This window comes from Corynebacterium tuberculostearicum (genome assembly GCF_016894265.1).
Lineage (GTDB): Bacteria > Actinomycetota > Actinomycetes > Mycobacteriales > Mycobacteriaceae > Corynebacterium > Corynebacterium tuberculostearicum_D.
Genome location: NZ_CP069791.1, coordinates 278,522 through 335,423, shown reverse-complemented (window position 1 = coordinate 335,423; position 56,902 = coordinate 278,522). Strand labels below are relative to the sequence as shown.

The 56,902-nt window shown below is 57.9% G+C and carries 53 protein-coding genes, 2 tRNA genes and 3 pseudogenes (2 of these 58 cut by a window edge); 22 read left to right on the top strand and 36 right to left on the bottom strand.

All coding sequences use genetic code 11. From position 1 onward, the window contains the following. Positions 1-390: the 5' portion of an adenylate/guanylate cyclase domain-containing protein gene (locus tag I6J28_RS01730; protein ID WP_204610414.1), read on the bottom strand. Its footprint begins 1,143 nt before the window's first position; only the first 390 of its 1,533 coding nucleotides appear in the window; it begins with the start codon at positions 388-390; the stop codon falls past the left edge of the window. 37 nt (positions 391-427) lie between these two features. Here I6J28_RS01730 and I6J28_RS01725 point away from each other — a divergent pair, with 37 nt between their 5' ends. After that, positions 428-1,627, top strand: coding sequence for a DNA polymerase III subunit delta' (locus I6J28_RS01725; RefSeq protein WP_370658410.1), 1,200 nt, complete (start codon positions 428-430; stop codon positions 1,625-1,627). A gap of 88 nt (positions 1,628-1,715) precedes the next feature. Continuing rightward, positions 1,716-1,791 (top strand) — tRNA-Thr (locus tag I6J28_RS01720). 57 nt (positions 1,792-1,848) lie between these two features. Here I6J28_RS01720 and I6J28_RS01715 read toward each other — a convergent pair. Beyond that, a complete protein-coding gene (locus tag I6J28_RS01715; protein ID WP_204610410.1) occupies positions 1,849-3,471 on the bottom strand; it encodes an AMP-binding protein in 1,623 nt (540 codons plus the stop codon). Positions 3,472-3,622: 151 nt separating this feature from the next. On the opposite strand from I6J28_RS01715, the gene I6J28_RS01710 reads away from it, so the two are divergent. Genes I6J28_RS01710 through I6J28_RS01700 form a run of 3 tightly spaced genes read left to right on the top strand, consistent with a single transcriptional unit; the run spans position 3,623 to position 6,190 of the window. Further along, positions 3,623-4,438, top strand: coding sequence for a GDSL-type esterase/lipase family protein (locus I6J28_RS01710; RefSeq protein WP_204610408.1), 816 nt, complete (start codon positions 3,623-3,625; stop codon positions 4,436-4,438). 52 nt (positions 4,439-4,490) lie between these two features. Next, positions 4,491-5,576, top strand: coding sequence for an S-(hydroxymethyl)mycothiol dehydrogenase (locus tag I6J28_RS01705; protein ID WP_200435940.1), 1,086 nt, complete (start codon positions 4,491-4,493; stop codon positions 5,574-5,576). Then, positions 5,576-6,190, top strand: coding sequence for an MBL fold metallo-hydrolase (locus I6J28_RS01700; protein WP_005323087.1), 615 nt, complete (start codon positions 5,576-5,578; stop codon positions 6,188-6,190). The genes I6J28_RS01705 and I6J28_RS01700 overlap by 1 nt, the downstream gene beginning before the upstream one ends. Positions 6,191-6,193: 3 nt before the next feature. Here the strand turns inward: I6J28_RS01700 and rfbA are convergent, their stop codons facing one another. The 7 genes from rfbA to I6J28_RS01665 all read right to left on the bottom strand — a co-directional run bounded on the left by rfbA (position 6,194) and on the right by I6J28_RS01665 (position 14,986). Next, positions 6,194-7,042, bottom strand: a complete 849-nt coding sequence (gene rfbA / locus I6J28_RS01695) for a glucose-1-phosphate thymidylyltransferase RfbA (protein WP_204610406.1) — start codon at positions 7,040-7,042, stop codon at positions 6,194-6,196. Continuing rightward, positions 7,043-8,398: a dTDP-4-dehydrorhamnose reductase gene (gene rfbD / locus I6J28_RS01690; protein WP_204610405.1), complete on the bottom strand. Its 1,356-nt coding sequence runs from the start codon at positions 8,396-8,398 to the stop codon at positions 7,043-7,045. It lies immediately after the preceding gene. 2 nt (positions 8,399-8,400) lie between these two features. Beyond that, on the bottom strand, positions 8,401-9,405 hold the full coding sequence (rfbB, locus tag I6J28_RS01685) for a dTDP-glucose 4,6-dehydratase (RefSeq protein WP_204610404.1): 1,005 nt from the start codon (positions 9,403-9,405) through the stop codon (positions 8,401-8,403). Between the two features lie 64 nt (positions 9,406-9,469). Continuing rightward, entirely contained in the window at positions 9,470-10,948 is a 1,479-nt protein-coding gene (locus I6J28_RS01680) for an HNH endonuclease signature motif containing protein (RefSeq protein ID WP_204610403.1), read from the bottom strand. 141 nt (positions 10,949-11,089) lie between these two features. After that, entirely contained in the window at positions 11,090-12,415 is a 1,326-nt protein-coding gene (locus tag I6J28_RS01675) for a M1 family metallopeptidase (RefSeq protein ID WP_204610402.1), read from the bottom strand. A gap of 45 nt (positions 12,416-12,460) precedes the next feature. Next, positions 12,461-13,540 carry an alpha/beta hydrolase gene (locus tag I6J28_RS01670; protein ID WP_204610401.1) on the bottom strand — a complete coding sequence of 360 codons (1,080 nt, stop codon included), beginning with the start codon at positions 13,538-13,540 and terminating at the stop codon, positions 12,461-12,463. Positions 13,541-13,573: 33 nt separating this feature from the next. Beyond that, positions 13,574-14,986 (bottom strand): alpha/beta hydrolase, encoded by a 1,413-nt coding sequence (locus tag I6J28_RS01665; RefSeq protein WP_204610399.1) that lies wholly within the window; start codon positions 14,984-14,986, stop codon positions 13,574-13,576. 534 nt (positions 14,987-15,520) lie between these two features. Here I6J28_RS01665 and lpdA point away from each other — a divergent pair. Continuing rightward, positions 15,521-16,933, top strand: coding sequence for a dihydrolipoyl dehydrogenase (lpdA, locus tag I6J28_RS01660; RefSeq protein ID WP_005327177.1), 1,413 nt, complete (start codon positions 15,521-15,523; stop codon positions 16,931-16,933). 128 nt (positions 16,934-17,061) lie between these two features. Here the strand turns inward: lpdA and ramB are convergent, their stop codons facing one another. Beyond that, complete coding sequence (gene ramB, locus I6J28_RS01655; RefSeq protein ID WP_204610398.1) at positions 17,062-18,471, bottom strand: acetate metabolism transcriptional regulator RamB; 1,410 nt, start codon at positions 18,469-18,471, stop codon at positions 17,062-17,064. Between the two features lie 369 nt (positions 18,472-18,840). Here ramB and I6J28_RS01650 point away from each other — a divergent pair, with 369 nt between their 5' ends. The 4 genes from I6J28_RS01650 to I6J28_RS01635 are packed head-to-tail and all read left to right on the top strand — an operon-like array spanning position 18,841 to position 22,807. Next, a complete protein-coding gene (locus I6J28_RS01650) occupies positions 18,841-19,596 on the top strand; it encodes a succinate dehydrogenase cytochrome b subunit (protein WP_204610397.1) in 756 nt (251 codons plus the stop codon). A 15-nt stretch (positions 19,597-19,611) separates the two neighbouring features. Beyond that, a complete protein-coding gene (locus I6J28_RS01645; RefSeq protein WP_201802305.1) occupies positions 19,612-21,627 on the top strand; it encodes a fumarate reductase/succinate dehydrogenase flavoprotein subunit in 2,016 nt (671 codons plus the stop codon). Further along, the gene (locus I6J28_RS01640; RefSeq protein WP_005327185.1) at positions 21,627-22,376 is read left to right on the top strand and encodes a succinate dehydrogenase/fumarate reductase iron-sulfur subunit; all 750 of its coding nucleotides are present in this window, start codon (positions 21,627-21,629) and stop codon (positions 22,374-22,376) included. The genes I6J28_RS01645 and I6J28_RS01640 overlap by 1 nt, the downstream gene beginning before the upstream one ends. Before the next feature lie 56 nt (positions 22,377-22,432). Then, positions 22,433-22,807: a hypothetical protein gene (locus I6J28_RS01635; protein ID WP_204610396.1), complete on the top strand. Its 375-nt coding sequence runs from the start codon at positions 22,433-22,435 to the stop codon at positions 22,805-22,807. Between the two features lie 1,156 nt (positions 22,808-23,963). Here I6J28_RS01635 and I6J28_RS01630 read toward each other — a convergent pair. Continuing rightward, positions 23,964-24,413 (bottom strand): hypothetical protein, encoded by a 450-nt coding sequence (locus I6J28_RS01630; RefSeq protein WP_204610395.1) that lies wholly within the window; start codon positions 24,411-24,413, stop codon positions 23,964-23,966. 46 nt (positions 24,414-24,459) lie between these two features. Further along, positions 24,460-24,879 (bottom strand): hypothetical protein, encoded by a 420-nt coding sequence (locus I6J28_RS01625; protein ID WP_204610394.1) that lies wholly within the window; start codon positions 24,877-24,879, stop codon positions 24,460-24,462. A gap of 265 nt (positions 24,880-25,144) precedes the next feature. Between I6J28_RS01625 and I6J28_RS01620 the strand changes: the two genes are divergently transcribed. Then, positions 25,145-25,588, top strand: a complete 444-nt coding sequence (locus tag I6J28_RS01620; RefSeq protein WP_204610393.1) for a hypothetical protein — start codon at positions 25,145-25,147, stop codon at positions 25,586-25,588. A gap of 148 nt (positions 25,589-25,736) precedes the next feature. Here the strand turns inward: I6J28_RS01620 and I6J28_RS01615 are convergent, their stop codons facing one another. The 4 genes from I6J28_RS01615 to I6J28_RS01600 form a co-directional block, all read right to left on the bottom strand. Then, on the bottom strand, positions 25,737-26,051 hold the full coding sequence (locus tag I6J28_RS01615) for an NIPSNAP family protein (protein WP_174232238.1): 315 nt from the start codon (positions 26,049-26,051) through the stop codon (positions 25,737-25,739). 99 nt (positions 26,052-26,150) lie between these two features. Next, entirely contained in the window at positions 26,151-26,480 is a 330-nt protein-coding gene (locus I6J28_RS01610) for a DMT family transporter (protein ID WP_003849969.1), read from the bottom strand. Further along, entirely contained in the window at positions 26,477-26,836 is a 360-nt protein-coding gene (locus tag I6J28_RS01605) for a DMT family transporter (protein WP_048733039.1), read from the bottom strand. Before I6J28_RS01605 ends, I6J28_RS01610 begins: the two co-directional genes overlap by 4 nt. Continuing rightward, positions 26,833-27,378: a TetR/AcrR family transcriptional regulator gene (locus I6J28_RS01600; protein ID WP_034997557.1), complete on the bottom strand. Its 546-nt coding sequence runs from the start codon at positions 27,376-27,378 to the stop codon at positions 26,833-26,835. Before I6J28_RS01600 ends, I6J28_RS01605 begins: the two co-directional genes overlap by 4 nt. 176 nt (positions 27,379-27,554) lie before the next feature. Between I6J28_RS01600 and I6J28_RS01595 the strand changes: the two genes are divergently transcribed. Both I6J28_RS01595 and I6J28_RS01590 read left to right on the top strand, forming a co-directional pair. Then, a complete protein-coding gene (locus tag I6J28_RS01595; RefSeq protein ID WP_204611471.1) occupies positions 27,555-27,821 on the top strand; it encodes a hypothetical protein in 267 nt (88 codons plus the stop codon). Beyond that, a complete protein-coding gene (locus I6J28_RS01590; RefSeq protein WP_011116976.1) occupies positions 27,821-28,414 on the top strand; it encodes a recombinase family protein in 594 nt (197 codons plus the stop codon). The genes I6J28_RS01595 and I6J28_RS01590 overlap by 1 nt, the downstream gene beginning before the upstream one ends. Positions 28,415-28,554: 140 nt before the next feature. Here the strand turns inward: I6J28_RS01590 and I6J28_RS01585 are convergent, their stop codons facing one another. After that, entirely contained in the window at positions 28,555-28,818 is a 264-nt protein-coding gene (locus tag I6J28_RS01585; protein ID WP_046095295.1) for a hypothetical protein, read from the bottom strand. 142 nt (positions 28,819-28,960) lie between these two features. Between I6J28_RS01585 and I6J28_RS01580 the strand changes: the two genes are divergently transcribed. Next, a complete protein-coding gene (locus I6J28_RS01580; protein WP_049151462.1) occupies positions 28,961-29,827 on the top strand; it encodes a type IIL restriction-modification enzyme MmeI in 867 nt (288 codons plus the stop codon). A 19-nt stretch (positions 29,828-29,846) separates the two neighbouring features. Here the strand turns inward: I6J28_RS01580 and I6J28_RS01575 are convergent. After that, a protein-coding gene (locus I6J28_RS01575; protein ID WP_172953431.1) for an IS3 family transposase occupies positions 29,847-31,081 on the bottom strand; the annotation gives its coding sequence in 2 pieces (ribosomal slippage) (positions 29,847-30,793 and positions 30,793-31,081; 1,236 coding nt in all). Between the two features lie 52 nt (positions 31,082-31,133). Continuing rightward, on the bottom strand, positions 31,134-32,714 hold the full coding sequence (locus tag I6J28_RS01570) for a helicase-associated domain-containing protein (protein ID WP_016421371.1): 1,581 nt from the start codon (positions 32,712-32,714) through the stop codon (positions 31,134-31,136). A 114-nt stretch (positions 32,715-32,828) separates the two neighbouring features. Between I6J28_RS01570 and I6J28_RS01565 the strand changes: the two genes are divergently transcribed. The 3 genes from I6J28_RS01565 (at position 32,829) to pbp2m (ending at position 36,411) form a co-directional block, all read left to right on the top strand. After that, the gene (locus I6J28_RS01565) at positions 32,829-33,689 is read left to right on the top strand and encodes a LysR family transcriptional regulator (RefSeq protein ID WP_049377578.1); all 861 of its coding nucleotides are present in this window, start codon (positions 32,829-32,831) and stop codon (positions 33,687-33,689) included. Continuing rightward, positions 33,686-34,516 (top strand): serine hydrolase, encoded by an 831-nt coding sequence (locus I6J28_RS01560; protein ID WP_012360808.1) that lies wholly within the window; start codon positions 33,686-33,688, stop codon positions 34,514-34,516. Before I6J28_RS01565 ends, I6J28_RS01560 begins: the two co-directional genes overlap by 4 nt. Before the next feature lie 113 nt (positions 34,517-34,629). Next, a complete protein-coding gene (pbp2m, locus tag I6J28_RS01555) occupies positions 34,630-36,411 on the top strand; it encodes a penicillin-binding protein PBP2M (protein ID WP_049063073.1) in 1,782 nt (593 codons plus the stop codon). A gap of 66 nt (positions 36,412-36,477) precedes the next feature. Here the strand turns inward: pbp2m and I6J28_RS01550 are convergent. After that, a pseudogene (locus I6J28_RS01550) lies at positions 36,478-36,711 on the bottom strand (IS1249 family transposase); the annotation flags it as partial. Positions 36,712-36,769: 58 nt separating this feature from the next. Here I6J28_RS01550 and I6J28_RS01545 point away from each other — a divergent pair. Then, positions 36,770-37,986, top strand: a protein-coding gene (locus I6J28_RS01545) for an IS3 family transposase (RefSeq protein ID WP_096030703.1) whose coding sequence is annotated in 2 segments (ribosomal slippage) — positions 36,770-37,031 and positions 37,031-37,986 — 1,218 coding nt in all. Because the reading frame shifts where the segments join, the coding sequence is not laid out codon by codon here. Between the two features lie 46 nt (positions 37,987-38,032). Here I6J28_RS01545 and I6J28_RS01540 read toward each other — a convergent pair. After that, a pseudogene (locus I6J28_RS01540) lies at positions 38,033-38,182 on the bottom strand (IS1249 family transposase); the annotation flags it as partial. A 67-nt stretch (positions 38,183-38,249) separates the two neighbouring features. Here I6J28_RS01540 and I6J28_RS11695 point away from each other — a divergent pair. Beyond that, positions 38,250-40,175, top strand: a complete 1,926-nt coding sequence (locus I6J28_RS11695; RefSeq protein WP_152687353.1) for a class I SAM-dependent DNA methyltransferase — start codon at positions 38,250-38,252, stop codon at positions 40,173-40,175. An 810-nt stretch (positions 40,176-40,985) separates the two neighbouring features. Here the strand turns inward: I6J28_RS11695 and I6J28_RS01525 are convergent. Together I6J28_RS01525 and I6J28_RS01520 are read right to left on the bottom strand one after the other, a co-directional pair. Next, a protein-coding gene (locus I6J28_RS01525; protein ID WP_156794344.1) for an IS3 family transposase occupies positions 40,986-42,208 on the bottom strand; the annotation gives its coding sequence in 2 pieces (ribosomal slippage) (positions 40,986-41,929 and positions 41,929-42,208; 1,224 coding nt in all). A gap of 118 nt (positions 42,209-42,326) precedes the next feature. Then, positions 42,327-43,571, bottom strand: coding sequence for an IS256 family transposase (locus I6J28_RS01520; protein WP_049377104.1), 1,245 nt, complete (start codon positions 43,569-43,571; stop codon positions 42,327-42,329). A 54-nt stretch (positions 43,572-43,625) separates the two neighbouring features. Between I6J28_RS01520 and I6J28_RS01515 the strand changes: the two genes are divergently transcribed. Beyond that, entirely contained in the window at positions 43,626-44,750 is a 1,125-nt protein-coding gene (locus I6J28_RS01515) for a type ISP restriction/modification enzyme (protein WP_204610392.1), read from the top strand. Here I6J28_RS01515 and I6J28_RS01510 read toward each other — a convergent pair. Together I6J28_RS01510 and I6J28_RS01505 are read right to left on the bottom strand one after the other, a co-directional pair. After that, a complete protein-coding gene (locus I6J28_RS01510) occupies positions 44,745-46,088 on the bottom strand; it encodes an IS256 family transposase (protein ID WP_204610391.1) in 1,344 nt (447 codons plus the stop codon). The genes I6J28_RS01515 and I6J28_RS01510 overlap by 6 nt on opposite strands. 151 nt (positions 46,089-46,239) lie before the next feature. Continuing rightward, positions 46,240-47,456, bottom strand: a protein-coding gene (locus I6J28_RS01505) for an IS3 family transposase (protein ID WP_096030703.1) whose coding sequence is annotated in 2 segments (ribosomal slippage) — positions 46,240-47,195 and positions 47,195-47,456 — 1,218 coding nt in all. Because the reading frame shifts where the segments join, the coding sequence is not laid out codon by codon here. Positions 47,457-47,532: 76 nt separating this feature from the next. On the opposite strand from I6J28_RS01505, the pseudogene I6J28_RS01500 reads away from it, so the two are divergent. Together I6J28_RS01500 and I6J28_RS01495 are read left to right on the top strand one after the other, a co-directional pair. Next, a pseudogene (locus I6J28_RS01500) lies at positions 47,533-47,871 on the top strand (type ISP restriction/modification enzyme); the annotation flags it as partial. Between the two features lie 69 nt (positions 47,872-47,940). Continuing rightward, positions 47,941-48,177, top strand: a complete 237-nt coding sequence (locus I6J28_RS01495; protein ID WP_144691027.1) for an antitoxin — start codon at positions 47,941-47,943, stop codon at positions 48,175-48,177. A 205-nt stretch (positions 48,178-48,382) separates the two neighbouring features. Here the strand turns inward: I6J28_RS01495 and I6J28_RS01490 are convergent, their stop codons facing one another. The 11 genes from I6J28_RS01490 to I6J28_RS01440 all read right to left on the bottom strand — a co-directional run. Beyond that, entirely contained in the window at positions 48,383-49,591 is a 1,209-nt protein-coding gene (locus I6J28_RS01490) for an IS110 family transposase (protein WP_204608518.1), read from the bottom strand. Between the two features lie 815 nt (positions 49,592-50,406). Beyond that, a complete protein-coding gene (locus I6J28_RS01485; RefSeq protein WP_099299418.1) occupies positions 50,407-51,357 on the bottom strand; it encodes a replication protein RepA in 951 nt (316 codons plus the stop codon). Positions 51,358-51,677: 320 nt separating this feature from the next. Next, the gene (trxA, locus tag I6J28_RS01480; RefSeq protein WP_099299417.1) at positions 51,678-52,001 is read right to left on the bottom strand and encodes a thioredoxin; all 324 of its coding nucleotides are present in this window, start codon (positions 51,999-52,001) and stop codon (positions 51,678-51,680) included. A 94-nt stretch (positions 52,002-52,095) separates the two neighbouring features. Then, on the bottom strand, positions 52,096-52,710 hold the full coding sequence (locus tag I6J28_RS01475) for a CueP family metal-binding protein (RefSeq protein WP_180965366.1): 615 nt from the start codon (positions 52,708-52,710) through the stop codon (positions 52,096-52,098). A 120-nt stretch (positions 52,711-52,830) separates the two neighbouring features. Then, complete coding sequence (locus tag I6J28_RS01470) at positions 52,831-53,772, bottom strand: cation diffusion facilitator family transporter (protein WP_070478530.1); 942 nt, start codon at positions 53,770-53,772, stop codon at positions 52,831-52,833. Positions 53,773-53,774: 2 nt separating this feature from the next. Further along, complete coding sequence (locus I6J28_RS01465; RefSeq protein ID WP_070478528.1) at positions 53,775-54,164, bottom strand: ArsR/SmtB family transcription factor; 390 nt, start codon at positions 54,162-54,164, stop codon at positions 53,775-53,777. Positions 54,165-54,304: 140 nt separating this feature from the next. Continuing rightward, a tRNA-Cys gene (locus I6J28_RS01460) sits at positions 54,305-54,378 on the bottom strand. Between the two features lie 15 nt (positions 54,379-54,393). Next, on the bottom strand, positions 54,394-54,912 hold the full coding sequence (locus tag I6J28_RS01455) for a carboxymuconolactone decarboxylase family protein (RefSeq protein WP_070478526.1): 519 nt from the start codon (positions 54,910-54,912) through the stop codon (positions 54,394-54,396). 234 nt (positions 54,913-55,146) lie between these two features. Continuing rightward, the gene (locus I6J28_RS01450; RefSeq protein WP_083290898.1) at positions 55,147-55,473 is read right to left on the bottom strand and encodes a hypothetical protein; all 327 of its coding nucleotides are present in this window, start codon (positions 55,471-55,473) and stop codon (positions 55,147-55,149) included. Positions 55,474-55,884: 411 nt separating this feature from the next. After that, the gene (locus I6J28_RS01445; protein ID WP_275431219.1) at positions 55,885-56,190 is read right to left on the bottom strand and encodes a metal-sensitive transcriptional regulator; all 306 of its coding nucleotides are present in this window, start codon (positions 56,188-56,190) and stop codon (positions 55,885-55,887) included. 10 nt (positions 56,191-56,200) lie between these two features. Then, positions 56,201-56,902, bottom strand: the 3' portion of a protein-coding gene (locus I6J28_RS01440; RefSeq protein WP_202032245.1) for a heavy metal translocating P-type ATPase. The gene runs 1,386 nt beyond the window's last position; the window shows 702 of its 2,088 coding nt (coding positions 1,387-2,088); the start codon falls outside the window, past its right edge; the stop codon is at positions 56,201-56,203.

Below are 56,902 nucleotides of genomic sequence, written 5' to 3'. Positions count from 1 at the left end.
CCGGCCGGAAATCACCACCGCCAGGATGATGCCGATGAGCCAAACCGCCGCCGCCACCACGGACTGGTAGACGGGGATGCGCAGCACCAGATTGCGCACCATATTCGGATCGTGCTCGTCCGGGTTGCGCTGCCAGTCCAGCACCGGGCGGAAAAGCAGCAGGGTAACGGCGATGCCAATGACCACGGCAAAAATCAGATACACCGCGGCGACGCCCATGAGGCTGGGCAACTCGGCGGCGAAGTCCTTGATCTCCGGCATCGGCAGGAAATAGAGGACAAAGGTCATAATCGCGATGGCACCGATAAGGTTGGCGCCGAGGACTAAGGCGGCGTAGACCGGCCATTGGGTACCCATGAGCCATCGTGCGCCGCGCAGTAGTCTGTTCATGCCTTCATACTTTAGTAAGACCAGTAGGCTAGGGCGAGTGAATACCGGAAGCGTTGCGCAAAGATTGGCAGATACCCCAGGTGTGGCCCGCACCATTCTGGATGCCGCCCGGGCTGCGCGGGGGATGGCGGGGGCAGATCCGCGGGCGATGAGCCATTCCTGGCTATTTACCGGCCCGCCGGGTTCCGGCCGTTCCCTGGCCGCGCTCGATTTTGCGGCCGCGCTCATGTGTACGGACCCGGAGGAGCCGGGCTGCGGCCGGTGCGAGGCCTGCCAGGCGGTGTTGGGTGCTAAGCAGCATACTGACTTGGTGCTGGTGGATCCGCAGGAAGTCATCATTCCGGTGGATACGGTGCGCGAGGTTATCGGCCGTGCTGCCAGCCTGCCCACGGTGGCGCCGTGGCGCGTGGTGATCTTTAACAATGCCGACCGCCTTACTAACAACGGTGCGAACGCCCTGCTCAAGACGGTGGAGGAGCCGCCGGCGCGCACTGTGATTATTATGTGTGCTCCTTCCGACGCACCCGAGGACTTCTCCCAGACCCTCCGCTCGCGCTGCCGCCACCTCTACATCCCCTCCCCGTCGGTGGAGAGCATTACCGCCCAGCTGGTCAGCGAGGGCGCCTCGGATCACGACGCCCACTTGGCCGCCCTCACCTCCCTCCGCCACGTCGGCCGGGCACGGCGCCTAGTCAACGACCCGGCGGTGCAAAAGCGCCGCGCCGTGGCCATCAACCTGGCAGAAGAGGTCTTCCATGGCTCCCAAGGCTTTCAGGCGGTGACCTCGCTGCTGAAATTGGTCGATTCAGAGGCGAAGGAATCGCATAAGGAACAGGAAGAAGCCGAACTGGCGAAGCTGGAGCAGACCCTCGGCGTCGGTGCGAAGGGCAAGGGTGCGGCCAAGGCACAGCGCGACGCCCGATCCGCCATCAAGGATCTTCAGGAGCAGCACAAGAAGCGGGCGAAGCGCCGAGTAATCGACAACTTGGATTTAGTACTTATCGATCTCTCTGGCGTATACCGCGATGCGCTCATGCAGAAGGTCGGCGCGCAGGTGGATCTGACTCATCCGGACTTCGCTGGTCTTTCTGGCGAGCTCGCGCAGCGGGTGAGCGAGGAAGGCCTGCTGGACTGCCAAGCGGCCATCACCTTATGCCGCGAACAGCTGACGCAAAACGTCGGCACGCAAATTGCCTTTGATGGGCTGGTGGGCCGCCTGCGCCGCGCGTGCCTATAGACGGGTGCCTGCTCGGGGCCCGATTTCTATTCCGCGGCGCCCCTAGGTTAAACTTTCTCTTGCTGCATTGGCATATGCTAAGCAGCGTGCCGCCTTAGCTCAGTCGGTAGAGCATTTCACTCGTAATGAAAAGGTCGCGAGTTCGATTCTCGCAGGCGGCTCCACAGTGGCCGCAGGTGCATAGCCTGCGGCCTTTCGCTGTTTTGGGGGCAGCGCGTGGCTTAAGCGTCCCCGTGGCTTTTCAGCAGGCGCGGGACCACCTTGCCGGTGGCATTGCGTGGGAGCTTGTCCATGAAGTGCACATCACGCGGCACGGAGTGGTCAGCGAGCTTGGTGCGGACCCAGTCACGGATGGCGTCGGCGGTCAGGGCCTTACCGGTGGCGTCGGCAGTAGGCACTGCCCACACGGCGATGCGCTGGAAGGTTTCGCTATCTTCAACACCGCCGGCGTGGACCTCATGGATGCCCGGCATGGCCTCGAGAATCTCGGTGACGGACTGCGGATGGACGTTCTCGCCGCCGACGATGATCATGTCATCGGCGCGGCCGACAACGTGCAGGAAGTCGTGTTCATCGATATAGCCCAGGTCCCCAATCGAAATGAGACCGTCCACCTTATTGAGGCGCAGATTCGGGTTGGTATAGCCAGTCATGGCGGTGGAGTTGGTCAGATAAATCTCGCCCACCTCGCCGCGCGGCACCGGGTGGCCTTCCTTATCGAGGATGCGCAGCTTCGTGCCGGAGGCCACGCGTCCGGCGATGGTGGGGTTGGCGGCCACCTGGTCCATGGTGGCGGTCGTCGCCAGCGCGAGCTCGGTGGAGCCATAGACATTGCAGAGGATCGCGCCGAAGCGCGCATTGGTCTCCTTGACCACCTCCGGGGTCAGCGCATTGCCGGCCGAGGCGATGAATTTCAAGCTCGCGGTATCGAACTCACCGGCCGGATCCCGCTCCACCAAGCGCTTGAAGAAGATGGGGGAGGAGATCATGCCATCGAGGCGGTAGCGCTGGACATCGTCAAGCACCTGCTCCGCGTCGAATACGCGGCGGGTGACAATGGTATTGCGCAGGCCCAGTGCAATATTGATGCAGGCCCAACCCCAGGTATGGAAGATAGAGGCGGTCAGTTGCAGGCGTTGGTCGCCGCGCCACGGAATTGTGTTCACGATGGAGGCCAGTACCACCGGCAGGGTTGGCTCCGGCCGCACAATGCCCTTCGGAATGCCCGTGGTGCCGGAAGACATGAGCACGATCGGGCCGTGCTTGGGGAATCGCGGCAGCGTCGCGGCCGGTGGAGTCTTCACAATTTTGTCTAGCTTTGGCAGATCACTTGCCCCGGTATCGTGCGCGATGATGACGGGGATATCGGTGTCCACGCGGTTAATGAACTCATCATCAACCACGAGCACGTTGATACCGTTTTCCTCGATGCAGCCCGCTAACTGCTCCGGGGAGGAACCAACGTTGAGCAGGTAAATAGAAGCGCCCGCATAGCCTTTGGCACCGAGTGGAATGATGATGCCGCGGCCGTTGCGTGCCATGACGCCGAGGCGGATTTCGGGCAGGTCCAGCGAGCGGAGGTAGCGGGCGAAGCCCTGCGTGTGGGTGCGCAGCTGGCGGTAGGTGAGGGTGCCGTCGTCGTCGATAAGCGCCAGGCGCTCTGGGCAGGTGAGGTAGCCCTGTTCGATCTCGCGCGCGGTGGTGAAGCGGTAGCGGGCCAGGTTAGGTAGCAAACTAAGCTGCGCCTTCGCGCCGCCTTGGTGGCTGACGAGTCCAGCGTTAAGAAGCGCCGGCACGAACCGGCCGAGGGCTGCAGCGTGGAATGTGAAATCAGAAAAATTCACGATCGGGAAAGCTCCAAATTAGCGAAGATAACGAAAAGATAACCATGGACGATATCGTGAGAGAGGCGGGCGGTGTTGCCGCCAACTCGAAATATGTTACAGAAGTGACTACAGTTACCTGAAGTTACTGGTGTTTCTAGAAAAGGATCTCATGAAATCTCTGCAGCTCAAAGTCCTCTCCGTGGTGGCGTCCGCGCTGGCCGTCGTAGGCGTGGCTGTCGCACCGCAGGCCACCGCCGCGGAGCGCAACCTGGTAGCCTTCGGCGATTCCGTCTTGGCGGATCCAGACGCCGGCTCCTACCTCGCTCACCGCTACGCCCCCTCTAAAGGTGTGGGCGTAGATTGCCCGACCTCTAATAATTACGCCAAGCGCGCCGGCGCCAAGCTGCGCCTTCCGGTGCGGGACTTCTCCTGCTCCGGCGCCGTGTCCATGTCCCGCGGCCCGCAGATCTTCCAGCAGGTGGATGCGGCCATCCGTACCGGCGCGCTGAGCCCGGCCACTAACCGCGTGGTCATCACCACCGGCTTTAATGACACCTACAACCACCGCGATATGAGCCTGCCGCAGATTCGCAAGGAGTTCGCGGACCGCACCGCCCCGCAGATCGAGCGCATTAAGCGCGCTGCCCCGAACGCTCGCGTCCAGATCGTGGGATACCCCACCATCGGCACCGGCCCTTATTACTGCCTCTTCCACTTCGGTCCGCGCCCGGCCGATTCTACCTTCCTGCCGGGCATCCAAGACTTTGAGAATAAGGCGCAGTGGATGCAGGTGGACTTGGCGGCGCGCACCGGCGTGCAGTTCCTGGATCTGAAGCCCTCTACCCGCAATAACGGCATGTGCGCCGATGCAAACCAGCGCATGTGGGCTGGTCTGGTGGACTTTACTGCTGGCGACGGCAACCTGCCCATCCATATGAACCAGCGTGGTCACGAGCATGCGGCCAACGTCATCGCCCACTCTTAAAAAGAGTTTTCAATAATGCGCCGGTTTTGAAAATATCGGTACGCTCGGGCGCATGACTGTAAAAGCTGTTATCGCCCGTTCCAAGGGTGCGGAAGTCGAAACCGTCAACATTGTCGTTCCTGACCCCGGCCCTAACGATGTCATCGTGCGCGTCCAGGCCTGCGGTGTGTGCCACACCGACCTTGCTTACCGCGATGGCGATATTGAAGACGCCTTCCCTTTCCTGCTCGGCCACGAGGCCGCAGGCGTAGTAGAGACCGTAGGTTCTGCGGTCACCCACGTGGAGGAAGGCGACTTCGTCATTTTGAACTGGCGCGCCGTGTGCGGCGAGTGCCGCGCCTGCAAGAAGGGCGAGCCAAAGTACTGCTTCAATACCCACAACGCCTCCAAGAAGATGACCCTCGAGGACGGCACCGAGCTCACCCCTGCGCTGGGCATCGGTTCCTTCGCTGAGAAGACCCTGGTCCACGAGGGCCAGTGCACCAAGGTGGAAGACACCGACCCGGCTGCCGCTGGCCTGCTGGGCTGCGGCATCATGGCGGGCCTCGGCGCGGCCGTGAATACCGGCGATATCCAGCTCGGCGAGTCCGTCGCTGTCTTTGGTTGCGGCGGCGTTGGCATGGCTGCCATTGCGGGTGCCAAGCTGGCGAGCGCGGCAAAGATCATTGCCGTGGACATCGACGAGTCCAAGCTGGAGACCGCCCGCGAGTTCGGCGCGACCGACACCATCTGCTCCAAGGACCTTTCGGAGCAGGAGGTTATTGACGCCGTCCGCGAGCTCACCGGAGGCTTTGGCACCGATGTCTCTATCGACGCCGTGGGCATTCAGCCCACTTGGCGCCAGGCCTTCTACTCCCGCGACCACGCCGGCCGCATGGTCATGGTGGGCGTGCCGAACCTCACCGACCACGTGGATATCCCGGCCATCGACCTCTACGGCCGCGGCGGTTCTATTAAGCCCGCGTGGTACGGCGATTGCCTCCCAGAGCGCGATTTCCCCGCTTATGTGGCGCTGTCTAAGGCCGGCAACTTCCCGCTGGATAAGTTCGTCTCCGAGCGCATTGCGCTTGACGACGTCGAGCAGGCCTTTACCACCATGAAGTCCGGCAAGGTTCTACGTTCGGTGGTGGAGTTCTAATGCGTATCGATAGCACGGTTACTTCTGGCAAGTTCCGCCTCGATGGCGGCGAGTGGGACGTGGACAATAACGTCTACGTCGTGGGCGATGACTCCAGCGTGTACGTGGTGGACCCCTCCCACGATCTGGATGCGGTAGCAGAGCTCGTTGGCGATCGTCGCGTGGAAGGCATCTTGCTCACCCACGCGCACAATGACCATTGCGAGCTCGCCCCCGAGGCCGCCAAGCGCTTCGACACCGAGGTCTACCTGCACCCGGACGATGACATGCTGTGGCAGGAGTCCAATGGTGATGCTCCGTACACGCCATTGGCGGACCGCGGTCAGTTCGATATTGGCGGCGAGAAGATCACGGTCTACCACACCCCGGGCCACTCGCCGGGCTGCGTGGTGTTGCACGTGGGCGAGACGCTGTTGTCGGGCGATACGCTCTTCAACGGCGGCCCTGGTGCCACCGGCCGCAAGTACTCCGACTTCGATGTGATCATCGAGTCGCTGAAGAACGTCGTCTTCACCCTGCCGGAGGACACCAAGGTCCTGCCAGGGCATGGCGACGCCACCACGGTGGGCGCGGAGGCCGCGCGCATCGACGAATACATCGAGCGCGGCTACTAGCCTCTAGTACGCCCGCAGGTACTCGCCGTAGCCGGACTTAAGCAACGGCTCGGCGAGTTTTTCTAGCTGGGCGCGGTCGATGAAGCCCGCTTCGAAGGCGGCCACTTCTGGTGAGCCAATAACGATGCCGGTGCGCTTTTGCATCACCTCGACGTAGGCGGAGGCCTCGCTCATCGAGTCCACCGTTCCCGTATCGAGCCACACGCTGCCGCGGTGCAGGCGCTGCACATTGAGCTCGCCGCGGCGCAGGTACTCCTCGTTTACCGCCGTGATTTCCAGTTCACCGCGGCCGCTGGGCTCGATGCCCTTGGCTATCTCCACGACGGAATTGTCATAAAAGTACAAGCCCACCACCGCGTGGTTCGACCGCGGCACTTCTGGCTTTTCCTCGATGCTCAGCGCATGGCCTGCGGCGTCGAAATCCACAACGCCATAGCGCTGCGGATCCGAGACCTCGTAGGCGAAGATGATGCCGCCCTCCGGATCTTGGCAGTGGGCGAGCTCGCCGCCGAAGCCGTGGAAGATATTATCGCCGAGCACCAGCGCGACGCTGTCGTCTCCAATAAATTCCTCGCCAATCAAAAAGGCCTGCGCGAGCCCCTCCGGCCGCGGTTGGAGCGCGTAATCGATCATGAGCCCGAGCTGCGATCCATCGCCAAACAGTCGCTGGAAGGCCCCCGCATCCTCCGGGGTGGTGATGATGAGGATTTCCCGAATACCCGCCTGAATGAGCGTGGTGAGCGGGTAATAAATCATCGGCTTGTCATAAATGGGCATGAGCTGCTTCGAGATGCCCTTGGTAATCGGGTAGAGCCGCGTGCCGGAACCGCCGGCCAGGATGATGCCTTTCATTTAATCCTCCGGGTACAGCGCCAAGTACAGGGCAAGGGCCGCGCGCCAATTCGGCGGCTTGAAGCCCGTAGCCTCGATTTTATCTAGCGCAAGCGTCGACTCCTTGGGGCGCGGCGCCTCGGGGCCCGCGATCTCGCGGTATTGCTCGGTGCTTACCGGAGTGACCTCGGCCGGGTCGTGGCCGAGCCCGATGAACACGGCCATGGCAATCTCATCGCGGCCCACGGTATCGCCCGAGTTGGAGAGGTTATACACGCCGTACTCCGCTCCGGATTTAAGCAGGTGGACGATGCCCTTGGCAAGGTCCTCGGCAAACGTGGGCCGCCCGCGCTGGTCATGGATGACTTTCGGCTCCACTCCCTTATTGGCCAGCCGGCGCATGGTGGACATGAAATTCTCGCCCTCGCCGAACACCCACGAGGTGCGGATGACGTAGTGCTGCGGCGCGGTCTGCGCGGCGGTATCGCCCGCGGCTTTCGACGCCCCATACGCACTCAGCGGCGACGGCAATTCCTCCTCGGTGTGGACCTCGTTGGTGCCGTCGAAGATATAGTCGCTCGACACATGCACCAGCGTGAGTTGGTTCTCCGCGGCGATGCGCGCCAGCCGTGCGGGCGCTTCCGCATTGACGGCCCAGGCGGCGGCGCGGTCGTTTTCGGCACCGTTGACGTCGTTATACGCCGCGCAATTGATGATGGCGGAGTACTGCTTCCAATTCCGTTCTGGTGGGTCGGTGATATCGAAGTCGGCGTGGGTACACAATTCAGCATCGGCAAGCAGGCGTTTGAGCGCCCGCCCCAACTGCCCGTTCGCGCCGGTGACGAGGATGCGCCGGGCGGGCATCGGGCTCACGTCTTTAAGAGCGGGGTGCTGCTTGTCCTTCTCCGAAATCTCGGTGGGCTCCAGCGGCCAGTCCACGATGTTGAGGTTCACCGCGGCGTAGCGAGCTTCGGCCGACCAGTGCTCATTCACCAGGTAGCAGTAGGAGGTTTCCTCCAGAGCTTGAAAGCCATTGGCGACGCCCCGTGGGACAAACACCGCAGTCTCCGGCCCTACCTCGTGGGTGACGACCTCGCCAAAGCTATCTGACCCCTCGCGCAAGTCGCACCATGCGCCGAAAATCTTGCCCTGCGCCACCGAGACGAGCTTGTCCCACGGCTCAGCGTGCAGGCCGCGCGTCGCACCGGCGTGGTTGAAAGAGATATTGTTCTGCACCGGCTGGAAGCTCGCGAGCTCGGGCGCGAGGCCGGTGAATTTTTCGCGTTGCCAATTCTCCTTGAACCAGCCGCGGTTATCGCCGTGCACGTCGAGGTCGATGATGAGCAGCCCCGGGATGGCGGTTTCGGTAATACGCATATCTACTGTCCTTGCTGCTTGTAGCGGGCTTCCACGTCTTCTTTCTCGGGCTTCCACCAGCCTTCGTTATCGCGGTACCACGCGATGGTGTCTTCGAGACCGGCGCGGATATCCGTGAACCGCGGGGTCCATCCCAGCTCGCGGCGCAGCTTGGTGGCGTCCATGGCATAACGCTGGTCGTGGCCGGGGCGGTCCGCCACGTGCTCATAGAGTGCGCGCCCATTGCGGGTATGGCCCATGATTTCACAGATCAGCTCAATGACCTGCTTATTATTAATATCTTCCTGGTCCGCGCCGATATTGTAGGTCTCGCCGATGCGGCCCCGCTCGAGGATGGCGAGCACCGCTTCGTTGTGGTCATCGACGTGGATCCAATCGCGCACCTGCTCGCCCGTGCCATAGAGCTTGGGCGTGTGTCCAGAGAGGATATTGGTGATTTGGCGGGGAATGAACTTCTCGATGTGCTGGTAAGGCCCGTAATTATTGGAGCAGTTTGAGATGGTGGCTCGCAGTCCGAAAGAACGCACCCATGCCCGCACGAGGTGGTCAGACCCCGCCTTGGTGGCTGAGTACGGGCTGGAGGGAGCGTAGGCGGTCTCCTCAGTAAACTTGGTGTCTGCCCCGATTTCCAGATCTCCGAAAACCTCGTCAGTGGAGACATGGTGGAGGCGGGTATCGTGCTTCCGGCAGGCTTCCAGAAGGGTGAATGTGCCTACGAGGTTCGTGTGGATGAAGGGCGAGGGGTCGCGCAAAGAATTGTCGTTATGGGACTCGGCGGCAAAATGAACCACTACATCCGCAGCGGCGACGAGCGGTTCTACGGTGGCGGGATCGGCGATATCCCCCTCCACGAGGTCGATATCGAGGCCGGCGAGGTTGGCGCGGTTTCCGGCGTAGGTGAGCTTATCGAGCACCGTAACGCGGGTATCGGGGCGCGCTTGGCATATTAGGCGCACGAAATTGGCGCCGATAAAACCGGCGCCGCCAGTGACGAGCATCGTTTGCATGGTTATCCAGTGTAGGGCAGTCGGGCGCGCGGCTGTGGCAGGCTGCGGGCCCGCGCGCAAGAGGTCAGGCCGCGCCCGGGGGTGACGGCGGTGGCGAGGGCGGATCCGTGAGCTTGCGGGCCGGGGCTTGTTCCGCGGCGGGGTGGTCGTTGACCTCCACGGTGGGCGATAAGCCGTCGGTGTGGGCGGCCCGATAGCCTACCCGGCACGTGTCGGGGTCTCGTTCGGCGTGTCCCATTCCATTGCGGCCATCGCGGTAGTCGTTATTGTCTACGTGGTGCCGGCGGCACAGGAGAGTGAGGTTCTTGAGGTCGGTGGCGCCGCCGTGGGACCAGGCCTGGAGGTGGTGGACGTCGCAGTCCTGCCACGGGCGGTTGCATTCTGGGTGGGTGCAGACAAGTTCGGAGGCCGCGAGGGCGAGCTTCTGCCAAAGGGACGCGGTGCGCTTGGTGCGGCCAAGCTCGAGGGGGAAGCCCTTGTCGTCCACGGCACAGAAGAAATCGTGTCGCGCGCCGCCGAGACGGAGAAGGTCGAGCGGGGTGAGCTCGATGCCGGTACTGGTGGCGAAGCGGGTATCGCCGCCCATTGCCTCCAGTTCTTCCAATGTGGTGGCGACGAAGAAGGAACCGAGGCCGTCGGAGTTCTTTTGGGTGGCGGAAAGGTAGCTCGACAGGGCAGCGGTTAGTTGGTCCGCCATGCGTTGGGCATAGGTGCGGGTATCGTCCTCGGGGCTGAGGTCCGCGCTGCCCTTATTCTTTGCGGGCGCGAAGGCGCTGGCGAGGATGGCAGCTGCGGAGGCGTCTAGGTAGCCGGAGATGTGCACGCCGCCGTCAGCGTCTTGGCGGGAGATGCTAAAGCGGCGCTTGCGGGTAGCGGCGTGTGGGTCGGGCTCGCCTGCTGGGTTGAGAGCGTGCTTATTCGCTTTGCGGATGGCCTTGCGCAGCCACTCGCGCAGGGAATCGAAGGAACGACGCTTGGCCTGCTCGAGAGCCTGGTTGCGCAGTTCGCTCGGGCCGGGGATAGCGTACTTGCTGAGGCTGCGCAGCTCGTTTTCGATGAGGTTGAGGATGCGCTCGGGAATAGGATCTTCCTCAAAGAGCTTCTTGCGGCGCTTCTCCTCCTCGCGGCGTTCGCGGTCGGCGCGGCGGCGGGATTCCTCCTCGGCTCGGGCGCGTGCGGCCTCGTCCGCATCGGGGTCCGCAGGGGGAGTGGGCTCCGGATCGGGGATGGGTGCGAAGAGGTTGCGTCCATTGCGGAGGCGGGCGGCGGCCTCGGCATCGGTAAGGCCTAGGCGCGTGGTCAGGTAGTCCTTGGCCTTGGAAGAACCAACGCGGCGGCCGGCGTCATCGCGGTCTGCAATGAAAGCAAAGGCGGCATCGATGGCGGACTTATTTCCTAACGCCCGCTCCAAGTGTTCAAAATGTGGATGAAGAAGCTCGAAGGACAGATCGGAGGGATCTTGCATGAGGCTGCGCAGCTGGGTGAGCCCAGTGGCAACCTGTGCGATGGCGGAGTCTATCTCCGCATGCTTGGTGGTCTGCATGATCCCTCCCTTCCTTTTCGTTTACATGTTCTATCTTACCCAGATAAAACACCCCGTCAACAGGAAAGAAGGGATTGGTCAATAGATTAGACATTCCCCAAACAAACGCAGCCAAAACCCCGCAAAGCGGGGCTAAAACCACTAATTCGGGAAGGGAGGAAGGGCCCTCTGGTTAAGCCAGGCGTCTACGGTGGCGTCGAAAAGCGCGGCGTCAGGAGCGGCGGCGCGGAAGGCATCCAGCAGCATGGGGGGCTCTACCACCGAGTGTTGGTGCTCGGTGAGGTAGCTGCGGAGGGTGGTAAAGAAGGCGTCGCCAAGCAGGCGGTGAATGGCGTGCACGGTCAAGGCCCCGCGCTTATACACGCGGTCATCAAACATATCGCGCGCACCCGGATCGGAAACGGTGAGGTTCTGCGCCTTGCGTCCCAGGACGTTGTAGTGGGAACGTGCTGCCTCGCGCGCGGTGGTCTCGCCCTTGTGCTCGCCCCATAGCCACTCGCTGTAGCAGGCAAAACCCTCATTGAGCCAAATATCCTTCCACTCGCCCAGGCCCACGGAATTGCCAAACCACTGGTGGGAAAGCTCATGGGCAATGAGGCGCTCGAAGGCGTGGTCGCCCTTGATGTGGTTGGAGCCAAAGATGGAGAGGCCCTGCGCCTCCAGTGGAATCTCCAGCTCATCTTCCGTGATGACCACCTGATAATCCGCAAAGGGATACGGGCCGTAGAGGGAGGAGAAGAAGTCCACCATTTCCTGCTGCTGGGCAAACTCGTTCAGCACGCGCTCGCGCAGCGCGGCCGGCGCCCAAGCGCGCGTGGAAGGTCCCAAATCGAAAGAAGAGAACTCTCCTACCTGCACCGTCGCCAGATAGGTGGCCATGGGCTCGCGGGTGCGGTAGTGCCAGCGCGTGGTGGAACCGCCCGCCCGGCGGGAGACAAGGTCACCATTAGATACCACGATGAAGGGATCATCGGCCGTAATGATGATGTCATAGAGCGCCTTGGCAGAAGGCGTATCGTCGCAGGGGAACCAGCTCGGCGCGCCATTGGGCTGGCTGGCCACCAGCGAACCGGACTCGGTTTCTTCCCAGCCGATCTCGCCCCAGGTGGTGCGGATCGGCCGCGGGCTGCCGCCATAGCGGATCACCAGCTCAAACTCCGTGCCGGCCGCAATCTCCTCTGCGAAGCGCAGGCGCAGCTTGCCGGAGGATTGGCGGAATTTAGCTACCCGCGGCGCACCCTGTGCGGTCACGCGCCGGGCCACCATCGCCCCGCCCAGATCTAGGGTCAGGGACGCCAAATCTTCATCGGCCCGGATGGCCAAAGTAGCCTCGCCGTGGAGGAGGTTGGGCTCCACGCGGTAGGTCAGGTCCAGCGTGTAGTGGGAGACCTCGAAACCGAGATTAAAATCCACGCCGGTATAAGGATCAGTGTGGGCACGCGAAAGGGCGGTAGGAAGCAACTTCATAATGCTGCAAGCCTACCGCCCTTTTAGCCGCGGAAAGAAACGAGCTTATTTATTGAAAGCGCGCTCGAAGACCGGCCAAGAATCCTTGAGGTCCGCAATCCAGTGCGGCCAGGAGTGGGTGCCGGTATTGCGGAAGTTGTAGGTCGCCGGGATGCCAGCCTGGTCCAGCTTGGCCTTGAAGTTGTGGGTGCAGTAGTTCACGCCAGCCTCGATGGCGCCACCTTCGACCTGCAGCCGAGCGGAGCCCACAGCAGCGATAGCAGGGTTAGCTCCCTGATTCGTATAGTAAGAATACGTATCGGTTTCTCCGGCCAACCCAGAACCGGAAGAGATGTACAGCTCCGTGCCGCGCAGCTTCTCGTGGTTCATCATCGCGTCGTTATAGCGGTTGGTGGGGGAGCCGAACGGGCCCCACATTTGCTCCGTGGTCGCACCACCGCGGTTGACGGTGAGCTCAACGGCCTTGTGCTCTACCGGGTAAGCGGTAGCCGCGCAGCCGGCGTAGGAACCGACGGCGTCGTAGAAGCCCTGGTTGTGCTCCGCCAGCAGCAGGGAGGAGGTGGCGGACATGGACATGCCCGCGACAGCGCGGTGATTATCGGCCTTGATGTGGCCCTCGATGGCGCCCGGCAGTTCCTTGGTGAGGAAGGTTTCCCACTTCTGTGGGCCCTTGAGGTACTTGGAGTTCGGCTCGGATACCCAGTCGGTGTAGTAGGAGAAAGCACCGGCCTGCGGGATGACCACGTTGACGTTCTTGGAGTGGTAGAAATCGACGGCGTCAGAAAGCTTCAGCCAGTCCATGTCCTGCTCCGCGCCGCCTGCACCGTTGAGCAGGTAGATGGTCGGGCGGTTCTCATCCGTTGCGCGAATGACGGCCAGCGGAATCTGGCGGCCGTTCATGGCTGGGGAGGTGGCCTGCAGCTTTTCGACGCGCGGATCGTCCTTGTACTTCTGGTACCAGGTCTGCTGCTCCAGCTCTGGGGTGACCTCCAGTGGGGCCAGGGTGGACTGGGCGGCGTTGCCCGCTACCTGCTGCGGGGTGAGCTGTGCGGCCCCCGCCATTGGGGCGCAAGCCAAGCCTGCGCACACTGCGGTGCCGGCAAGGATGGAGCTTAGGCGCTTCATAGTGCTTCTTTCCTGTAGTTATTGAATTCCTGATTATTCGGCAGCGACAGCAGCCTCGGCGGACGCTGCAGCCTCCGCAGCGTCCGGAACCTCTGCGCCCTCTGCGTCCTTGCCTGCGACAAAGTCCTTATCCGGGGACTGGTCAGCGGCGCTCGGGGCGTCCTTAACCTGCGCATCTTCCTCGGCCTGCGGTGCCTCGATGGAAAGCTCGTTGGGCTTTACCTCCGGCTCGGGCGGTGCCTCTGCGGCATCCTTGGCAAAGCCGCGCTCGAAGGTTGCCCAGGAGGTGAAGAGGTCATTGCGCCAGCCCGGCCAGGAGTGGGTGCCGGTATTGCGGAAGTTCCAGTCCGCCTTCATGCCCTGGGAGTCCATCTTGGCCTTGAGGTCATGGGTGCAGGAGTTCATGGCAGCCTCGATGACGCCGCCCTCAACGATGAGGGTGGAAGACCCCGGAACACCCCAGTCGTTGGCGCCGCCCAGGCCGGAGTTGACCGAAACATAAGTCTCGGACTTGCCCAGGTTATTCGGGTTAGCGTTCACCAAGGCATCGTTGTACACGTTGTACTCGCTGCCCATAGCGCCCCACATCTGATCGGCCGAGCCACCGCCGCGGTTGACGGTCAGCTGGGTGTACAGGCGTGGCAGCGGGCGAGAGGTGGAAGCGCAGCCAGAGAAGGAGCCCACGGCGTTGTAGAAGCCCGGGTTGTGCTCCGCCAGCAGCAGGGAAGAGGTAGCGGACATGGACATGCCGGCAATCGCGCGCTTGCCATTGCCGCCGATGTGCTCTTCCAATGCACCCGGCAGCTCCTTGGAGAGGAAGGTTTCCCACTTCTGCGGGCCCTTGAGGTAGCCGCTATTCGGGGAAGATACCCAGTCGGTGTAATAGGAGAAGGCGCCGGCCTGCGGGATGACCACGTTGACGTCCTTGGACGTGTAGAAGTCCACCATGTCCTGTACGCCCTCGGCCTCAGGGTCGATGTCGTGGTTAGCAGTGGCGGTCAGCCAGTCCATGCCCTGCTCGGCGCCGCCGGCACCGTTGAGCAGGTACAGGGTGGGGCGCTGCTTATCAAAGTTGCCGTCCGGGGTGATGACCGCCAGCGGAACCTCGCGGCCGCCCATCGCGGCGGAGGTGGCGGTCAGGGCCTTAACGTGGTTGCCGTAGTGCTTGTCCTGGCCACTCTTGTGGCCGAAGGCATAGCCTTTCCACTTGTCCTTATCTTTCAGCTTGGCAATATCTACCACGCGGTTTTCGCCTTCGGTGGTGATGGCGTAGTTGATGTTTTCCGCATCCGCCGAGTCGGTGAGGTTTACCTCGCGGATGGTGGACGGGGTGGCGTCACCCTGGATCTCGGCCGGCTCGACGGCGGAGGCGAGAGGGGCGGAGAGGACTCCTGCCGCGATGGCGATGCCTGCGACGCTGGAGCCGATAGAGCGCAAAGTATGCATATTTTTAGCTTCCTCGAGTTAAGAGAATCTTCTCAGTAGGTATCGTTCCGCATAGCGGGAGTGTTAGCAAGACTCTATGCCTTAATAGCCCTTTTAATGTAGCAAAACCTGTGACGTATGTGGTTTGTGTGTCATAATTCTGAACGCGGCGCGTATGTAACGGTGGCGCTACAATCTCCGCTAGTACTAAACGTGTGAATAATGCGGTCCCCATCCGCGGGCCCATCCCTCGCTCTAGGCAAGTAAAAACACAGAAAGAAGCATAATGAACGTTTTCGATTCCATCCTCGTGGCCATCAACGAAGTTCTGGGCCAGTTCCTGCACACCGGTTCCTCCATGTCCTCCACCGCTGCGCTGGCTCTCGGCCTGTTCTAAAACACCGAGCCCATAGCCCTGCCTGGGGGCGTCGCGCGCTTGCCGACGCCACCGTGCAGGGCCTTTGCGCGTTTTACCCCCCGAAGCGTGGGGTACTCGGGCACAAGAGTGTGACCCAATGCGCGACATGGAGGGGAAAGTTACGTATCCTAAAGGGCGTGACTAATGAACATTATGACGTAGTAGTACTCGGCGCGGGCCCTGGCGGCTACGTGGCCGCCATCCGTGCAGCTCAGCTTGGTAAGAAAGTTGCCGTAATCGAGAAGCAGTACTGGGGCGGTGTCTGCCTCAACGTAGGCTGCATCCCTTCCAAGGCGCTGCTGAAGAACGCTGAGGTTGCCCATACCTTCAACCACGAGGCCAAGGACTTCGGTATTTCCGGCGATGTCTCCTTCGACTTCGGTGTTGCCCACAAGCGTTCCCGCAAGGTTTCCGCGGGCATCGTCAAGGGTGTCCATTACCTGATGAAGAAGAACAAGATCACCGAGATCAACGGCCTTGGCTCCTTCAAGGACGATAAGACCATCGAAATCACCGATGGTGATGACAAGGGTAAGACCGTCACCTTCGATGACTGCATCATCGCTACCGGCTCCGTGGTCAAGTCCCTGCCGGGCGTAGAACTCGGCGGCAACATCGTCTCCTACGAGGAGCAGATCCTCAACGATGAGGCCCCGAAGTCCATGGTCATCGTCGGCGCCGGCGCCATCGGCATGGAATTTGCTTATGTTCTGTCCAACTACGGCGTGGACGTCACCATCGTGGAGTTCATGGACCGCGTCCTGCCGAACGAGGACAAGGATGTCTCCAAGGCCATTGCCAAGGAGTACAAGAAGCTCGGCGTTAAGCTGCTGACCGGCTACAAGACCACTTCCGTGAAGGACAACGGCGATAATGTCACCGTTGAGGTGGAGTCCAAGGACGGCTCCAAGCAGGACACCCTGACCGTGGACCGCGCCATGATCTCCATCGGCTTCGCCCCGCGCACCGAGGGCTTCGGCCTGGAGAACACCGGCGTTGAGCTCACCGAGCGCGGCGCTATTGCCATCGATGACACCATGCGCACCAACGTCGACCACATCTACGCCATCGGTGACGTCACCGCGAAGCTGCAGCTCGCCCACGTTGCTGAGGCACAGGGCGTTGTGGCCGCAGAGACCATCGCCGGCGTGGAGACCCAGCTCTTGGGTGACTACATGAATATGCCGCGCGCTACCTTCTGCAACCCGCAGGTCGCTTCCTTCGGCTACACCGAAGAAGCTGCCAAGGAGAAGTTCGCGGACCGCGACATCAAGGTCGCTACCTTCCCGTTCTCCGCTAACGGCAAGGCTGCCGGACTCAATGAGACCGCGGGCTTTGTCAAGCTCATCGCGGACGGCGAGTACGGCGAGCTCATCGGCGGTCACATGGTGGGCTCCAACGTATCCGAGCTGCTGCCGGAGCTGACCCTGGCGCAGCGCTTCGACCTCACCGCTGAGGAAATCGGACGCAACGTTCACACTCACCCGACCCTCTCTGAGGCCATGAAGGAAGCTGCCGAGGGCATCGGCGGCCACATGATTAACCTCTAAGCAGGGCTACTTGCCGACGTCGCCTTTGTGTGCGACGCCAGCGGCACCGCACCGTTCGCCCCCCTCGTCGGAGGGAGGCGGACCGCGGTGCCGCTTTTTTATGTGCGTTCCACCTGGGCGGCAGCGCGTTAGTACGGTGCCACGGCGGAGCGGTGGGCGTCGACGTTGATGACCTCGTTGATGGGTGGAAAGGCGCGTTGCGCGCAGTTTTCGCGCGGGCACGTGCGGCAGCCGGAGCCGATGGGGGTGGCGGTAGAGAGATCGGTGAGATCGAGCCCCTCGGCGTAGACGGTGCGGTCGGCGTGGCGGGCCTCGCAGCCAAGACCGATGGCGAAGAGCTTATTGGTATCTCCAAAGCGACCCTGGTGGTGTTGCACGGCGCGGGAGATCCACAGATAATTGCGGCCGTCGGGCATCTGCGCCAGCTGGCGGGAGATAATGCCGGGCTGGGTGAAGGTCTCGTAGACATTCCACAGCGGGCAGGTGCCGCCGTTATTGGAAAAGTGCACGCCGGTGGCGGATTGGCGCTTGGACATATTGCCTGCGCGGTCGACGCGGACAAAAGTAAAAGGAATGCCGCGGAGGTTATCGCGCTGCAGGGTGGACAGGCGGGAGGCCACGGATTCATAGCCCACGCCGAAGACCTGGCAGAGGTATTCCACGTCGTAGCCGGAGCGCTCGGCTTCGGAATGCATCAGTGCATAGGGCATCACGGTGGCGGCGGCGAAGTAGCTGGCCAAGCCGCGCTGTGCGAGGTTGCGCGAAGCATCCGAGGTAAACGGCTCCTCCTCCACTAAGGCGGCGATGTCCTCCCCGGCCTCGAGGAAGCTCAGCTCCGCGGCCATGCGGAAGGCGCGCTGGCCTTCGCTCAGGCGCGACGCGAGCCGGAACTCGCCGGTCTCGCGGTTAAAGCTGTGTAGCGTGCCATCCATTTGGGACGTGATGTGGATATCTACGTTGTGGCGATCGCGCAGGCGCTGGGCCAGGGCGTGTTCGGTGTCGCGGATGCCGAAGTGGGTGACCGAGAGGGCGTCGGCAAGCTGCTCTGCATGGTGGTCTAGGTTGTCCAGGTAGTTCTGGCGGGCGTAGAAGAAGTCGCGCACCTCGTCGTGCGGCATGGATAGGGCCTGGGTGGCCTCGGTGGTGCGGCGGGCATCGGTGGCCAGCGAGAGCTTATCGCGCACATTGCGGTAGCGGCGGTGGACATCCACCAGCGTGCGGGCCACGGTGGGGTGGTTATAGACCAGCTCGGAGAGCTCCTGCAGCTCGACAGGGGAGGGGCAGAGCTCCTTGTCTTGGATGACGTCCTGGATCTCGGCAAGAAGGCGGGAGTCATCGTCGCGGGAGAAGAAGGTGGCGTCGACGCCGAAGACCTCGGTGATGCGAAGGAGCACCGGGACGGTGAGCGGCCGGACGTCGTGTTCGATCTGGTTGACGTAGCTGGCGGAGAGACCCAGCGTCGCAGCGAGGGAAGCCTGACTGAGATCGCGCTCACGGCGAAGCTGGCGAAGGCGGGATCCCACATACGTCTTACTCATGCCGGCAAGGTTACTGGCTGGCCTGCGGGTGTGCACCCTAATTGCAAAGATCTTGCGAAGAATGTTCACCCGCCTGTGGGCTACATGTGGGTTTCATGCGAAAGTTTGACACATAAAGGGGTAAGGCGGTCACTCTAGTAACACTGGGTGAGCAAGTTCACAACTGCGGAGGGAATTACGCAACGTCAATATTGCGGAATTCCGAGCAGCCAAGGTAGTGACGTTTTGCCCCAAGGCTTCTAAGGCAACCCTTACCTAAAAGAATTATGACTTTAACCGTACCGCCGTACCGTTAGGTGAAACGCCGCAGGAATTGACTAGTAACCAGCGGTTAAGCCCAGTTAAAGTGAGGGCGACAATGGAGGTGTCATGACTTTAAGAAATCCGGACCGTGAGGCAGTAACTCACGGCCACATTACTAACGAACCAATCCGCCAGAAGCCGGGAGTGCCCTCCTGGGTTCTGAAGCTCATCATGGCCGTCACTGGCCTGCTCTTCGCCCTCTTCGTTGTTGGCCACATGGCCGGCAACCTGAAGTTGTACTTGCCGGCGAACGGCGGCGAAGAAGCACTAGATGAATACGGTGCATTCCTGCGCTCCATGGGCGAGCCGTTGTTCCCGCATGAGGGCGCATTGTGGATTATTCGCGCCGTCCTGCTGGTTGCCATCATCGCCCACATCTACGGCGCGATTGCCTTGACCACCCGCTCCAAGGCATCCCGCGGCAAGTTCAGCCGCAGCAACCTCATGGGTGGCCTGGATTCCTTCGCCACCAAGACCATGCTGGTCTCCGGCCTGGTTCTGCTGCTGTTCATCATCTTCCACCTGCTGGACCTGACCATGGGCGTACAGCCCATCGCCCCAGGTGACTTTGTGGAGGGTGCGGTAAAGGCCAATATGATTGCAACCTTTAGCCGCTGGCCGGTCACCATCGTGTATGTGATCGCCATGTGCTTCCTGTTCCTGCACCTCACCCACGGCATTCGCCTTGCTGCTTCTGACCTGGGTATCACCGGTGCTAAGTGGCGTCAGACCTTCCTGATCCTGGCGTACGTCATCCCGGCCGTTGTCTGCATCGGCAACATCGTTATGCCTTTGTCCGTTGCCCTGGGCTTGGTCAGCTAAAGGAGTTAGAAACCCATGACTAATACTGAACTCAAGCGCGAGCACCCTAAGTTCTCGCACCCACAGTCCATCGTTCCGGGCGTATCCGCCGGCAACATCCTGGAATCCCATGAGCCGCACGGCGTGCCGATGAAGGATATGTGGTCCCACCAAAAGGACCACATGCAGCTGGTCTCCCCGTTGAACCGCCGCAAGTTTGAGGTTCTCGTAGTTGGCACCGGCCTGTCCGCTGGTTCCGCTGCGGCCGCACTGGGCGAGCTGGGCTACAAGGTAAAGGTATTCACCTACCACGATTCCCCGCGCCGCGCGCACTCCATTGCCGCGCAGGGTGGTGTCAACGCCTCCCGTGCCAAGAAGGTGGACAATGACTCCGCCTACCGCCACACCAAGGACACCGTGAAGGGCGGCGACTACCGCTGCCGCGAGTCCGACTGCTGGCGCCTGGCAAACGAGTCCGTCCGCGTTATTGACCACATGAACGCCATCGGCGCCCCATTCGCTCGCGAGTACGGCGGCACCCTGGCTACCCGTTCCTTCGGTGGTGTGCAGGTCTCCCGTACCTACTACACCCGTGGCCAAACAGGTCAGCAGCTGCAGCTGTCCACCACTTCGGCGCTGTACCGCCAGATTGGCCTGGGCAACGTGGAGCTCTTCGCTCACAACGACCTGCAGGACATCATCGTCTACAACGACAACGGCAAGAAGCGTGCCGGCGGCATCGTTACCCGCAACCTGATTACCGGTGAGCTCAAGGCCTTCACCGGCCACGCAGTTGTGCTGGGTACCGGCGGCTACGGCAACGTCTACCACATGTCCACCCTGGCAAAGAACTCCAATGCCAGCGCCATGATGCGTGCGTACGACAGCGGTGCTTACCTGGCTTCCCCGGCCTTCGTGCAGTTCCACCCGACGGGCCTGCCGGTCAACTCCGATTGGCAGTCCAAGACCATCCTGATGTCGGAGTCCCTGCGTAACGACGGCCGCATTTGGTCCCCGAAGAAGGAGGGCGACGACCGCGACCCGAATACCATTCCGGAAGAAGAGCGCGACTACTTCTTGGAGCGCCGCTACCCGGCATTCGGCAACCTGGTTCCGCGCGACGTTGCTTCCCGTGCCATCTCCCAGCAGATCAATGCCGGCCTGGGCGTTGGCCCGCTGCACAACTCGGTGTACCTGGACTTCCGCGACGCCATCGAGCGCCTAGGCAAGGACAAGATCCGCGAGCGCTACTCCAACCTGATCGAGATGTACGAAGAGGCTATCGGCGAGTCCGCCTATGAGACCCCGATGCGCATCGCCCCGACCTGCCACTTCACCATGGGCGGCCTGTGGACGGACTTCAACGAGATGACCTCCATCGACGGCCTCTTTGCCGCCGGTGAGTGCTCCTGGACCTACCACGGTGCTAACCGCCTGGGTGCAAACTCCCTGCTTTCGGCTTCCGTCGATGGCTGGTTCACCTTGCCATTCACCATCCCGAACTACTTGGCTGACCACCTCAACGAGGAGAAGCTGGCCGAGGATTCCCCAGAGGCACAGGCAACCCTGGCACAGTCCCAGGAGCGCATCGACCGCCTCATGGGTGTGCGCGGTGAGAACCCGCACGGTCCGTCCTACTACCACCGCCAGCTGGGCGATATCCTCTACCATGGCTGCGGCGTGTCCCGTAACGTCGAGGACCTCAAGGCCGCGATCACCAAGATCCGCGAGCTGCGCGAGGACTTCTGGGCTAATGTCCGCATTCCGGGTGAGGCCAATGACATGAACCAGGTGCTGGAGTACGGCCTGCGCGTTGCCGACTACCTGGACTTGGGTGAGCTCATGTGTGTTGACGCTCTGGACCGCGATGAGTCCTGTGGCGCTCACTTCCGCGAGGACCACCTCACCGAGGACGGCGAGGCAGAACGCGATGATGAGAACTGGTGCTTCGTTTCCGCATGGGAGCCGGGCGCAAATAAGAACGAGTTCATCCGCCACGCCGAGCCGCTGTACTTTGATTCGATCCCGCTGATGACAAGGAACTACAAGTAATGAAACTGACACTTGAGATCTGGCGTCAAGCCGGACCGACCCAAGAAGGCCATTTCGAGACCGTCCAGGTGGATGACGCCTCTGAGCAGATGTCCATCCTGGAGCTGCTGGACCACGTTAACGAGGGCTACATTGAGCGCGGCGAAGAGCCCTTCGCCTTCGCTTCCGACTGCCGTGAGGGCATCTGCGGTACCTGTGGTTTGACCGTCAATGGTCGCCCGCACGGCCCAGGTCAGAACACCCCTGCCTGCCAGCAGCGCCTGTTCAACTTCACCGATGGCCAGACCATCAAGCTGGAGCCATTCCGTTCCGCTGCCTACCCGGTCATTAAGGACATGATCGTGGACCGCGCGGCTCTGGATCACGTAATGGAGCAGGGCGGCTACGTTTCCATGGACGCTGGCACCGCTCCGGATGCGGATACCATGCACATCAACCATGAGACCTCCGAGTACTCGCTGGACCACGCTGCCTGCATTGGCTGCGGTGCCTGCGTTGCTGCCTGCCCGAACGGTGCGGCTCACCTGTTTACCGGCGCAAAGTTGGTGCACCTCTCCCTCATGCCGCTGGGCAAGGAAGAGCGTGGCCGCCGTGCCCGCAACATGGTCGACGACTTGGAAGCCAACTTTGGCCACTGCTCCCTCTACGGTGAGTGCGCTGATGTCTGCCCGGCCGGCGTTCCGCTGACCGCGGTTTCCGCGGTTACCCGCGAACGTGCACGTGCTGCTTTCCGTGGCAAGGACGACTAAGCTAAGGTTATTCCGTAGGAATACTAGGAACGAGAGAAAGACAGAAAGACTCCGCCATGAGCGATAACACCCACGCAGTCGCTGACTACACCAGCGAGACCTACCCGGAGTTCTCCGGCAAGATTCAGGACACCTACATTGAGGGCTACGATCCAGTATCCTTCGGTGCTCCTCACTCTTCCCTTCTGCGCACCTCCACCTGGGTGGGCATGGGTCTGATCATGTCTTGCCTCCCGGCCGCTGGCATCCTCATCTGGGGCCTGGGCGTGTGGGACAACCCCATCGGCACTGCCGGCGAGGGTGACTACACCCTTACCACCATCATCGGCATTATCGCCCTGGTGGTTGTGGCCATCGCGGCCTTCAGCACCGTCCACTATGGCCGCCGCTACTACCGCAAATACCGCAAGGAAACCGGCCGAGCCAACTAAATCGTTTCTTTAGCACGCAACCCCCGCTTCTATCAGCATGCATGACATGCAGGGAGGCGGGGGTTGTTGCATATCTTCCCCTTCCAGCGACTCTTTGAGGCTGGTGGCTAAGTTTAGAAGTTCGTCAGGATTATCTGCGGGCCGTTGTTGAGACAGATTCCGTTGTGCTGCGCGCACAAACTTAGCGAGTATGCCGGCGTCGCGGGCCAGTGGGGAAGTAGCAGACAACTCCGCTTGTATTACCTGCAGGTGCTTGGCGGCACTGTTGGCGGTGTCTAGTGCGTACTCGTAGTCTCCAGTATCCCCGTGCGCCCCAATAAACAAGGCACACAGGTGCGTGTCCTGGGCTTCATGCACAATGCCAGCCATTCCTTCCCCCCCTCCCCTTAGCCTCCGACCAACGACAACGCGTGCTTAACCCCAACATTAGAAATATTCTTTATGAATGGGCTACGGCAAAAATACACCTAGCAAGAAAACGCACTAAGAGACCTTTCCCAAAAAGAACAAACAGCACCTCTCCAGAGCATTTCGACGTGGCTCCGCTTAAAAGGGAAAACTCTCGTCAAAATTTCGACGATGGTGCGTCGACCCTGGGACGACGCTCCTTGCGCCCATAATCGCGGGTCTTATCTTTATGCTGGTGCAGACTTGGGCCTCTGACAAACAGGCAGACACAGCACTTCGTGGGTTGATCCGCATCAGACGGACAATCTGGCTCGGTGGGCCGTCCGTGAGGGGTTTGAGTGCACGATGCATAGGCTTACGCATTCGGATGTGGCGATTCGGCGCAAGAATGTGAATGTGGGTTTGGAGGCGACGAGTCTATGTCCGGTGTCACCGGAAGCGCTGGAGGAGATGGTGACTAGGGCAGTGCGGTTAAGGCCGTAAACAATACACAGCTCTCTTGCCTGTTTTGGCAGTAAGGTGTTCTAGGAGTACTCCTTCCTTTGAATCCACTGGTTGCAAATGTTGCTGTCTGTGGGGTGAATTGAACTGTTCGCTTGTTTAAGGTATTGTTTAGATCAAAGGAAGCTAGAGATAGAGACTCCAGCCGGTTCATGTCCGGGAGCTTTCACGGAAAAAGGAGATCTGGGTTCGATTCCCAGCCCCCTTACGGGGTGTAGCTTAACGGTAAAGCGCCCTTTTTTCATATCTACCACTGGGCTCTAGTCCAGTGGCCTTCTTCGCGAGCAACTGTTTCCAGTTGATTTAATCCTTTGGGGAAAAGTCTTTTCGTTAGCCGCTCGAGGCTTCTCTTCCATCCGTCGCTGTTCTTTTGTTTGCTTGTGGAGCGAACAAAGTGTTCTATAGATACTTTTGCGAAGTACTCTTCGGGCATGACTTCAATAAAGGATCTTTGAGCTAATCTTCCTAACTGTTTAATGACGCTGAATTCAGTGAATATATGTTCCGCAGTGAGGGAGATTTTTCCGTCATTCCCTTGGATATCCTGAGGGGTTTTCCCTTGGTTTATTTTTTTCCAATGAGAAAGGGCGTCCTCACTGAGCGAATCCATATCATTTTGGATTGATGAGCTGACTCGTCCGCCACTGTGGGTGTTTGCGTTTCTTATTCTCCTGAGAAGATGGAAAATTTCTAGCATTGAAGATCGTGAGTCTACATCGCTGGTAGCTCTCCCTACGTGCACATCACAGGTGTGGAAAAAAAATCTCATGGAGGTTGGAAGCGTTGAGCCTGTTAGTTGGCGCGCCTTCAGGATGAGAAAGGTCCAGTCCGTTATCCTGTAGAACCTTAATGGTTCTTTGGAGATGATCTTCTTGTAGAGATTGTGCATAAGGAATCGCTAGATTAGCTAGATGCCTTTCTGCATCTAAAAGGATGTTTCGTGCATCCTCTACGACAAGATTGAACCGCTCGACATGCGTTACTGCTGGAAACATTTCAGATAAGGGAACCTGTGACCCTTGGGAAAGCTGGAGGGCATTTGTTGCGAGCCGTGATCCTGCCAGAAGTCCGACTATCGCGTTATTGGCTTCAATTCGACGTTGATCAAACTCTGAGTATTCAGGGTAATGATATTTACCTATGGAAGGCTCACTTGAGTGCATAACTTTACACTACCCGTAAGGAATAGGGTTTCGTACGGCTATGATAAATGTAAATATGCGTACACTTCTCCGCTACAGTGGAGTTACATTCTCGACCTCCTGCCAACAGCGATGGCGGGAAGATTGGCGGTAGTAAATTGCGCACTTCCATCAAAGGCGGAGAAAGATGCGGATTTGTACACGAACTTATTCGGAGACAATGTGCATAAAAGACACTGCTACCCTCAGCCTAGGTATACAAATTCTGGAGCTTTCACTGTAAACGGTGATCCGATTTAATATGTTGGGCGAAACTCTTCTTTTTACAACTTACTTCCTCGCTCGAGAGTCTGACCTTGAACAATTCCATAAGCAGTATTTAAAAAGGGTGGATAAGGCTCGAGATATCACAGAGATACTCTATGTAACTGACGAAATTACACATGGGGGAGACGAAGTAATTCGCGAAGTCATGATGCAAGATTTCCGTAGGGATATGCGAGACTTTGGAACTTACCCATTTGATGAATCTGAATGGGGTTTGTATAGCCTTTCATGTGTGGCTAAAGACGTTGACGAACCCGCGATGGAAGGGGCTGGTGTCTCTCGGCTATGGCGTGATTTGGCATTAGGTGAAGAGACAGTACCTAGGGAATTTACCAGTCATGTAAAAGCCGTTAATGTGTCGAGCGATGGCAGAGGGTTCCCTCTGGGATCTATTTGTGCTTGATTGTGATCCAGAAATTCAACGGAATATCCATATGATAAATGCCGTCACCTCTTGATTAAGGCAGAGGGTGTACCAGTGTGGTACACCCATCTGTACGCGCTGACCTGCGGCGTTGTGGGTTGTGCCGAGCGTGCTGCCGGAGTCCCTTTCAGTGTCCCTGGGGTAGGAGCGGCCGCATGAAGGTGCGCTCGTACCGCAGGACGCACTCGGACTCGTCTCGAATCCGGTCAGCGGCGATGAAGTCCGAGTGGGTGCCGAACAAGGTGCGGTACTGCTCGTAGGCAGCCAGGCTGGGGAAGCTGAACAGGGATTCCGCACGGTCACTCACACCTTCCGCGGGTAGGTAGTACCCGTGGTGGGTGCCGCCGTGTTCGTCGACATGCCGCATCCAAGCGCGGGCGAACTGTTCAAAGGCTGCGATCTGGTCGGGGTCGATGGTGTAGTGGACGACACAGGTGATCACATCCACAACGCTAGGCCCACAGGCGCTCATTGGGGAGCCTTTGTCTGTGCGCCTCGTGGTGCAGCACACCAATCTGCCTGGTTTACCTGCGGAAATGCGTCAGTTCGCCAAGTTGGCGCCGAGTTCAACGGTGAGAACTCCGACGGCGATGAGGAGGATGCCGAGGGCCATGGTTCGGGTGAGGGGTTCGTGGAAGATGACCCGGGCGAGGATCGCGGTGAGAGCTACGCCGGATGCTGCCCAGATGCCGTAGGCGACGCCAAGGGCCATGCCGTCGGCCAAGGCGAGACTTAAGGCGACGAACGCCACGAGATACCCCGCGATGACGCCGATGAACCATTTCTTCACCCGGCCACCGTCGGAGGCTCGTAGCGACATGGTCGCGACGACTTCGGACAAGATGGCGCCTGCGAGGAAGATCCATCTCATGAGTTGACTCCTGCTTCCTGGGCTGCGGTTTGCTGAGCTTTCTGGGAGCCGAGTTCGACGGTGAGGACACCGCTGATGATCGCAACCATTCCAAGACCCATCACAGCGGTCAGAGGTTCACCGAAAATCGCGGCGGATAGCACGGCGGCGAGCACGACCCCGCTGGCTCCCCAGATGCCATAGGCGACGCCGATCTGCATTCCTTCGCGCAGGCAGAAGGTGAGGAAGACGAAAGTGCCGATGTATCCGGCAGCAACCACGATGTACCAGGATGGGTGATTGAGCGCCGCCTTGAGAGACAGCGTCGCCGCCACTTCGGTAGTGATGGCGCCAGCGAGCAGGAACCACTGCTTCATGGGGTTGTTCCTTCGATCAGGGAGCGAATGCTGGAGACGACGGCTTCGAGATCCGCGCCGTGGAGGGTGGACACACCTGTGGCCTGGGCGCCCCAGAGTCCGTCGGCGGCGAGTCGGGCGGTGGTCAGCCTGGCTCGGGTGGCGGCGTCGAGATCGTCCGGGAGTTCGAGCCAGCGGCCCATCCGCGTAGTCCACGGTTCGGTGAGTTCGGGCCGATACGTCGCTTGGCCCCAGATGATGAACTCGGCGCGCTTGGCGGCCCCGTGGGCGGCGACGTGAACGTAGCTCAGGAGCCGCTCGGTGGCGTTGGCGTTCTCGAGGGGCTTGCCAAGGGTGGCAGTCATGTCGTTCTCGACGTTGGCCGCAGCGTGGTCGACGATCGCGGCGAGCAGTACGTCGCGGTTGCGGAAGTGATATAGCAATCCCGGTTTGGTGAGCCCGGCCTCGTGGGTCACTGCGTCAAGGGTAATGTCGCCACCCTCCGCTGCGTTCATGACGCGGAGGGCAGCTTCCAGGATCTCGGAGCGCTGACTGGTTCGCATATAGCTAACTTTACCATTTGGTAGGTGAAGCCTTCAACTGCGGGCGCTGGTAGGGGCACCTGGGGTACACCCTATTGTTACGCCGGTGTGCGACAGAATGTTTCCTGTAAAATAGGGCCGTTACTAGCATTGTTTTACACGTGTCTAGGAGGGTCTAGGCCTTATGTTTACAGAAAGTGGTGAGTGTGGTGTTATCGTCGGATGGTTTCCATATTGAAAGTCATATTGACTCTGTGCCCGCGTTGGCGCGGGTGAAAGATCTGCATGGTGGGCTGTCGTCGGGGCAGCAGGCGTTGGGCAGGATTGTGCAAGCCTTGCTTGCTGACGCTGACGGTCTCGACGGCGTTCAGCTTTACGCCCTCTCGGATGCAATCGAGTCGTATCGTGATGCGGTCATAGAACAAGAGACTGTTTCCTTTAAACCTTCGCGGGGCGAAGACTAATGGGCAGTGACTCTGGTTCGCATGGGCAGCGGGTGGGCTATATCCGTGTCTCGTCGGTGGAGCAGAATAATCAGCGTCAGAAAGAACTGCTCAATATGTCTGGCAGGATTGACCGTTTCTTTGAGGATAAGGTTTCCGGCCGTACCAAGGCTGCGCGCCCTGGGCTTGTCGAGTGTATGGCGTATGTGCGCGACGGTGACGAGCTTGTCGTGTCGTCGATTGACCGTCTCGCCCGTTCGCTTACGGATCTTCGCGGTATTGTTGATGAGCTTACCGGCAAGGGTGTGACTGTTACTTTTCTGCATGAGAATCTCGCGTTTGCGAAAGACACCACAGATCCACGCGCAGATTTAATGCTGGGTATTTTGGGTTCGTTTGCGGAGTTTGAGCGGGCCATTATCCGCGAGCGTCAGGCGGAGGGGATTGCGTTGGCCAAAAAGGCTGGCAAATACAAAGGCCGCAAGCCTGCTCTTAGCCCGCAGCAGGTAGCGGAGATTAAACGGCGCACACTGGCAGGGGAGTCGAAAGCAGCCTTGGCGCGGGAATTCGGGGTGACCCGTCCTACGGTATATCGGGCGTTGAAAAACGTCTAAAGCGGCACAGCCATAACGGTAAATCAGCGTGCCCGTCAGCCCTGTCATATGTCTTGCCATATGGCGGGACATATGTTTAGGCATATGTTATAGCGTATGTTCCGCCGTATGCTAAAGCATATGTTGTGGAATATATAGGTTTACCTGCTGGTTCTTGCGTTTAGGCGAAGTCCGAAAATGGTAGTCCACAAGGCTAATAGGCCGAAGGAGATAAGCAGTGCAGCCAGTTCCCGCGAGAGACCAGCCTGGGTGAAAAGGAAAGAGGGGACAAGGATCATTGCTGCGCTTATGCTGCCTCCAAGTGCGGCGTAATACATACGGTCTTGTGACTGTTCGCGGCGGATAGTCTGGATGATTAAGACTAAAACAACTGCGAGCGCAGCGAGGGTGATCGTCGTATACATTCCTTCTCCTTTCGACTGGTGCCCAGTTTATCGGTGAGGGTGTGCATTCCGTAGGCGATATACAACCTTCCCGGGCAGGAAAGTGGCTTAACGCGCCCGCGCGACAGGGTGGGTAGCGTGTGGGCTTATATGCTTGATGGTTATGGCCCCTACGACTGTTTTTGACCGCGCTACCATTCGCCACAATCTCACCGAATTCAAACTCCGGTGGCTTGACCGCATTAAGCAATGGGAGGCGGAAAACCGACCCGCAACCGAGTCGAGTCACGACCAACAGTTCTGGGGTGACCTGCTCGACTGCTTCGGTGTCAACGCCCGCGACCTGTACTTGTACCAACGCAGCGCTAAACGCGCTTCGACGGGGCGCACCGGCAAGATCGACATGTTTATGCCGGGCAAAGTCATAGGCGAGGCTAAGTCCCTCGGCGTCCCGCTCGATGATGCTTATGCCCAAGCTTTGGATTATTTGCTGGGCGGTACTATCGCGAACTCGCACATGCCGGCCTATGTTGTCTGCTCCAACTTCGAGACCCTGCGGGTTACCCGTCTTAACCGCACCTATGTCGGCGATAGCGCCGACTGGGACATTACATTCCCTTTAGCTGAGATTGACGAGCACATCGAACAACTCGCTTTTCTCGCCGACTATGAAACCTCCGCCTACCGGGAGGAAGAAAAGGCTTCCCTGGAAGCCTCTCGGTTAATGGTGGAGCTCTTCCGCGCCATGAACGGCGACGACGTGGACGAGGCAGTAGGCGATGACGCTCCCACCACGCCGGAGGAAGAAGACGAGCGCGTCATGCGCACCTCTATCTACCTCACCCGAATCCTCTTCCTTCTCTTCGGCGACGACGCAGGACTCTGGGATACCCCGCATTTGTTTGCGGACTTTGTGCGCAATGAAACCACCCCAGAATCGCTCGGCCCGCAGCTCAATGAGCTATTTAGCGTGCTTAATACCGCCCCGGAAAAGCGGCCTAAGCGTTTGCCATCAACGTTGGCGAAGTGAAGTGCCCCGGGTTTTGTTCCTAGGCATTTGCCTTGATTTCTATTATTGCTTGCGGCGGGTGCTGGTCCCAAAATTCGGTTTCCACTTCGACCGGGGTTCGGTATCCCAAGCTTTGGTGAAGCCTCGTCTCGTTCCACCATGACACCCACTCAAACGTCGCGATTTCCACCTCGACAACCTCATCCCACCTGCGAGTATGGATCAGCTCGTTTTTGTAGGAACCATTAACGTTTTCCGCCAGAGCATTGTCATAGGAATCCCCGACAGTTCCGGTGGAAGCGGCAATCCCGTGCTGGGCAAGACGCTCGTTGTAGACAACGCTGACATACTGCGAGCCGTGATCCGAATGATGAATGAGACCTGTTGTTTCCTCAGCAGACGCGATCGCCTGGTTGAGAGCTTGCAGCGGCAACGCTTCGGTGCGCATGGAATCTGATAACGCCCACCCAACGATCCGTCGGGAGTAAACATCGGTGACAAACGCGGCATACACAAAGCCTTTCTTCGTGCGCACGTAGGTAATATCAGCCACCCACAGCTTGTTCGGGCCTTCGGCTTTGAATTCTCGCTCCACCAAGTCCGGGCGTAAATCCGGCCTTTGAGGTGTGCGAGTGGTCATAGGCGAGCGGCCTTTGCCTTTGCCTGATACACCGGCTAGACGCATCAGCCGCGCGGTTTGTTCACGACCGATATCGATTCCGTCACGATGAAGAGCATGCCACATTTTCCGCACACCGTAGATGCCGTAATTATCCCGATGGATAGCACTAATGCGTTCAACCAGCACAGCATCACGAAGGCGGCGAGCACTTACCCCACGGGCCTTGGACTGACGATACCCACGCGAGGTGATGAACCCACCAGCGCGGTTTTTCTTCAACGTCTTACAGATGAACTCGACAGAGAAACGATTCCGGTATTCATCGATGAACCGGATCATTTCCGACGTTTTGGGTCGAGTTCCGACGCGAAAAAAGCTGAGGCAGCCTTTAAAAGTTCATTGGTGTCGCGTAGCTCTTGATTTTCACGGCGAAGCCTCGCGTTTTCGGCGGCCAGATCTTCAGGCACGGGTTCTGGGATGTTTCCCGCACGGCGGGCCTGTTGGGTCCATTGACGGGCTGTGTGCCATGACACCCCCAGCTTTGGGGCTACTGCCTGGCACGCGGCTTGCATCGACATATTTTCCGCCAAGATGCGGTCCTCTACAAGACGGACCACACGATCCTTCGCATCCTGGTCAAATTTTCTTGGCATATTCCAGATTTTCCCATCTACTCAAACGGAACAAAACCTGGGACACTTCACTCTAGCACGGCACGTCCACCGCAGCGATGCGGTGGGGTTGGATCGTGAGGCTCTCCCCGGTGGATTCGAGCACCGCGGAGATGGTGGAGGGGGTCATCATCACGATGGAGATCCAGTCATGGCTGGTGGCACCCGCATAGTCCACGTAGTGCAGGCGCACCTGTGTGCCCGCGGTATAGGCGCGGCGCAGCTCGGACATGATCTCCCGCGGCGAGCGGAAGGTCCGGGTGTCCGAGGCCTTCGTGCCGTCCGCCGGGTCCACGGCGATGGCCTGGTCGTGGGCGCGGCGAAAACCCTCCACGGCGCCGTCGATCTCCGAGGCGATCTCGGTGGAGTCCCCAGTGATGTCCATGATGTTGCGCTGGGGAGTATCCACGCGAGACGGGACACGAGCCGAGTGGGGTTCGGTGGCGGAGCCCTGCTGGAATGCCCTGGTGGCGTCGTCAATCAAATACCGCAGGGACTGGGGAACGGACGAGAGACCGCCGGGGGACATGCGATCCAGGAAGGCCTCGATGTCCTTCCATGGGGCGTCATAGCGCTTCGGCCCGATCAGGCTGAATACGTCGCCTTCGCGGCCGTCCTCGCGCACCAGGGTGGCGGTGAGCCCCAGACGGCGGCGAGACTGCAGGTCGGAGGTCATGCGGAACACCGGGGCAGGCAGCAGGTGAACCTCGTCGTAAATGATTAAGCCCCAGTCGCGGGAGTCGAACAGCTCCAGCGCCCGGTATTCGCCCTTCGACTTGCGCGTGACCACTTGGTAGGTGGCGATGGTCACGGGGCGGATCTCCTTCTTCTCTCCGGAGTATTCGCCGATTTCATCCTCCGTCAGGGAGGTGCGGCGCACTAGCTCGTCCTTCCACTGCCTGCCCGCGACGGTGTTCGTCACCAGGATCAGGGTGGTGGCCTTTGCCTTGGCCATCGAGGCCGCGCCGACCATCGTCTTGCCCGCACCACATGGCAGCACTACCACGCCCGAGCCGCCTTCCCAGAAGCTATCGGCCGCCATCTCCTGGTAGTCGCGCAGCTGCCATTCTTCGTGTTCCTGCGACAGCTCGATGGGGTGTGCCTCGCCGTCGACGTATCCCGCCAGGTCCTCTGCGGGCCAGCCGACCTTCAGCAGTTCCTGCTTGAGCCTGCCGCGCTCGGAAGGGTGCACAACGATCGAGTCCTCGTCGATCTCTGCGCCCAACATGGGCTTGATCTTTTTGTGACGCCGGATCTCCGTCAGCACAGCCCTGTCCGTCGTCTCTAGCACGAGCCCGTGCGCTGGGTGCTTGATGAGCTTCAGTCGCCCGTAGCGATCCATCGTGTCGGCAATGTCGATGAGCAGCGGCTGCGGGGCGGGGAACCGCGAGTAGGTTTCCAGCACGTCCATGATCTGCTCCGCGTCGTGCCCTGCCGCGCGGGCGTTCCACAGCGCCAGCGGGGTGATGCGGTAGGTGTGCACGTGCTCCGGCGCGCGCTCCAGCTCCGCGAACGGTGCCAGCGCGGTGCGCGCCTCCTGCGCCTGTTCGTGGTCGATTTCCAGCAGCACGGTCTTATCCGACTGCACAATGAGCGGTCCGTTTCCAATGCCCACGCTGTGTGTCACTTCCTTTTTGTTTATCGACGCCACCGCGACGGTGTTGCTCAAGCCAAAGACATCATTTTACGCTGCAGTGGTGCGAACTCGTGCTCCACTATACTGAGACCCATGATTGCTCAGACGGGAAATCTGCGCCAATGGCAGTATTTCGTGGCTTTAGCGGAGACCGGTAGTTTTACAGCGGCGGCAGCGCGACTGGGAGTGAGTCAGCCGCCTGTCTCCAATGCCATTAAGCGCTTAGAAGCTGGTGTAGGTACACCGCTATTTATCCGAGGGGCGGGGGAAGTGAAACTAACCGAGGCAGGGTTGACCTTGCTTCCATATGCCCGGGTGATTAATCGCGATCTTCAGACTATGCATTCGATGATTGACGGTATCCGAAGTGGTGCGCAAAGCGGGTTTCGTTTGGCCATCAGTAGTGCGCTTCCAAGCGAGATAGGATCGCGTATTGCAGCAAAGGCACAGCAGCATGATGGAGTAGTTTTGTCGTCACTGCCTTCTGTTGAGATTCTTGCCCGTGTTGAAGAAGGCGCTATTCATGCGGGGCTTGTTCAAGCTCCGGTTCCCTTGGGTACTCACCGCAGTGCGAGGCAGTTTTCTCTGTCACGTGATCTAGTGGTGCCGCCGGGGTATTCAAGGTTGGATAAGACCTTGTCTCAATTGAATCTGCTGGTGGAGAACCTGAATGACACTTCAAGTGCAGCCAGTGGTTTGGCGAGAGAGCTATTTCGGTCGGGTGTGTCTTGCGAAATTAATGATTCAGAGGATGCTCTAGGTAGGGGCTTATTGATTGGAAGAGGGGAGGGGATGTCTTTGGTATTTCGCGGTTTTCACCAGTTTGACAATGCTATTGAGCTTCCTTCCCGTTTCGATTTTTCCGTGGATGTAGTGGTTCGCCGAGGTGGGATGGACAATGGCGCCGAGGCCATGGCGGTCGCCGAAAGAATTTGTCGAAGGATTAACCAATGACTGCACGGATGGAGATGGCCCTGGAAAACGTGTTGACGCGGTCGGGGTGTGAGGGATGGTGGTGTGCATCGCGACTGCACGATGGGGTGACTATCGGACGCAAACAAGACGAGAAAATTACGGTGGCATCCTTATATAAAATCCGGCTCCTCCACCTCACTTTGGAAGCGATTCAACGAGGTGATCTGGATCCTCGTCTTCGTGTTGACGTTGCACCGTCCAAAGGAACTTACGAAGGGTATGGGTTCGCTGCCTTTGATGACGCAGTGAACGTGAGTCTCCGAGACTTAATGAAACAAGTCGCATCGGTGTCAGATAACGTGGCCGCCCACGAGATTTTGCGTCTACTGCCTGCGTGGGCTCGAGAAGCATTTCTTAAACGGTTTCCACCTCATTATGACTTGCAAGATCGGAATAGCTTAGTGACGGCGGAGAAACAATTGCGTCAATATGTTCAATCCCAAGGGGGGAGTAGTACAGATATAGCGTTTTCTGCAGTCTCTTCGTTGGCGGAAATAACTAATGACTTGGAACAGGTTTGGAAAGACGATAGTGCAGCGGTACGTCGATCTATGTGTGAACTCTTGGGGTTGCAGGTGTGGCGTCACCGTGTTCCTTCAGGCTTTCCTCCAAGCGGCGTTGATATCTATGGAAAAACGGGCACTGTAGGACTTCTCCATGGTGAAGCTTCGATTATCCAGGTTGAGGGCGAGGAGCCCATTGTGGTGTCCATCATGCTGAAACAGGTGGTGCCAGAACAAGCAATGAGTACTCACGATGGTGCTATTGGCGAAGTGGCTAGACTGCTCGTGGACGCTCTTCGTTAGAATTTCTGCCACTTGAATACACACTTCTACCATCGCCTATATGTGAATGAAATGAGACAATTGCATTATGTGATATTGGTGGCATCCAATGCGTCTCACTTAACGTCACTCCCATGATGACTAAGCACAATCGTTTCCGTCAGTCGGTGATTGCACTCTGTTCGCTCTCCGCAGTGATGTTGAGCAGCTGTTCAGCTCTACCGTGGGAATCAGACTCAGACGTATTTCTCAAAGCTTTCAACGCGGGAGATGACAGCAAGGCTGCACGGTATCTGGATCATCCAGACCCGGAGCGCGCCCTTCATGAATTTCGGCAGTCACTTCATGGTGTGAAGGTCAACATCGAAACATCTGATATTTCCAATGGAAAGAAGAATACTCATGTGACTTGGTCCAAAGATGGTGTGGAGTTGGAGAGCAATGGTCGGCTCGTCCTTAGTGGACAGGATGGTAAGCCTCAATGGTTGCCTTCGATCTTCGAAGCTCAGTTGAGCGATGATTCCGCACTCTTTTTTGCTGAAGATAAACAGTACGATCTTCCAATTAAAGATCGCTTGGGCAATGAATATATGACCTGGACGAAAGTTATTCAGGTACGAGGTCGCAAAGATATAGCCTCTAGAGCGCAGGAATTGGCCCAGATTTTTGCACCAGTGTCTCCCACAACGACTAAGGAGTGGATCGAGCAGACCTTGGGAGAGTCTCAGGATGAAGACACCGTGCTCCTCACTTTGAGGCAGGAAGAATTCCGGAAGATACAAGAGCAACTTAGGACCTTTGAGGGAATTTCCACTGTGGAGCAGGGGCGTCTCTTAAGCGTGTCCAAAACTCTTAACTCTCCGCTGGATGCTGAATTGAACAAATATTGGGAGTCAGTGCTCGATGCTAATTCAGGATGGTCGATACGCGCTGAGAGTTCACAAGGTATGACGACGGTAGCCTCTGAGCCGCCTCGCCGAGTTCAGCCAATCGCAACCACTCTGGATATCACACTGCAAAGCGCAGCAAAACAAGCAGTGGACAGTGAGCAACGTGCCGCAGTTCTAGTCGTGCTCAATCCTAGAACAGGAGGTGTCCTTGCCGTTGCACAAAATGACAAGGCAAATAACCAAGGGCCAATCGCACTCACCGGGCTATTCCCACCGGGATCGACGTTCAAAACTGTGACCACAGCGGCGGCACTAGAGGCAGGGGCAGTCAGCATGGATGAGGAACTACCTTGTCCTAGCAATATCACCGTCGCTGGACGCAAGATTCCCAACGATCATGACTTCGATCTAGGTAGCGTTCGACTGGAAGAAGCTTTCGCCCAATCATGTAACACAACCCAAGCGGTCATTTCGGATCGTTTGGGAGAAGATGATCTGCAACGGACTGCTTTAGAACTCGGAATTGGCTCCGACTTCGACGTACCAGGGATGACCACACTTACTGGTTCGGTGCCGCGGACACCGGCTGGACCTCCTCGTGTGGAGGCTTCTATTGGACAGGGCGAGGTTCTAGCTAGTCCATTTGGGATTGCGCTCATGCAATCGACTGTCGCTAACGGCGGCTTGCTTGTTCCTCCACAGCTCATTCAAGGCGAACAGACAGTAGTGAATAAACAGGCAGACCAGCATGTCAGCGATACAACTATTCAAAGCCTCCGGACGATGATGAAATCAACAATTGACCACGGTTCAGCTAGGTCGTTGAGTGATCTTAGTGCACTTGGCGGAAAGACTGGTACAGCAGAAATTGATGGCAAGCTTTCCAATGGCTGGTTCGCTGGAACGACAGGGGAATTGGCGATTGCGTCCCTTGTAATCGAAGGAGATTCTTCTCAGCCAGCTGTGGAAATGGCCGGGCGTTTCCTTCGCTCGCCGGATGTTCAGAAATTCTCTGGAATTCAATAAACTTGCGTCATAACCTCTAGCACGGGTTAAGTAAAGAAAAGTGTGTCTTTTCCGGGCGTGTTGCGGTTATTTGATCCAGCCTTTTTGGATGCCGAGGTTGTGTTGGTAGCTGGTGTCGATGGCGGTGTCGTATTCTGCTGGTGCACCGATGTCATTGGTAGTGGCTGTGGTGTTGTGGGTGATCAGGTCTGTTGCTGTGGAAAGTGCGTCTTGACCCCATCGTTGGTCCCTGGCGATCTTGACCGGATCGTCAGGGACTTCTGTATGTAGATACAGCCACCAATCCATCACTGTGCGTTGAGGTTACCCTCGTTTAGTGGACACCCTATTTGTGCGGATCTTGTGTCCGTAGGAGAGGATGTTCATTGTGAGTCAACAGCGCAAGAAGTACACGCCGGAGTACCGGCGTGAAGCCGCGAACTTGGTAATCGAGTCAGAGCGCCCGATCGCTCATGTGGCTAAGGAGATTGGCGTCTCCGCCGGGCTTTTAGGCCGGTGGGTCAAACTCGAGCGTGAACGCCGAGGGGCCTCGGATGGGATGAGTGAGGCGGATCTTCGTGCTGAGAATGCTCGTCTGCGCCGTGAGTTGGCGGAAGCCAAGATGGATAATGAGTTTTTGTCAAAAGCGACAGCCTTCTTCGCCGCGAAGCAACGCGAGCAGAAAAGTTCGAATTGATGCAGCAGGAGAAGGCAAACTACAGCATCAAACGCATGGCACGGCTATTAAAAGTGTCTCGGTCTGGATACTACAAATGGGCTGATACGCAGCAGAAACGACTATCCGGAAAAGATAATCGTGCAACATTTTACGATGACGTTGACCGCAAGATTCATCAGATCTGGAAAGACTCCGATGAGGTTTATGGTGCTCCCCGGATCACCGCAGAACTTACCGAGCGTTACCGGATCACCCTGAATCGCAAGACTGTGGCTAAGCGGATGCGCCTGATGGGAATTGAAGGGATTTCACCGCGTGCCTTTGTCCCGGTGACAACGATTCAAGCTAAGCGTCAGTCGAGTCTTCCTGACCTGGTCAAGCGCGTGTTTGATACTGGTGATCTCAACCGAGTGTGGATGTCGGATATTACCTACCTACGCACCAGCGAGGGATGGTTGTACTTGTGTGCGGTCCGCGACGGCCATTCCCGCAGGGTGCTGGGCTGGGCGATGGATAGCGTTCAAGATACATGCCTGGTCGAACGGGCCCTGCGGATGGCATATACACTGCGCGGTGACGTTCCTGATGGGCTGGTGTTCCACGCTGACCGCGGAACGCAATTTACCAGCGAGAAGCTCTGGGAAGTCTGCCATAACCTGGGCATTGCTCAGTCTGTGGGGCGTACTGGTGTGTGCTTTGATAACGCGATGGCTGAGTCGTTCTGGTCGACGCTTAAAACCGAGTTCTACGACCGTAAGCGTTGGCCTACCCGCGATGCTGCGCGCAAGGCCGTTGCCTACTGGATGGAAGTCGTTTACAACCGTCGGCGCCGGCACTCTGCACTAGGAATGGTCAGTCCCGTCGACTTCGAAAACCACATTGGTCTAACCACCAGTAGAAAAGAAATAGCTGCCTAAACACTAGGTAGCCCCACTACGTGTCCACGAATTGCGGTCAACCCCAGCGTTGATGCGGTAGTGATAGTCCGCGGTGTCTGCGGGCTAGTTCTTTTATGGGGGCGTTGATGCCACCTTCGAGGCTGTTTGTTGTTGCTGCAAGGTTGTCGGGGTCGATGGTTGTTGGTGGGGGTTGCAGGTAGGTAAACAGCAGGTCAAAGTTTCCTTATGTCAATGGTGCCCTATTTGCTGAACCGTTGGCCTCGGAGTACTTCGACTACCAGATGCGCGAAGCATTGCTTGCTGCCTGCGACTTCGACTGGTCGACCATTGACGTCTCCGTCTTTGGTTCGTTGTTCCAATTGGTGAAATCGAAGGAAGCGCGCCGCAGCGACGGCGAACACTACACGTCTAAGGCCAACATCATGAAGACCATCGGCCCGCTGTTTTTGGACGAGCTGAGGGCTGAGGCCGATAAGTTGGTGTCTTCTCCGTCGACGTCGGTGGCCGCATTAGAGCGCTTCCGCGACTCCCTGTCTGAGCTGGTATTCGCTGATATGGCTTGTGGTTCTGGAAACTTCCTGCTTCTGGCGTATCGGGAGTTGCGCCGGATTGAAACCGACATCATTGTCGCTATACGCCAGCGCCGCGGTGAAACGGGCATGTCGTTGAATATTGAGTGGGAGCAGAAACTGTCCATTGGGCAGTTCTACGGCATTGAGCTGAATTGGTGGCCTGCCAAGATTGCTGAGACTGCCATGTTCCTAGTTGACCATCAGGCCAACAAGGAGCTTGCCAACGCTGTGGGTAGGCCTCCGGAGCGGTTGCCGATTAAGATTACCGCGCACATTGTGCACGGCAATGCCCTGCAGCTTGATTGGGCAGACATACTCTCGGCTTCTGCCGCCAAGACGTATATCTTCGGTAACCCGCCGTTTTTGGGGCATGCGACGAGAACTGCTGAACAAGCTCAAGAACTCCGAGACTTGTGGGGCACTAAGGACATTTCACGCTTGGACTACGTCACCGGCTGGCATGCAAAGTGCTTGGATTTCTTTAAGTCCCGAGAGGGTCGTTTTGCGTTTGTCACCACCAATTCAATTACTCAAGGTGATCAAGTTCCACGGCTATTTGGGCCTATCTTCAAAGCAGGGTGGCGTATTCGTTTCGCTCACCGCACGTTTGCGTGGGACTCTGAAGCACCCGGTAAAGCTGCTGTTCACTGCGTCATTGTTGGCTTCGATAAGGAGAGTCAACCACGTCCACGTCTGTGGGATTATCCCGATGTAAAGGGCGAGCCAGTCTCAGTGGAAGTAGGCCAGTCCATTAATGCCTATTTAGTAGACGGCCCTAATGTTCTTGTCGATAAATCCCGGCATCCTATTTCGTCGGAAATATCGCCCGCAACTTTTGGAAATATGGCGCGAGATGGCGGCAACCTTCTAGTTGAGGTCGACGAATACGACGAGGTTATGAGTGACCCCGTAGCGGCAAAGTATGTTCGCCCTTTCCGGGGTAGTCGAGAGCTAATGAACGGCTTAGATCGGTGGTGTCTATGGCTTGTAGATGTAGCACCGTCAGACATTGCCCAGAGTCCGGTTCTGAAAAAGCGTCTAGAAGCGGTTAAGTCTTTTCGAGCCGACAGTAAAGCGGCAAGTACACGGAAAATGGCTGAAACTCCGCACTTATTCGGCCAGCGGTCGCAACCGGATACTGATTACCTTTGCCTGCCGAAGGTAGTAAGCGAACGCCGCTCGTATTTCACCGTACAAAGGTATCCATCAAACGTAATCGCTTCTGACCTAGTATTCCATGCTCAAGATCCAGACGGCCTGATGTTTGCGCTAGCGTCGTCGTCGATGTTCATTACGTGGCAGAAAAGCATCGGAGGACGACTCAAGTCTGATCTCCGTTTTGCTAACACTTTGACGTGGAATACTTTCCCAGTGCCAGAACTCGACGAGAAGACGCGGCAGCGAATTATTAAAGCGGGCAAGAAGGTGCTCGACGCCCGCGCGCTGCACCCAGAACGCTCGCTGGCCGAGCACTACAACCCACTCGCGATGGCACCGGAACTCATCAAAGCGCATGATGCGCTCGACCGCGAGGTGGATAAAGCGTTTGGCGCGCCACGAAAGCTGACAACTGTTCGGCAGCGCCAGGAGCTATTGTTTGCCAATTACGAAAAACTCATCTCACACCAGCCCTAGAAGGCTTGATATGTCTTGCCATATGGCGGGACATATGTTTAGGCATATGTTATAGCGTATGTTCCGCCATAGGGCCTAACCCTGACGTGTCCACTGTCCGGGGGTTAGGCCCGCGTTCACAACGTCGCGGGAAGTACGCGCCCGAACCATCGATAGGCTCGAGACGAATGCTAGTAGAGCACGGCAGTCATCGGGGAGTTGTTAATTATGGCTGTCTTGGCTTCTAACTCAGCATGTGAAGGGGAAACCTCGATAGGGGAGCTCTTACATCTAATTTTCGTATCATGAAAAATACGATAACTAAATCCAACCGTAACCGTCCCACCATCCTTCACTAACGCTTTGTCTCTTCCCCAGTGACAATTGCTTACGATCCCATCGCACTCAACGCGCGGGAACGTAAAAATCTTGTGGAACCACCAGCTCACCCAAGTTGGTTTGAAAACCGTGCGGATTTCGCGGCAGTCTACAAAGTTCTCTACGTTTTTATCGTCTTCCAACTCTAGGTACCCTTTCTCAACAGGAATGGTCGAAGCACTCACATCAGCTACACTGACCAAAGCAGCATAGCTAACCCCCGATGTGTCCACTGTCCGGGGTCAGGCCCGTGGTTGTTGTGGGGTGTTTTGGTGGCAACCAAATCTTTGATTTGGGCGGCAGCCCAACGAGCCGTAAGGCGAGGCGGGAGCATAAACAGTAACCCGTAGTGAACGGTTTTGTTGGTTGATCAGCTGGGGATATAGATCTACAGGGATATAGTTATAAGCCACCTGGGAATGAAGCGTCCTGGGTTTAGTTCCGCTTCTTTTACTACCCCGTACTGACGGGCTGCGTGAGATAGTAGTCGATTTCTACTTCCTGTGGGGTGGCGTAGTCCAAAGCTTCATGAAGCCGCTTGGTGTTCCACCAATGCACCCACCGCAAGGTGGCCAGTTCGACTTCTCCGACCGACGTCCACGGACCTTGAGCATGAATCAGTTCCGCCTTGTAGAGACCATTGACTGTTTCGGCTAGAGCATTGTCATAAGAATCGCCGACTGTTCCCACACTCGGACGGATTCCAGATTCCGCTAGCGCAGTGGAATACTTCAGTGACACGTACTGGCTGCCCCGATCACTATGGTGAATTAACTGGTTTCCATGAATTCGCCCTGCAGTCGTTAACGCATGCTCCAAAGCCTCCATGGGCAGCGCATCGGTACGCATCGTCGAGCGTGTAGCAACACCAACAATTTTCCGACTGAAGACATCAACTACAAATGCGGTGTAGGCGAATCCTGACGAAGTGCGAACATAGGTAATGTCGGCAACCCACAACCTGCCTGGCGCTTGTGCACGAAAGTTTCGCTGTACTAGGTCTGGGCGATGATCCGGCGTCTTCGGGCTAATCGTTGTCACAGGGGTTCGTCCACGTCTGCGGCCAGAAACACCTGCTAGCTTCATCAGTCGTGCAGCCTTGTCACGACCGATATGAAAACCTTCACGGTTCATCGCGTGCCACATTTTGCGGATACCGTAGACCGAGAAGTTCTCCGCATGCACACGCTGTATTTCTGGGATGAGCAGGCTATCGCTTAAGGCCCTTGCACTGGGAACGCGTGTGGTGGCTTTGCGGTAGCCGCGTGAAGTAATGAATCCACGATCTGCTTGTTTCAGGACTCGGCAGATGGCCTCGACCCCAAACTGATCTTTATACGTGTCGATGTAAGAGATCATTTGGTCGTGGGTCGGTCGAGTTCCGCTGCGAAAAAAGCCGAAGCAGTCTTAAGAATCCCGTTTGCTCGTTTCAGTTCGCGGTTTTCGCGGCGCAGACGCTTGAGCTCTTCTTCCATTGTCTCGCCGCCTGAAGCGTCAGAGTCATCACGTACTGAAGCGCTGTCACGGTACCAAGCCCGCAACGTGTGGTGAGATACTCCAAGCAGCTCACCGACCTCCGTGTAGGCGCGTTGCAGTGAGCAAGACTCCAGGCGGACCATTTCGATGATCTGATGGACCGCCTTCTCCTTGAACTCGACGGAATACTTTCTAGGCATAGTTCAATCCTTCCTTAGCTGAGGTAGGAACTAAACCCAGGACGCTTCAGTTTCGAATCTGGGGTTAGTTTCATGGCGGTGGTTTAGGGGCCATCTCGGGGATAAGGGGTGAGGGTATTCACGCGGCGATCTCCTGGTTGTTGTCGCGGTCCTCGTCGATGACCCCAGCGGCGATGATCTCTTTGGTCTGTGCCAGGCTGGTCAGTGACATATAACGCTTCTGTTGGATCCAGTCATCGTGCTGTTCGGCCAAAACCGCCCCAACAAGGCGCACAACAGCGTCTCGGTTTGGGAAGATTCCTACGACATCGGTACGCCGGCGGATCTCCCTATTGAGCCGTTCAGTGGGGTTATTCGACCAGATTTTGGTCCACACCGCTCTCGGCGCAGCGGTAAACGCCAACAGCTCGTCGAGACACTCCTCGAGGTAGGTGGCAACGTGAGGGAATTTCTGCTGGCAGAATTCAATAACCTCACGAGCTTGGGCCCACACACTAGCGGCATCGGGTTGCTGAAAGATTGTGTGAAACATCGCTGACAGAGTCGGCCATTGGGTTTTGGGAACCTGGGCCGAGAGGTTCTTCGCGAAGTGTGTTCGACACCGCTGCCAACTAGCCTGCGGCAGGCAGTCACCCACGGCTGCTTGAATACCAAGATGGGCATCACTAGTAACGAGGAATACCCCGGTCAGGCCACGGGCGATGAGGTCCCGAAAGAACCCGGTCCACGACGCGGTAGATTCCGCGGTGGCAACCTGCATGCCCAAAAGCTCTCGGTAGCCGTCAGCGTTGACACCTGTGGCCAGCAACACGCTGGTCTTTACGACACGTCCGCCTTCCCGCACCTTCATTGTCAGCGCGTCGCAGGAGACAAAGTGGTAGGGGCCTTGGTCAAGCCGGCGGGTGCGGAAGTCATCGACCATGTCATCGAGTTCTTTGGCCATCTGGCTGACCTGAGACTTCGACAAGTTGTTGATCCCAAGGGTGGCCACCAGGTCGTTCATCCTGCGAGTGGAGACTCCTTTCAGGTAGCAGGTGGCGATGACTGTGGTCAGGGCACGCTCGGTGCGGCTGCGGCGCTCTAGCAGCCAGTCAGGGAAAAATGCGCCGGTGCGTAGCTTCGGGATTGCCACATCAATGCTGCCGACTCGGGTATCAAGTTGGCGATGACGGTAGCCATTACGTGTGTTGGTGCGCTCGGCTGACACGGTGGCGTAATCAGCCCCGCAGACGGTGTCTGCTTGGGCGGAAAGAATCTGGTTGATGAAGTCAGTGAGCATTTGGCGCATCAAATCTGGGGACGCTTGAGTCAGTAGCTCTTCGAGATACGCGGTCGGATCGATATGATGAGGGTCAGCGGCCATCGCAGGGTACTTCCTTTCGAGGATAGGTAAGAGTTGATTCGAAAGGTACCCGCGATGGTCGCCTTCATGCACACCGGCACAAGACTTACCGCGGGCTACAGATACACCACGTTAGGGGACGCAACCAACGACGAAGCCGAACCAGCTGAGATTAAATACATCGACCTACATGGCACTCGGGAAGAAAAGTTCAGTGAACTCAGGGACCTTGACCTCGACAGTGACAGTTTTCAAGACACTGGTGATAGTTGGGACGCTGGATTTACTCCTAAAACTAATGAGCAATGGGGACATTACCCAGCGCTCAACGATATGTATCCATGGACTGCGCCTGGGGTTAAACCAAACAAAACCTGGGTGTACGCACCAGAACGCGCCATCCTAGAGCAGCGTTGGGATGAACTCATACAAGAAACAAGCCTGGAGAGAAAACGAGAATTATCCAAAGAAACTAGCTCTACAAAAATTGATGCTTCAAAATCTCCTTTACCTGGTTTAGATACTGAACAAGACACTGGACACCCCTTGGTCAGTGTGGAGTGGCCAAGCCGCCCAACAATCGTTGAAGTGGGGTATAGGTCTTTTGACCGCCAGTACATCATTGCCGATAGTCGTGTCCTGGACAGGGCAAGGCCAGATCTATGGGCGGCACGCTCTTCAGAACAAGTATTCCTAGTTGAATTTCATTCGCGTCACCCCAAATCTGGCCCTGGCCTTATGTTTTCTAGCTTGATCCCCGATATGAACAGCTTCAAAGGAAGCGACGGTGGGCGAGCGCTTCCTATGTTGCACCCTGATGGTCAACCTAACGTTGCTCCTGGGCTGCTAGCAGCATTATCGGAGCGCTTCGGTAGAGAGATTACGGTACAAAAACTTACTGCTTATATTGCAGGTATTTCCGCCCACCCTGGATATGTAGAAGCATTTGATGAAGAACTGCATTATAGCGGCAATCGTGTGCCACTTACCGTCGATGTAGAGCTGTGGGATAAGGCTGTAGAAATTGGTCAGTTCATTATCTGGCTACATACTTTTGGCGACCGTGGGCACGCACCGAATAACGCAAAGAGTCTGTTTGATGTTGAAAGCACGCTGCCGCTGCCAACCTATGACACTGCCGTTGGTGTTGGAATGCCGGAGAGCGTGTCAAGTTGTTTGTGTGTGGGGCTGGGTTTATAGGTATTTGTCGAAGCGGTCGGGGTAGGCCACGGCCATTTGGTTGATGGCTTGTTTCCAGCCGGATACTCGGGCTCCTTCCATGAGTCTGCCGGCTGTTCTTGAGACTCGTTTACCTTGCTTTGCTCTCTTGGCGGCTCGCTTGTCTTCAATATTGCAGATCATCAACCACAGCGTCTTTAGGGCTGATTCATCGTTGGTGAACTGCACCCTGTTGCGAGTAGCTTTACGCAGCTCATTGTTAAAAGATTCAATGGAGTTCGTCGTATAGATCACCTTCCTAGCTGCTGGTGGGAACTGCAGAAACGGGACAAACCGCGCCCACGCGTCCTGCCAGACCTTGACTGAGCGGGGATACTTCTCACCCAGCTCGGAAGCCTCGAATTCGGCTAAAGCAGCCCTAGCTGTGGACTCGTCTGTGGCGGTGTAGACCTTCTTCAACGCGGCTGATACAGCCCGGCGATCCCCGTAGGCTACCCACCGGTTCGCGGCACGTATCAGGTGCACGATACAGGTTTGCACCATAGAGTTCGGCCAGGTTGCCTCGACTGCTTCTGGTAGGCCTTTCAGCCCGTCACAGCAGACGATAAAGACGTCTTTGACACCACGGTTAGAAAGATTGGCGCATACCTGCGCCCAAAATGAAGCGCCTTCTTCTTTGGCAATCCACAATCCTAAAATGTGTTTGATGCCGTCAAGGTCCACACCGATTGCCATGTACGCACTCTTGTTGACTACCCGGCCGCCATCGCGGACTTTAATGCGCAGCGCGTCCAGGAAAATGACCGGGTAGAACTCATCTAGCTGGCGGTTTTGCCAGACCATAACCTCATCCAAGACGGCGTCAGTAACCGCTGAAATCGTCTCATGGGAGATATCAACCCGCATCGCCGTTGCCATGTGGTGCTGGATATCCCTGATTGTCATCCCACCGGCGTACAAGCTGACAATCATGTCATCGACATCAGTTAAACGTCTCGAGCCTTTAGGGACCATAGTTGGGATAAACGTCCCAGTCCTGTCTCTGGGGATATCCACGGTGACCGGCCCGTAGTTAGAATCCACGGTCTTTGTGTACGACCCGTTGCGGTGATTGTCTGTCCCAGCTGCAGCTTTGCCGCTCCTATCACCAGACTCGTAGCCGAGGTGGGCATCCATCTCGGCATTCAAACCCCTAGTAATCGAGGCTTGCAGCATGCCGCGAACCAGGTCATTGGCATCCGTTGTGGACGTGCCTAGGTCGTCAATCAGTTTCGCGATTTCAGGGTTAGCAAGAAGCTTCTTTTCAATCGCATCAATCTTGGCCTTATCGGCCGGATCTCGTCTTGTCACAGTAGTCATTCTGGCTTATCTCCTTATGCGGGATCGGTTCCCACACACAAACCATCAGACACTCTCATGCCGGACGATGTTACCTACGACGAGACAACCCAAACTATTTATCTATGGGGTTGACCGCAATTCGTGGACACGTAGTGGGGCTACCTAGTGTTTAGGCAGCTATTTCTTTTCTACTGGTGGTTAGACCAATGTGGTTTTCGAAGTCGACGGGACTGACCATTCCTAGTGCAGAGTGCCGGCGCCGACGGTTGTAAACGACTTCCATCCAGTAGGCAACGGCCTTGCGCGCAGCATCGCGGGTAGGCCAACGCTTACGGTCGTAGAACTCGGTTTTAAGCGTCGACCAGAACGACTCAGCCATCGCGTTATCAAAGCACACACCAGTACGCCCCACAGACTGAGCAATGCCCAGGTTATGGCAGACTTCCCAGAGCTTCTCGCTGGTAAATTGCGTTCCGCGGTCAGCGTGGAACACCAGCCCATCAGGAACGTCACCGCGCAGTGTATATGCCATCCGCAGGGCCCGTTCGACCAGGCATGTATCTTGAACGCTATCCATCGCCCAGCCCAGCACCCTGCGGGAATGGCCGTCGCGGACCGCACACAAGTACAACCATCCCTCGCTGGTGCGTAGGTAGGTAATATCCGACATCCACACTCGGTTGAGATCACCAGTATCAAACACGCGCTTGACCAGGTCAGGAAGACTCGACTGACGCTTAGCTTGAATCGTTGTCACCGGGACAAAGGCACGCGGTGAAATCCCTTCAATTCCCATCAGGCGCATCCGCTTAGCCACAGTCTTGCGATTCAGGGTGATCCGGTAACGCTCGGTAAGTTCTGCGGTGATCCGGGGAGCACCATAAACCTCATCGGAGTCTTTCCAGATCTGATGAATCTTGCGGTCAACGTCATCGTAAAATGTTGCACGATTATCTTTTCCGGATAGTCGTTTCTGCTGCGTATCAGCCCATTTGTAGTATCCAGACCGAGACACTTTTAATAGCCGTGCCATGCGTTTGATGCTGTAGTTTGCCTTCTCCTGCTGCATCAATTCGAACTTTTCTGCTCGCGTTGCTTCGCGGCGAAGAAGGCTGTCGCTTTTGACAAAAACTCATTATCCATCTTGGCTTCCGCCAACTCACGGCGCAGACGAGCATTCTCAGCACGAAGATCCGCCTCACTCATCCCATCCGAGGCCCCTCGGCGTTCACGCTCGAGTTTGACCCACCGGCCTAAAAGCCCGGCGGAGACGCCAATCTCCTTAGCCACATGAGCGATCGGGCGCTCTGACTCGATTACCAAGTTCGCGGCTTCACGCCGGTACTCCGGCGTGTACTTCTTGCGCTGTTGACTCACAATGAACATCCTCTCCTACGGACACAAGATCCGCACAAATAGGGTGTCCACTAAACGAGGGTAACCTCATCTAGGCAAGGGCAGCTGGTCGAATGTGTCACCAGCCGTGTGGAACTACACAGTGGGTGGAAACTCCACAATCAAATCCTGGGTAGGTTATCGCCGTAAAAAACCTAAAGGCAGAAAGTCCTCACCACTCGATGACATCATCACCACAAGCTGGCCGACACAATGGTCAAGACAGTTTCACGAACTGCTAGTTACGCTTACCCATTTAATTCAGCTCGAAGCTGAACAGAAGGAACTCCTGGAGCAAATCATTGCTGGCGAACAACTAACTAAAGACGAATTAGCCTTTCATGGGGTGCAGTGGCCAGCAGAAAATAAAGATCGGAAACCACACTTTCCAGGCGATCTATTTTAAAATTCTGGCTATTAGACATTTGTTCGAAAGCCAGGAGATTATGTCGAAGCAGTGTGCAACAATAACGTCATGACTCGCCCAATTGATGAGCTGTTGCGCCAAGCTGGTGTGCCGTCGTTAGGGTCAAACAACGGCACACTCAGTGGTGGAGAGATGGCAATCGCACGTATTGTCAGTGCTCTGCGAGCAGATTGGGACAGGCTCGATGGTCAACAACAACGTGCGCTTATTACAGCGCTGGAAGCGTCCACACAGGCCACCGAAGAAGCCGAAGCATTCGTGCTGAATCAACTCAAGAAGCACTAAATCGCTCAAGCCCTGCCTGAGGGGCTAGAGGCAGGGCTTGAGTGTGACAGTGACCGTCCGGGGGGGTGTTCCTATATAGGTTGTCAACCTCGCGGGTGGAGAAATCGGGGGCGGATTCTCTCTACGGGGTTGTTTGGTCGTGTGGTTTTCGGGCATGCCTGCTAGCCGACTGGGTTTTCCCAGTCGGCTGTTTCGTTCTTGGTGTTTAGGCTGCGATTCCTTCCTGTTGTAAGGCGGGATCGCGGTAGCGCTCGTGGTTGCGCATCATGGCGTAGAGGACGTTGAGCCGTCTGCGGGCTAGTGCCACTACTGCGGCGTTGTGTCTCTTGCCATCACGGCGCTTTCGTTCATAGAATTGCCGGGAACGCTCGTGGAATCTGATGGATGCAAAAGATGATTGCCATAGGGCGTTCTTTAATTTTTTATTGCCGGCACGGTTCAGTGAGTTCGACATGATCGAGGTTCCGGACTGATTCGTTCGGGGCGACAAACCAGCGTAAGAGGCCAAGTGCCCAGCTGACGGAAAGTCGGACATGTCGCCCGCGGTCATGAGAATTTGTGCTGCCGTCTTTGGTCCGATTCCTGGCATGGATAGCAGGATTTGAGTGTGGGGGATGTCGTTGATGAGCTCGATGACTTCCTGCTCGATTTGTTTGCGATGTTCGAGTTTTAAGAGTGCGTCTTTCGCCGACATTGCTATGCCCATTTCGGCATAGTGCGCACCTGCAATGGTGACTGTTTGCTCAGAGATAGCAGCGAATATGGCATCGAGGACAGGTTCGGGATTGCGTGCCTTATATCGTCGAGCAAAGGCAGCTGCCTTGGCCTTACCTAGGCGCTTTACCTTGGTCGGTCCACCGTAGCGCGCAAGTAGGTGCAGAACCCACTTGCGGTGGATTATCTGACCGCGAAGGGCCTGTTCGAATTGCGGGTAGCAGCCTACTAGTGCACTTCGAATCTGATTGATGAGCCTGGTGTAGGACCGCGCTAAGTCTTCGTCGATACCGTTGAGGACCTTCAACTGGAGGAAAGCTTCTTCGACACGGTCGACGCTGCGGAGGGACTCCGGAAGGTTCTTTGCAGCGTGGGCAATGATATAGGCGTCCCGGATATCAGTTTTGGCATTGCCAGCGTGGATGCGTGAGAGTTGACGCATAGCCAAACCGGGAAGGTAGCGCACGTCGATTCCGATATCTTGAGCAACTGCGACAGTTAGTCGACCAATGTTATTTGGCTGGTCCACGACGACAAGGACTTTGTGGTCGTGTGCGCTGAACGTTGAAAACAGTGTGCGCAGGGATTTTTCGTTTTGGTTGATGCGCTTAGATAGCACCTGGGTGCCGTCGATATCTAAGACGCAAGCGTGGTGAAAATATTTACCGACGTCCATGCCGATGACATAGTCGTAGGTCATGCTAGACCTCCTAGCGAATTGAATGAGTATGGGACTTATTTCATCGCTGGTGGTCGGACATACTTCACGCTGGCATCCACATTACTTTGAGACTTCGCACATTCTGTGCGGGTCAGGTTCCTATTAGCAGTCTGGAGTATGTCACTGCCTTCGGTGGCATCACCCCCCGGATCATTTTCAGACAGGGACGAAAACAAGCCATACCGAAGCCAGCGACTAGTTCCACTGCCACAAGGCAGAAGGAACGCAGATAAACATAACCTGCCCCAGCATGGGGCTAGGAGTACGAATCCTGGGCCCCTTCAAGCGGAACTGCCAACAACGTAATGGGAGGGAGCGGTCTACAAACTATTCTGCGGAGCTTCGACAAAAGTAACAAGGGCGTGCCCACTCCAGTGAGCATTGACAGTAAGGATGAAATTATTGGGGTTCCTTTGTGAGAGTTCTCTTTAAAGATTCTTTGGTTATCTGTAGTCCTGGAGGCTGTGGTCAGTGAGTAGTCCAGGTTGTCTCGGTGGCAACCAAATCTTTGATTTGGGCGGCAGCACAACCGAACGTTAGTGAGGGCGTGAGCCACGATGGAATCTTATTTACTAGTTAGCGTTAGCGTTGACTGGTTGGTTTACCCCTGCTGGATATAGTTCTACAGTTTATAGTTATAAGCGACCAGGGGAAATAGATAAAATCCCAGTTCAAGCCCTGTGGATAACTGCTTGGATATTGGTAAATATGCGCAGCCGTATTGGTAAATATGCGCAGCCTGACCAGGGCATAAAGAAAGCGCCCACAAGGGGGCGCTCACTCGTTGATGAGTATTAATCCAGCTGCGGACGTGGCGGTTTTTTCTCAACTGAGGGAGATGTCTTAGTGACGGTGACTCCATCGAGGTCGGCTTTTATTCCACAATTACGCCATATCGCCTGAACATCGTGGATGGCTTTCTTGATTTCGTTGCGGAAGTTCACCCAGTCTTGCCCTGATACTAGCTCTTTGGTGGCGAAGCTTTGTGCCATCATGTCCCAGGTAAAAAGGTAGGAGTCTCGGTTGTTTTTGCTAAGCCAAAACTGCTTGACCGTTAGCCAGATATAAATGTCCATTGACCGTGGCTTGGTGAGCTGGCGTAGTACAGCAAGGTCGATAGGGATGGGGGCTTCGACAATGTGCTGGAAAAATTGTGGCGTGAGTTTGATGTAGGACTCGATGAAGCTTCCCTGATTAGGGTCGCGTGCATCAAACCATAAGTCCCATTCATCCATAATTTGAGTGTGTTTACCACGTGCGCGTACGCCATCGTCCTCTTTGACGGTCACGCGAGCATCAGCCAGGCGCAATAATTGCTCGCGGATATTGGCCAAGTTCCCTGTTGCGCCACCTGTGCCGCGTCCAGTTACTCCGATGGCTTGGAGGAAGTGGTTCATGGAGTGTCCGAGAGGGATGCGGACTGCTTGCTCAAGGTCTATTTTGCCTGCTTTGAGCTTTCCTGCGTTTTCCACGGCACGGGTGACGATGTAGGCCATGATTAGTCGGGGATATTTGCCGTAGGGCAATCCTCCATCGGCGTAGACAACGATTCGGCCTTGTGCTGTCTCTATGACTCGTTTTTCTTCGTCGGTCTTGCGGTATGGAAATAATGCTTGGACGAAGAGTTTGGATGTGTAGCCAATGTCTTGGGCGTTTATAAGTTCTTTTGCTTGATTAACTTCTCGGTCTTGGGCAGTCTTTTGGGCTGCTTGAAGCTGAGCAATTTTTTCTGGTGGCAGTGCCATGGAAGAATCCCTTTTCTGGTGACACTGCTTAACTTCTTGCAAACCGTGTATTTGGTGTATATGAACGAGGACAGAGGGCCACGCCCGTCGCCGGAGTTCGTGGAATGGCTTATGGATCTGCCAGTCAGATGGATTACCGACACGATGGGCGGACTGACTGCAAATCAGCAGAAGACCGCCTTCGGTAACGGGGTCCTGCCACTTCAAGCGCTCGTTGCACTGCGCAGTCTTGCATTACGTATGCAATCACGCTGAGTCGGGCGACCATCAACTGCCGCGCAACGGTCGGCGGAGTTCGGGAACGGTTCGACGGCCGAGCCTCAGATAATGCCTTCGAGGCGTTGCTCGATCTGCGGCTTCGGCATCGCCCCAATGATCTCGCGCACGATTTCACCCTTGTCGAAGACCTTCATCACAGGGATCGAACTGATGTTGTAGCGTGAGGCGATGTCGGGGTTCTCGTCGACATTGAGCTTGGCGATGAGGAGCTTTCCATCCTGCTCAGCTGCAATCTGGTCCAGGACCGGCGCGATCGCACGGCACGGGCCGCACCAGGCTGCCCAGAAGTCCACGAGAACGGGGACCTCGCTCTGGAGCACAACCTCTTCGAAGGCCTGGGTGTCGACGGTGGTGACTTCGCTCATGGGACTGCTTTCCTTCCTATTACACGTCGCGTGCGATAGACCGCGCGCACATCACAACACCCTACCCGGTGGGGGTATTCCCGTGGTGCTAGTTTTAGACCAGTCGCATCGTGGTCAGGCAGGTTTGCGCATCGTCGCCGACGGTCGAAAGTTCGGAGGTGACGGTCTGGCCGTCGTGGGTGATCGAGATCGATGTCTCGATGCCTCGGGGCAGCCAGATCCCGACGAAGCCGTTGTCGAGGGTTCTCAACTCCTCGTCGACGATCGTCTCGCCGGTCGTCGCATCCGTCACCGTTACGGCCACGTCTGCGTTGCGCAGCTCGCCCAGGCATCCGGTCGGGCTGTGGTAGTAGCAATCATGGGTCTGCGACCGATACGGGGCAACGGATACGTAGATCTCGTCACTGGGCAACCGCACCTCTGTCGCGTGCTCGTGCTGATCAGTGAGCGTGACCATCTCCGCAGTGATCGACGTGGTCAAGGTCTCCGTGCGATCGTCCAGCGGGATCGCATCGAGCGTTTCGACCAGCTCCCGCACGTCGAGGCCTTCGAGACCATTCTCGACAAGAATCTCGGCTCCGCTGGCCGAGGTGGCTGAGGGTGAGTCGTTGGCGGCCGCGCATCCGGTGAGCAGGAAAGCGCCGATCACGACGGTGGTTGCAGCGGTTTTCTTCCCGCCGTACTTCGGCAATGACCTGAGGTTTTTCATGGGATTCCTTCTCGTGCCTGCCCGTGGTGCCAATTGGCCATAGTACCCCATAGGGGTAGTGCCTACCTGTGTGATGCGGAAGCGCCCCGCCCGGTACGAGCCCGGGAGGGGGCGCTGCGTTCAGTCGTGCTTGCTGACTTCCGGTTCATGTTCGGCAATGTGCTCGGTCTCGATCTGGAAGGTTGCGTGATGGACGGAGACCTCGAAGTGTCCTGCGACGCAGTCTTTGATCTCTTGGAGCATCTGGGCGGCATGACCGTCGGTGAAGCATTCGTCGTCGACGACGACGTGGGCGGTCAGGGTCGGTAGGCCGGTCGCCACAGTGGAGGCGTGCAGATCATGAACATCCTGGACGTGGTCGAGTTCGAGGATGTGTGAGCGGACTTTGTCGAGGTCGAGGCCCTTAGGAGTGAACTCCATGAGGACGCCGGTGGTCTCGCGCATCAGCTTGAACGCGCGAGGCACGATCAGGGTGGCGATGAACAGTCCGGCGATGGCGTCGGCCTGCATGAACCCGGTCGTGGAGATCACGATCGCCGCGATGATCACTCCGAGTGAGCCGAGGGCGTCGTTGAGGACTTCGAGGAACGCGGCACGCATGTTGAAGTTCGAACCGCGGCTGGAGGCGAGGATGGTGATGGCGATGATGTTCGCGACCAGGCCGATGATGCCGAAGATCAGCAGTTCGCTTGCGGGCACCTCCGGCGGCTCGAACAGTCGCCGGATTCCTTCGATGGCGGCGTACGTGCCCACCACCAGCAGCAGTGCCGACTGTCCGAGGGCTGCGATCACCTCGATACGTCGGAACCCCCAGGTGCGCTTGGAGTTGGCGGGCTTGAGCATCAGCGTCCCGGCGATCAGTGCGACCAGTAGGCCGACGGCATCGGTGATGGCATGGGCGGTGTCGGTTAGCAGTGCGAGGCTGCCGGTGATGACCGAGCCGATGGCCTGGGCGACGACGATCGTCGCGGTGATCGAGAATGCGATCCAGAGTTTCTTGCGGAAATCTCCAGGGTGCCCGGTCTCGCTGGCTGCGGGGCCGTGATTGTGTCCTGCGCCCATGTCTACTTCTTCTCCGTATCTGTCGCGTGGTGGGTATGTGGGAGTCGCAGGTGCGTGCAGAGCAGGGCCTGCGTGCCGGTGGCATCGAGGAGGCATTCGGCAGCGGCGACGAGGGTACGCAGGAGTTCGGGCTGTGTCAGCGAGTACCAGGTGGAGCGCCCTTCCGGGCGCATCGTCGCCAGGCCGCACTCAACGAGAAAGCCGACATGTTTGCTTACCGTGGACTGGGCCAGGCCCATGTGCTCGACCAGATCGCGGACCCGGTGCTCGCCCGAGGCGAGGTGCTGCACGATCGCCAACCTCGTCGGTTCTGCAAATGCCTGGAACAGGTGGGCGTACGCTGCTGTCGCCACCTCGTCGAGGGTTGCCCCCTCTTGTTGATTCATAGTCATATAGCGATTATATCGCTCTATGACGATATTGTCGAGTGTGATCTGTCGCTCGATGCGAAATGAAGCTCAGAGGTTCCGGCGCGCCCGAGGGTGGACTGCCCGCTTCCTGCGACGCGTGCCTTATTGGATTCGGCGGAAAGTGGAGGTGCCTACGGGACTCGAACCCGTGTACAAGGTTTTGCAGACCGCTGCCTATCCTCTCGGCCAAGGCGCCAAGTCGCCGGCAAGATCAGTCGCCCGGCGTGAGGCCGGCAACCAGGTTGAAGGCGCCGGTGAGAATGTTCAGCGACACGACCCCGACGACATCAGAGATCTCACGGTCGCTGTACCCGAACCCCCGAAGCTCGTCGATCTGCTCGTCGGTGATCGACGCAGGCTCACGGTAGACCTGGAGGCCGAGCGCGATCATCGCCGCGACCGGGCCGGTCATCGCCGTACCCTGCTGGGCGAGTGCGATCTCGTTATCGCTGACCCCGAGTGATCGTGCCGCGCTGATGTGCGAGGCCAGGCACATTCCGCATCCTTGCTGCGACTGCACGGCGATCGAAACGAGCTCGCTGACCTTGCGGTCGAGCTTGGCGCGACGCATGGCTTTGCTCAGCTGGAGATAACCGCCGAGCACCGCCGGGGAATGCGCCATCGTCGAGACCATGTCTCCGACCTCGCCGTGCCGCTCGACGAGATCGCCGAGCAAGTCTCGTGAGCTCCCCACTGCGGTCTCAGGGGTCAATCGGGAAAAACGGGGCATAATGCCTCCTTAGTCAGTTTGGTCGCGAGTTCGAGGTTGAACCCGCAGGGATGCGTTCCTGCTGCTGATGCCCGGCATGTACACCGGTCAATAGGTAGAAGTCGCCGGACTCGCGTTGCTGCCGACTCACGATCCCGGCCGCATCCAGGTGCGGTGTGTCATACGTGGCGTGCGCGTGTTCAGCCTCTCTCATAGTCACCAATCCTACCCTTTACCCCTATGGGGTATCAAGTATTATCCGATTGGTTTGAAGGACTCGGAGACGCGTGGCCGGGTGCGGCGGATTGAGGTGAGGCCAGAGACGACGGGTCCGCGCAGGAGTACGTGTCCAGTCGGAAGGGTCAACCGCGTCCAGCGGCCGGCGGTGGAGATCGCGGCCTCTCCTTCGGAGCTGAGGAACCCGAAGACGTAGGCGGCGAACGCGACGCCTTGTGGCAGCGACGCGAGGGCTGTGTCCGGGGTGCCCCAGACCATGCCCCGGATCTTGCGGGCGACATCGTCGCCGGGTTTGTCGGGAAGTGCTTGGGCCACGGCCTCGATGCCGGCACGGACGCTACGCATCAGCGTCAGACTGGACACGTCCGCAATGTATCTCCACCCGTGTTGTGGGGGTTCGACGCTGGTCCAAGCGGGTGCCAGCGAGGTCTCCGGCAGTTCGAGGGACAGGGGGTCGACGGTCGCGGTCAGGGTTTCGACGGTGACGTCGCACTGCAGCTCGGGGTCGGAATGGAGCGTGCGAAGGACGAGGATCGTAGGGGTGCGGTCGAGCGGACCACGGGGCGTTGGTACACCGCACTCATGCGCAGCAGCCCGGCCGCGGCCTGCAAGCGCACGCCGTGGGCGCCGGCTCGCCTGGCCCGTTGAGCGAAAGTGGGCGCATCGCGGGCGGACGGCGTGTCGGTGAGGATCAGGCGTGGAGGGCGTCGTGAGGGCTTCCCGCCGTGTCCTGGAACGCGGCCTCGGGGTCCGGGATTAGGAGCGGACGAGTCGGTTGATGGCGTCGGTGACTTCCTGTATCTTCTCGACGGCCGCCTCGTCGCTGAGCTTCGCTGCGTCGAGCACACAGTGCTTGAGATGATCGTCGAGTAGACCGGTCGCGACCCCCTGGAGGGCGCGGGTCAGGGCGGATACCTGGGTGAGGATGTCGATGCAGTATTTCTCTTCATCGATCATCTTCGCGATCCCTCGGGCTTGACCCTCAATGCGCTTCATACGGCCGAGGTAGCGCTCCTTGTCGTTGATGTATCCGTGCTGATGAGAATCGGTGTCGACAGACATGGGCATGTCCTTACTTCTGGCGTTCCAGGACGGAACGCGTGCTGGCTTCGGGTGTGAGGTCGATGCGCCGCAGGAGTTGGGCGTTGAGCGCGACGACCACGGTGGAGGCCGACATCAGGATCGCGCCGATCGACATTGGCAGGACGAATCCCACCGGTGCCAGGATGCCGGCCGCAAGCGGCACGGAGATGAGGTTGTATCCGGCGGCCCACCACAGGTTCTGCTTCATCTTACCGTATGCGCGTCGTGAGAGCTGGATGATGGAGAGCACCGACCGGGGGTCGGAGCTGGCCAGGATCACCCCGGCCGAGGCGATGGCGACATCGGTGCCGGCGCCGATCGCGATGCCGACGTCGGCCTGGGCCAGTGCCGGGGCGTCGTTGACGCCGTCGCCGACCATGGCGACCTTCTTGCCCTCGTGCTGCAGTTGGGCGACCTTGGCGGACTTGTCCTCGGGGCGGACGCCGGCGAAGACGCGGTCGATGCCGAGCTCCCGTCCGACCTCGTTCGCCACGGCCTCGGCGTCGCCGGTGATCATGACGACCTCGACGCTCAGGGCGTGGAGGGCGTCGACGGCGTTGCGGGATTCGGGGCGGATCTCGTCGGCGAGCTTGAGGCCGCCGACCACCTGGCCGTCGCGGAGGACGTGCAGGATGATCGCGCCCTCAGAACGCCATTCCTCGGCTGTGCCGACCTCGTGCTGGCCGGTCTC

Coding starts and splice junctions, on each gene's coding strand:
- I6J28_RS01445 (WP_275431219.1), bottom strand. CDS start 56,190: ATGTCTGTCGACACCGATTCTCATCAGCACGGATACATCAACGACAAG.
- rfbB (WP_204610404.1), bottom strand. CDS start 9,405: ATGCAAACGATGCTCGTCACTGGCGGCGCCGGTTTTATCGGCGCCAAT.
- I6J28_RS01495 (WP_144691027.1), top strand. CDS start 47,941: ATGACTCGCCCAATTGATGAGCTGTTGCGCCAAGCTGGTGTGCCGTCG.
- I6J28_RS01640 (WP_005327185.1), top strand. CDS start 21,627: ATGAAACTGACACTTGAGATCTGGCGTCAAGCCGGACCGACCCAAGAA.
- I6J28_RS01510 (WP_204610391.1), bottom strand. CDS start 46,088: ATGACTACTGTGACAAGACGAGATCCGGCCGATAAGGCCAAGATTGAT.
- ramB (WP_204610398.1), bottom strand. CDS start 18,471: ATGAGTAAGACGTATGTGGGATCCCGCCTTCGCCAGCTTCGCCGTGAG.
- I6J28_RS01470 (WP_070478530.1), bottom strand. CDS start 53,772: ATGGGCGCAGGACACAATCACGGCCCCGCAGCCAGCGAGACCGGGCAC.
- I6J28_RS01580 (WP_049151462.1), top strand. CDS start 28,961: ATGGCCCCTACGACTGTTTTTGACCGCGCTACCATTCGCCACAATCTC.
- I6J28_RS01700 (WP_005323087.1), top strand. CDS start 5,576: ATGCGTATCGATAGCACGGTTACTTCTGGCAAGTTCCGCCTCGATGGC.
- I6J28_RS01465 (WP_070478528.1), bottom strand. CDS start 54,164: ATGACTATGAATCAACAAGAGGGGGCAACCCTCGACGAGGTGGCGACA.
- I6J28_RS01665 (WP_204610399.1), bottom strand. CDS start 14,986: ATGCATACTTTGCGCTCTATCGGCTCCAGCGTCGCAGGCATCGCCATC.
- I6J28_RS01605 (WP_048733039.1), bottom strand. CDS start 26,836: ATGAAGCAGTGGTTCCTGCTCGCTGGCGCCATCACTACCGAAGTGGCG.
- rfbD (WP_204610405.1), bottom strand. CDS start 8,398: ATGCGTATTACCGAAACCGCCATCCCGGGGCTGCTCATCATCGACCTC.
- I6J28_RS11695 (WP_152687353.1), top strand. CDS start 38,250: ATGCGCGAAGCATTGCTTGCTGCCTGCGACTTCGACTGGTCGACCATT.
- I6J28_RS01590 (WP_011116976.1), top strand. CDS start 27,821: ATGGGCAGTGACTCTGGTTCGCATGGGCAGCGGGTGGGCTATATCCGT.
- I6J28_RS01455 (WP_070478526.1), bottom strand. CDS start 54,912: ATGCCCCGTTTTTCCCGATTGACCCCTGAGACCGCAGTGGGGAGCTCA.
- I6J28_RS01610 (WP_003849969.1), bottom strand. CDS start 26,480: ATGAGATGGATCTTCCTCGCAGGCGCCATCTTGTCCGAAGTCGTCGCG.
- I6J28_RS01485 (WP_099299418.1), bottom strand. CDS start 51,357: ATGGCACTGCCACCAGAAAAAATTGCTCAGCTTCAAGCAGCCCAAAAG.
- I6J28_RS01515 (WP_204610392.1), top strand. CDS start 43,626: ATGGTCGCCTTCATGCACACCGGCACAAGACTTACCGCGGGCTACAGA.
- I6J28_RS01650 (WP_204610397.1), top strand. CDS start 18,841: ATGACTTTAAGAAATCCGGACCGTGAGGCAGTAACTCACGGCCACATT.
- pbp2m (WP_049063073.1), top strand. CDS start 34,630: ATGATGACTAAGCACAATCGTTTCCGTCAGTCGGTGATTGCACTCTGT.
- I6J28_RS01475 (WP_180965366.1), bottom strand. CDS start 52,710: ATGAAAAACCTCAGGTCATTGCCGAAGTACGGCGGGAAGAAAACCGCT.
- I6J28_RS01645 (WP_201802305.1), top strand. CDS start 19,612: ATGACTAATACTGAACTCAAGCGCGAGCACCCTAAGTTCTCGCACCCA.
- I6J28_RS01625 (WP_204610394.1), bottom strand. CDS start 24,879: ATGCACTCAAGTGAGCCTTCCATAGGTAAATATCATTACCCTGAATAC.
- I6J28_RS01705 (WP_200435940.1), top strand. CDS start 4,491: ATGACTGTAAAAGCTGTTATCGCCCGTTCCAAGGGTGCGGAAGTCGAA.
- I6J28_RS01450 (WP_083290898.1), bottom strand. CDS start 55,473: ATGCGTAGCGTCCGTGCCGGCATCGAGGCCGTGGCCCAAGCACTTCCC.
- I6J28_RS01630 (WP_204610395.1), bottom strand. CDS start 24,413: ATGCTAGAAATTTTCCATCTTCTCAGGAGAATAAGAAACGCAAACACC.
- rfbA (WP_204610406.1), bottom strand. CDS start 7,042: ATGAAAGGCATCATCCTGGCCGGCGGTTCCGGCACGCGGCTCTACCCG.
- I6J28_RS01675 (WP_204610402.1), bottom strand. CDS start 12,415: ATGAAGTTGCTTCCTACCGCCCTTTCGCGTGCCCACACTGATCCTTAT.
- I6J28_RS01490 (WP_204608518.1), bottom strand. CDS start 49,591: ATGACCTACGACTATGTCATCGGCATGGACGTCGGTAAATATTTTCAC.
- I6J28_RS01635 (WP_204610396.1), top strand. CDS start 22,433: ATGAGCGATAACACCCACGCAGTCGCTGACTACACCAGCGAGACCTAC.
- I6J28_RS01585 (WP_046095295.1), bottom strand. CDS start 28,818: ATGTATACGACGATCACCCTCGCTGCGCTCGCAGTTGTTTTAGTCTTA.
- trxA (WP_099299417.1), bottom strand. CDS start 52,001: ATGAGCGAAGTCACCACCGTCGACACCCAGGCCTTCGAAGAGGTTGTG.
- I6J28_RS01600 (WP_034997557.1), bottom strand. CDS start 27,378: ATGCGAACCAGTCAGCGCTCCGAGATCCTGGAAGCTGCCCTCCGCGTC.
- I6J28_RS01520 (WP_049377104.1), bottom strand. CDS start 43,571: ATGGCCGCTGACCCTCATCATATCGATCCGACCGCGTATCTCGAAGAG.
- I6J28_RS01560 (WP_012360808.1), top strand. CDS start 33,686: ATGACTGCACGGATGGAGATGGCCCTGGAAAACGTGTTGACGCGGTCG.
- I6J28_RS01670 (WP_204610401.1), bottom strand. CDS start 13,540: ATGAAGCGCCTAAGCTCCATCCTTGCCGGCACCGCAGTGTGCGCAGGC.
- I6J28_RS01680 (WP_204610403.1), bottom strand. CDS start 10,948: ATGCAGACCACCAAGCATGCGGAGATAGACTCCGCCATCGCACAGGTT.
- I6J28_RS01565 (WP_049377578.1), top strand. CDS start 32,829: ATGATTGCTCAGACGGGAAATCTGCGCCAATGGCAGTATTTCGTGGCT.
- I6J28_RS01710 (WP_204610408.1), top strand. CDS start 3,623: ATGAAATCTCTGCAGCTCAAAGTCCTCTCCGTGGTGGCGTCCGCGCTG.